Origin of the sequence: Nocardia mexicana NBRC 108244, from assembly GCF_001613165.1 — a bacterium.
GTDB lineage: Bacteria > Actinomycetota > Actinomycetes > Mycobacteriales > Mycobacteriaceae > Nocardia > Nocardia mexicana.
Window position 1 is genome coordinate 1 of the sequence record NZ_BDBV01000062.1, and the last position, 57,671, is coordinate 57,671.

At 66.6% G+C, this 57,671-nt stretch carries 49 protein-coding genes, 1 tRNA gene, 1 other RNA gene and 2 pseudogenes (1 of these 53 running past the window's edge); 32 read left to right on the top strand and 21 right to left on the bottom strand.

The genetic code is table 11. The annotated features are described in order from the left end of the window. A partial coding sequence (locus NM1_RS24065; protein ID WP_068024000.1) for an MMPL family transporter occupies window positions 1-2,210 on the bottom strand: 2,210 nt, incomplete at its 3' end. Window positions 2,211-2,438: 228 nt separating this feature from the next. Then, complete coding sequence (locus tag NM1_RS24070; RefSeq protein WP_068024003.1) at window positions 2,439-4,787, bottom strand: MMPL family transporter; 2,349 nt, start codon at window positions 4,785-4,787, stop codon at window positions 2,439-2,441. Window positions 4,788-4,993: 206 nt separating this feature from the next. Between NM1_RS24070 and NM1_RS24075 the strand changes: the two genes are divergently transcribed. From NM1_RS24075 to tgt, 5 genes are all read left to right on the top strand, one after another. After that, on the top strand, window positions 4,994-5,626 hold the full coding sequence (locus tag NM1_RS24075) for a TetR/AcrR family transcriptional regulator (RefSeq protein WP_068024006.1): 633 nt from the start codon (window positions 4,994-4,996) through the stop codon (window positions 5,624-5,626). After that, window positions 5,610-6,080, top strand: coding sequence for an RrF2 family transcriptional regulator (locus tag NM1_RS24080; RefSeq protein WP_068024236.1), 471 nt, complete (start codon window positions 5,610-5,612; stop codon window positions 6,078-6,080). Before NM1_RS24075 ends, NM1_RS24080 begins: the two co-directional genes overlap by 17 nt. 73 nt (window positions 6,081-6,153) lie before the next feature. Further along, window positions 6,154-7,887 (top strand): ABC transporter ATP-binding protein, encoded by a 1,734-nt coding sequence (locus NM1_RS24085; protein ID WP_068024009.1) that lies wholly within the window; start codon window positions 6,154-6,156, stop codon window positions 7,885-7,887. 73 nt (window positions 7,888-7,960) lie between these two features. After that, on the top strand, window positions 7,961-9,907 hold the full coding sequence (locus tag NM1_RS24090; RefSeq protein WP_068024013.1) for an ABC transporter ATP-binding protein: 1,947 nt from the start codon (window positions 7,961-7,963) through the stop codon (window positions 9,905-9,907). A 97-nt stretch (window positions 9,908-10,004) separates the two neighbouring features. After that, window positions 10,005-11,249 (top strand): tRNA guanosine(34) transglycosylase Tgt, encoded by a 1,245-nt coding sequence (gene tgt, locus NM1_RS24095; RefSeq protein WP_068024016.1) that lies wholly within the window; start codon window positions 10,005-10,007, stop codon window positions 11,247-11,249. 144 nt (window positions 11,250-11,393) lie between these two features. On the opposite strand, the gene NM1_RS24100 is transcribed toward tgt, so the two are convergent. After that, on the bottom strand, window positions 11,394-12,167 hold the full coding sequence (locus NM1_RS24100) for a queuosine precursor transporter (protein ID WP_174556909.1): 774 nt from the start codon (window positions 12,165-12,167) through the stop codon (window positions 11,394-11,396). Between the two features lie 49 nt (window positions 12,168-12,216). Between NM1_RS24100 and NM1_RS24105 the strand changes: the two genes are divergently transcribed. Continuing rightward, entirely contained in the window at window positions 12,217-12,795 is a 579-nt protein-coding gene (locus NM1_RS24105; RefSeq protein WP_068024019.1) for a DUF4190 domain-containing protein, read from the top strand. A gap of 82 nt (window positions 12,796-12,877) precedes the next feature. On the opposite strand, the gene NM1_RS24110 is transcribed toward NM1_RS24105, so the two are convergent. Genes NM1_RS24110 through NM1_RS24120 form a run of 3 tightly spaced genes read right to left on the bottom strand, consistent with a single transcriptional unit; the run spans window position 12,878 to window position 15,187 of the window. Then, window positions 12,878-13,651, bottom strand: a complete 774-nt coding sequence (locus tag NM1_RS24110; RefSeq protein WP_068024021.1) for an RDD family protein — start codon at window positions 13,649-13,651, stop codon at window positions 12,878-12,880. A 44-nt stretch (window positions 13,652-13,695) separates the two neighbouring features. Further along, the gene (gene gluQRS / locus NM1_RS24115; protein WP_084519976.1) at window positions 13,696-14,673 is read right to left on the bottom strand and encodes a tRNA glutamyl-Q(34) synthetase GluQRS; all 978 of its coding nucleotides are present in this window, start codon (window positions 14,671-14,673) and stop codon (window positions 13,696-13,698) included. Between the two features lie 43 nt (window positions 14,674-14,716). Continuing rightward, a complete protein-coding gene (locus NM1_RS24120) occupies window positions 14,717-15,187 on the bottom strand; it encodes a DUF309 domain-containing protein (protein ID WP_068024241.1) in 471 nt (156 codons plus the stop codon). 398 nt (window positions 15,188-15,585) lie between these two features. Here NM1_RS24120 and NM1_RS41440 point away from each other — a divergent pair, with 398 nt between their 5' ends. Next, a complete protein-coding gene (locus tag NM1_RS41440) occupies window positions 15,586-15,795 on the top strand; it encodes a DUF397 domain-containing protein (protein WP_084519978.1) in 210 nt (69 codons plus the stop codon). A gap of 72 nt (window positions 15,796-15,867) precedes the next feature. On the opposite strand, the gene qcrB is transcribed toward NM1_RS41440, so the two are convergent. Further along, the gene (gene qcrB / locus NM1_RS24125) at window positions 15,868-17,490 is read right to left on the bottom strand and encodes a cytochrome bc1 complex cytochrome b subunit (protein WP_068024027.1); all 1,623 of its coding nucleotides are present in this window, start codon (window positions 17,488-17,490) and stop codon (window positions 15,868-15,870) included. A gap of 210 nt (window positions 17,491-17,700) precedes the next feature. Here qcrB and NM1_RS24130 point away from each other — a divergent pair, with 210 nt between their 5' ends. The 3 genes from NM1_RS24130 (at window position 17,701) to NM1_RS24140 (ending at window position 20,186) form a co-directional block, all read left to right on the top strand. Next, on the top strand, window positions 17,701-19,323 hold the full coding sequence (locus tag NM1_RS24130; protein WP_147289122.1) for a WS/DGAT domain-containing protein: 1,623 nt from the start codon (window positions 17,701-17,703) through the stop codon (window positions 19,321-19,323). A 115-nt stretch (window positions 19,324-19,438) separates the two neighbouring features. Further along, on the top strand, window positions 19,439-19,996 hold the full coding sequence (locus NM1_RS24135) for a TIGR03086 family metal-binding protein (protein ID WP_068024244.1): 558 nt from the start codon (window positions 19,439-19,441) through the stop codon (window positions 19,994-19,996). Window positions 19,997-20,100: 104 nt separating this feature from the next. After that, a tRNA-Ser gene (locus NM1_RS24140) sits at window positions 20,101-20,186 on the top strand. 209 nt (window positions 20,187-20,395) lie between these two features. Here NM1_RS24140 and NM1_RS24145 read toward each other — a convergent pair. Then, the gene (locus NM1_RS24145; RefSeq protein WP_068024033.1) at window positions 20,396-21,475 is read right to left on the bottom strand and encodes a hypothetical protein; all 1,080 of its coding nucleotides are present in this window, start codon (window positions 21,473-21,475) and stop codon (window positions 20,396-20,398) included. A gap of 171 nt (window positions 21,476-21,646) precedes the next feature. Between NM1_RS24145 and ffs the strand changes: the two genes are divergently transcribed. Both ffs and NM1_RS24155 read left to right on the top strand, forming a co-directional pair. After that, window positions 21,647-21,741, top strand: an RNA gene (gene ffs, locus NM1_RS24150) — signal recognition particle sRNA small type. Between the two features lie 145 nt (window positions 21,742-21,886). Continuing rightward, window positions 21,887-23,173 carry an aspartate aminotransferase type Ic gene (locus tag NM1_RS24155; RefSeq protein WP_068024247.1) on the top strand — a complete coding sequence of 429 codons (1,287 nt, stop codon included), beginning with the start codon at window positions 21,887-21,889 and terminating at the stop codon, window positions 23,171-23,173. A gap of 55 nt (window positions 23,174-23,228) precedes the next feature. Here the strand turns inward: NM1_RS24155 and NM1_RS24160 are convergent, their stop codons facing one another. After that, complete coding sequence (locus NM1_RS24160; RefSeq protein ID WP_068024035.1) at window positions 23,229-24,047, bottom strand: methyltransferase domain-containing protein; 819 nt, start codon at window positions 24,045-24,047, stop codon at window positions 23,229-23,231. Between the two features lie 183 nt (window positions 24,048-24,230). Here NM1_RS24160 and NM1_RS24165 point away from each other — a divergent pair, with 183 nt between their 5' ends. After that, window positions 24,231-24,806, top strand: a complete 576-nt coding sequence (locus tag NM1_RS24165; RefSeq protein WP_068024250.1) for an HhH-GPD-type base excision DNA repair protein — start codon at window positions 24,231-24,233, stop codon at window positions 24,804-24,806. A gap of 8 nt (window positions 24,807-24,814) precedes the next feature. Here NM1_RS24165 and NM1_RS24170 read toward each other — a convergent pair whose 3' ends face one another. From NM1_RS24170 to NM1_RS24185, 4 genes are read right to left on the bottom strand one after another with little or no spacing between them, the layout of a single operon-like run. Continuing rightward, entirely contained in the window at window positions 24,815-25,963 is a 1,149-nt protein-coding gene (locus tag NM1_RS24170) for an LLM class flavin-dependent oxidoreductase (RefSeq protein WP_068024038.1), read from the bottom strand. 29 nt (window positions 25,964-25,992) lie between these two features. Beyond that, window positions 25,993-26,994: an ABC transporter substrate-binding protein gene (locus NM1_RS24175; RefSeq protein WP_068024041.1), complete on the bottom strand. Its 1,002-nt coding sequence runs from the start codon at window positions 26,992-26,994 to the stop codon at window positions 25,993-25,995. Beyond that, window positions 26,991-27,857 carry an ABC transporter ATP-binding protein gene (locus NM1_RS24180; protein ID WP_084519979.1) on the bottom strand — a complete coding sequence of 289 codons (867 nt, stop codon included), beginning with the start codon at window positions 27,855-27,857 and terminating at the stop codon, window positions 26,991-26,993. Before NM1_RS24180 ends, NM1_RS24175 begins: the two co-directional genes overlap by 4 nt. After that, window positions 27,830-28,636 carry an ABC transporter permease gene (locus tag NM1_RS24185; protein WP_084519991.1) on the bottom strand — a complete coding sequence of 269 codons (807 nt, stop codon included), beginning with the start codon at window positions 28,634-28,636 and terminating at the stop codon, window positions 27,830-27,832. The genes NM1_RS24180 and NM1_RS24185 overlap by 28 nt, the downstream gene beginning before the upstream one ends. Before the next feature lie 262 nt (window positions 28,637-28,898). On the opposite strand from NM1_RS24185, the gene NM1_RS24190 reads away from it, so the two are divergent. Further along, complete coding sequence (locus NM1_RS24190) at window positions 28,899-29,600, top strand: DUF8020 domain-containing protein (RefSeq protein WP_068024259.1); 702 nt, start codon at window positions 28,899-28,901, stop codon at window positions 29,598-29,600. 1,150 nt (window positions 29,601-30,750) lie between these two features. Here the strand turns inward: NM1_RS24190 and NM1_RS24195 are convergent. The 4 genes from NM1_RS24195 to NM1_RS24210 all read right to left on the bottom strand — a co-directional run bounded on the left by NM1_RS24195 (window position 30,751) and on the right by NM1_RS24210 (window position 33,411). Then, window positions 30,751-31,110, bottom strand: coding sequence for a hypothetical protein (locus tag NM1_RS24195; RefSeq protein ID WP_068024044.1), 360 nt, complete (start codon window positions 31,108-31,110; stop codon window positions 30,751-30,753). Between the two features lie 31 nt (window positions 31,111-31,141). After that, the gene (locus NM1_RS24200) at window positions 31,142-31,606 is read right to left on the bottom strand and encodes a DUF3558 domain-containing protein (protein ID WP_246011667.1); all 465 of its coding nucleotides are present in this window, start codon (window positions 31,604-31,606) and stop codon (window positions 31,142-31,144) included. 771 nt (window positions 31,607-32,377) lie between these two features. Further along, the gene (locus tag NM1_RS24205) at window positions 32,378-33,001 is read right to left on the bottom strand and encodes a DUF6968 family protein (RefSeq protein WP_147289123.1); all 624 of its coding nucleotides are present in this window, start codon (window positions 32,999-33,001) and stop codon (window positions 32,378-32,380) included. A 137-nt stretch (window positions 33,002-33,138) separates the two neighbouring features. Further along, window positions 33,139-33,411: a hypothetical protein gene (locus NM1_RS24210; RefSeq protein ID WP_068024051.1), complete on the bottom strand. Its 273-nt coding sequence runs from the start codon at window positions 33,409-33,411 to the stop codon at window positions 33,139-33,141. Between the two features lie 1,003 nt (window positions 33,412-34,414). Here NM1_RS24210 and NM1_RS24220 point away from each other — a divergent pair. From NM1_RS24220 to NM1_RS24240, 6 genes are all read left to right on the top strand, one after another. Then, the gene (locus NM1_RS24220; protein ID WP_068024055.1) at window positions 34,415-35,308 is read left to right on the top strand and encodes a helix-turn-helix domain-containing protein; all 894 of its coding nucleotides are present in this window, start codon (window positions 34,415-34,417) and stop codon (window positions 35,306-35,308) included. A gap of 29 nt (window positions 35,309-35,337) precedes the next feature. Beyond that, window positions 35,338-35,535: a DUF397 domain-containing protein gene (locus tag NM1_RS41445; RefSeq protein WP_307719333.1), complete on the top strand. Its 198-nt coding sequence runs from the start codon at window positions 35,338-35,340 to the stop codon at window positions 35,533-35,535. A 1,014-nt stretch (window positions 35,536-36,549) separates the two neighbouring features. Beyond that, entirely contained in the window at window positions 36,550-37,023 is a 474-nt protein-coding gene (locus NM1_RS24225) for a hypothetical protein (RefSeq protein ID WP_068024059.1), read from the top strand. Window positions 37,024-37,174: 151 nt separating this feature from the next. Beyond that, window positions 37,175-38,710 carry a P-loop NTPase family protein gene (locus NM1_RS24230; RefSeq protein ID WP_068024063.1) on the top strand — a complete coding sequence of 512 codons (1,536 nt, stop codon included), beginning with the start codon at window positions 37,175-37,177 and terminating at the stop codon, window positions 38,708-38,710. Between the two features lie 295 nt (window positions 38,711-39,005). Then, window positions 39,006-40,730 (top strand): replication initiator, encoded by a 1,725-nt coding sequence (locus NM1_RS24235; RefSeq protein ID WP_068024066.1) that lies wholly within the window; start codon window positions 39,006-39,008, stop codon window positions 40,728-40,730. Further along, window positions 40,727-40,909 carry a hypothetical protein gene (locus NM1_RS24240; RefSeq protein ID WP_068024068.1) on the top strand — a complete coding sequence of 61 codons (183 nt, stop codon included), beginning with the start codon at window positions 40,727-40,729 and terminating at the stop codon, window positions 40,907-40,909. The genes NM1_RS24235 and NM1_RS24240 overlap by 4 nt, the downstream gene beginning before the upstream one ends. On the opposite strand, the gene NM1_RS24245 is transcribed toward NM1_RS24240, so the two are convergent. Next, window positions 40,906-42,453 carry a recombinase family protein gene (locus NM1_RS24245; protein ID WP_169814321.1) on the bottom strand — a complete coding sequence of 516 codons (1,548 nt, stop codon included), beginning with the start codon at window positions 42,451-42,453 and terminating at the stop codon, window positions 40,906-40,908. The genes NM1_RS24240 and NM1_RS24245 overlap by 4 nt on opposite strands. A 457-nt stretch (window positions 42,454-42,910) precedes the next feature. Between NM1_RS24245 and NM1_RS24250 the strand changes: the two genes are divergently transcribed. Both NM1_RS24250 and NM1_RS42485 read left to right on the top strand, forming a co-directional pair. Continuing rightward, complete coding sequence (locus NM1_RS24250) at window positions 42,911-43,429, top strand: flavin reductase family protein (protein ID WP_068024074.1); 519 nt, start codon at window positions 42,911-42,913, stop codon at window positions 43,427-43,429. Further along, the gene (locus NM1_RS42485) at window positions 43,416-43,583 is read left to right on the top strand and encodes a hypothetical protein (RefSeq protein WP_157124002.1); all 168 of its coding nucleotides are present in this window, start codon (window positions 43,416-43,418) and stop codon (window positions 43,581-43,583) included. The genes NM1_RS24250 and NM1_RS42485 overlap by 14 nt, the downstream gene beginning before the upstream one ends. A 57-nt stretch (window positions 43,584-43,640) precedes the next feature. On the opposite strand, the gene NM1_RS24255 is transcribed toward NM1_RS42485, so the two are convergent. Both NM1_RS24255 and NM1_RS24260 read right to left on the bottom strand, forming a co-directional pair. Continuing rightward, window positions 43,641-44,282: a hypothetical protein gene (locus tag NM1_RS24255; RefSeq protein WP_068024077.1), complete on the bottom strand. Its 642-nt coding sequence runs from the start codon at window positions 44,280-44,282 to the stop codon at window positions 43,641-43,643. An 80-nt stretch (window positions 44,283-44,362) separates the two neighbouring features. Continuing rightward, complete coding sequence (locus NM1_RS24260; RefSeq protein WP_068024080.1) at window positions 44,363-45,226, bottom strand: SDR family oxidoreductase; 864 nt, start codon at window positions 45,224-45,226, stop codon at window positions 44,363-44,365. Between the two features lie 345 nt (window positions 45,227-45,571). Between NM1_RS24260 and NM1_RS24265 the strand changes: the two genes are divergently transcribed. The 6 genes and pseudogenes from NM1_RS24265 to NM1_RS43360 all read left to right on the top strand — a co-directional run. Further along, window positions 45,572-46,519 carry an amino acid ABC transporter permease gene (locus NM1_RS24265; RefSeq protein ID WP_068024083.1) on the top strand — a complete coding sequence of 316 codons (948 nt, stop codon included), beginning with the start codon at window positions 45,572-45,574 and terminating at the stop codon, window positions 46,517-46,519. Continuing rightward, window positions 46,516-47,307 carry an amino acid ABC transporter ATP-binding protein gene (locus tag NM1_RS24270; protein ID WP_068024086.1) on the top strand — a complete coding sequence of 264 codons (792 nt, stop codon included), beginning with the start codon at window positions 46,516-46,518 and terminating at the stop codon, window positions 47,305-47,307. The genes NM1_RS24265 and NM1_RS24270 overlap by 4 nt, the downstream gene beginning before the upstream one ends. 27 nt (window positions 47,308-47,334) lie before the next feature. After that, the gene (locus NM1_RS24275) at window positions 47,335-48,507 is read left to right on the top strand and encodes an LLM class flavin-dependent oxidoreductase (RefSeq protein ID WP_084519981.1); all 1,173 of its coding nucleotides are present in this window, start codon (window positions 47,335-47,337) and stop codon (window positions 48,505-48,507) included. Between the two features lie 49 nt (window positions 48,508-48,556). Continuing rightward, window positions 48,557-49,516, top strand: a complete 960-nt coding sequence (locus tag NM1_RS24280) for an ABC transporter permease (protein WP_068024088.1) — start codon at window positions 48,557-48,559, stop codon at window positions 49,514-49,516. A 192-nt stretch (window positions 49,517-49,708) separates the two neighbouring features. After that, on the top strand, window positions 49,709-50,584 hold the full coding sequence (locus NM1_RS24285) for an ABC transporter permease (RefSeq protein ID WP_068024091.1): 876 nt from the start codon (window positions 49,709-49,711) through the stop codon (window positions 50,582-50,584). Window positions 50,585-50,673: 89 nt separating this feature from the next. Beyond that, window positions 50,674-51,465, top strand: a pseudogene (locus tag NM1_RS43360) (ABC transporter ATP-binding protein); the annotation flags it as partial. Between the two features lie 121 nt (window positions 51,466-51,586). On the opposite strand, the pseudogene NM1_RS44150 reads toward NM1_RS43360, so the two are convergent. Further along, window positions 51,587-52,210: pseudogene (locus NM1_RS44150) on the bottom strand (Fic family protein); the annotation flags it as partial. 615 nt (window positions 52,211-52,825) lie between these two features. Between NM1_RS44150 and NM1_RS24295 the strand changes: the two are divergent. The 4 genes from NM1_RS24295 to NM1_RS24310 form a co-directional block, all read left to right on the top strand. Further along, on the top strand, window positions 52,826-53,866 hold the full coding sequence (locus NM1_RS24295) for an ATP-grasp domain-containing protein (RefSeq protein ID WP_246011668.1): 1,041 nt from the start codon (window positions 52,826-52,828) through the stop codon (window positions 53,864-53,866). Between the two features lie 37 nt (window positions 53,867-53,903). After that, window positions 53,904-55,883: a hypothetical protein gene (locus NM1_RS24300; protein ID WP_068024096.1), complete on the top strand. Its 1,980-nt coding sequence runs from the start codon at window positions 53,904-53,906 to the stop codon at window positions 55,881-55,883. A gap of 292 nt (window positions 55,884-56,175) precedes the next feature. After that, the gene (locus NM1_RS24305; protein ID WP_068024099.1) at window positions 56,176-57,444 is read left to right on the top strand and encodes an ROK family protein; all 1,269 of its coding nucleotides are present in this window, start codon (window positions 56,176-56,178) and stop codon (window positions 57,442-57,444) included. A gap of 68 nt (window positions 57,445-57,512) precedes the next feature. Next, window positions 57,513-57,671, top strand: the beginning of a protein-coding gene (locus NM1_RS24310) for a TetR/AcrR family transcriptional regulator (protein WP_068024265.1). It continues 405 nt past the right edge of the window; only the first 159 of its 564 coding nucleotides appear in the window; its start codon is at window positions 57,513-57,515; its stop codon lies off the right edge, out of view.

Sequence of the window (57,671 nt, forward strand, 5' to 3'; positions counted from 1 at the left end):
AGCCAGTTGGGGATCCACCAGGCCCACTTGCCCATCAGGATCAGCAGGGACGGGATCAGCACCATCCGGACCAGGAAGGCGTCGAACAGCACGCCCGCGGCGAGCGCGAAGCCCATCGACTTCGCGGTGGTGTCGGCCTCCAGGATGAAGGAGCCGAACACGAAGATCATGATGATCGCGGCGGAGGTGACCACGCGGGCGCCGTGGTGATACCCCTTGATCACCGCATCCTTCGGCGTCGCGCCGTGCACGAATTCCTCGCGCATGCGGGTCACCAGGAACACCTGGTAGTCCATGGCGAGCCCGAATACCAAGCCGATCAACATGATCGGCAGGAAGCTCACGATCGGCCGCGGCTCGTCGACCAGACCGAGCTTGCCGTCCTGGAAGATCAGCACGGTGGCGCCGAACGTCGCGGCCATCGACAGCAGGAACCCCAGAGCGGCGGTCAGTGGCACCAGCACCGACCGGAACACCGCGATCAGCAGCAGGAATGCGGCACCGGCGACGATCGCCAGATACGGCACGATCTTGCTGAGCAGGGCATGGTCGACATCGGCGTAGATGGCCGTGGTTCCCGTGATGCCGTATTCGATGCCGTACTGCGAGTGCAGGGCACTCTCGGCATCGCGCGCGTCGCGGACGAGATCCTTGGTGTCCTGGTTGTTCGGCCCGGTCTTCGGCACCGCATTGAGCAGCGCACCCGCACCGTCCTGGCTGAACTGCGGCTCGGTCACGTAGTCCATGTCGGGGTAGGCGGCCAGCTTGTCGTGCAGGGCCTGCACCGCCGCCTGCCGCTGCTCCGGCGGGACGCCGCCGAGTTCCGCGACCACCATCAGCTTGCCGTTGCTGCCCTCGCCGAATCCCTCGGTGCGCAGGTCGTAGGCCTTCCGGACGGTGGTGTCCGCGGGCATGCTGTCCTCGCCGGGCAGCCCGAGTTGCAGATGGGTGGCGGGCCCGGCGGCCAGCGCCAGCACGATGATGCTCAGCACCAGGGCGACGGCCGGGGCCTTGCCGATGAGCTGCGCCACCCGCATGCCGTTGGTGACCGAGCTGTCGTCCTCCGGATCGTGCTGCGCGATCACCGGCAGCTTCGGCTTGAACAGGAACCGCCCGAACGCCCCGAGCAGCGCGGGCATCAGCGTGATCGCGGTGAGCACGGCGAACGCGGCCGCGAGGGCACCGCCCAGACCCATGAACGTCAGGAAGCGGATGCCGACGATGCTGAGCCCGACCAGCGCGATGATCACGGTGCCACCGGCGAAGACGACCGCCGCCCCGGCCGTGCCCAGCGCCGTCCCCGCCGCCGATTCGGCCGAATTCTGCACGGCCAGTTCGTGTTTGTAGCGGGAGACGATGAACAGCGCGTAGTCGATCGACAGTGCGATGCCGATCATCGAGGCCAGGAAGGTGGTGAAGCTCGGCACATCCACGAACGACGTGCCCAGCATGATCACCGACATGGTCACGCCCAGTCCGACGATCGCGGTGATGATCGGGACGAAGGCGGCGACGATCGCGCCGAACGCCACGATCATGACGATCAGTGCGAAGCCCATGCCGATCATCTCGGCCTTGCCGCTGGGCTGCTGATTCTCCATCGCGATGGTGCCGTCCATCTCGACGGTGAGCCCGGCCGCGCGGGCGTCGTCGGCGATGTCGTAGGCGGCCTTGCGGTTGTCGGCCGTGACATCGGTGAACTGCTTGATGGTGAACGGAACGGTCAGCACCGCCACGGCATCCGGGTTGGTCGTATTCAGCACGTTCAGCGGCGCATTGCTGCATTTGGAGGAGAACGCGTCGGAATCGCGATCGGGCGCCAGGCAGCCCATCTGCTCGGCGGCCGCGATCGGATCTTCCAGCGGCTTGCTGTGATCGACGATGTCGAGGGTGCCGATCTTGGCGACCAGGGCCTGGACCGCCGCGTGATTCGCCGGGTCGGTGAGCTTCTGTCCCTCGGGCGCCGCGATGACGTAGGTGCCGGTGACGGCGTCGAACTGGAACGCCTGGGACATACCCGGGAAATGCTTGTCGAGGATGTCGGTGGCCCGTTCCGACGGCAGGTTCGGGATATTGAAATCGTTGCTCATCGGCTCGCTGAGCTTGCTGCCGAGACCACCGACGATGAGGAACAGCACGATCCATACGGGGAGCACGATCCATTTCCGGCGGAAAGCGAACCTGCCCCAGCGGTACAGATATACGGACACGAGCGTCTCCTTGCGTCTGTGGGCCGTGCTGTTCGTTTGTAGAACCGAGTGCGGGGCGATAGCTCGCACTACACGAAACGGTCCGGCCACCGGCATGGCCGGGATAATTCACGAGCTGGAGAACAACTGTTTCGAGTCTGCTGTGTTGTTGCTACAAGATCAAGGGTTTCCGGAAAAGGTGTCGGCCCCAACCCGCGGGCGGGTTGGGGCCGACAACCGTGGTGCGAATCAGCCGACCGGGACCGGTTCCTGCTCGGTCGCGGCGTCGCGGTCGCGCTGCTGCAGTTCGCGCAGCTTGCTGCCCTCGACGTCGATATTCGGCAGGATGCGATCCAGCCACGCCGGAATCCACCAGGCCCACTTGCCCAGCAGCACCAGCAGTGACGGGATCAGCACCATCCGGACGATGAAGGCGTCGAACAGCACGCCCGCGGCCAGCGCGAAGCCCATCGACTTCGCGGTGACGTCGGTCTCCAGGATGAACCCGCCGAACACCGAGATCATGATGATCGCGGCCGAGGCCACCACCCGGGCGCCGTGGTGGTATCCGGAGATCATGGCCTCCTTCGGCGACTTGCCGTGCACGAATTCCTCGCGCATGCGGGTCACCAGGAACACCTGGTAGTCCATGGCCAGGCCGAACACCAACCCGATCAGCACGATCGGCAGGAAGCTCACGATCGGTTGCGTCTCACCGATCAGACCCAGCTTGTCCTGCTGGAAGATCAGCACGGTCGCGCCGAACGTCGCGGCCATCGACAGCACGAAGCCGAGTGCCGCCGTGAGCGGCACCAGGATCGACCGGAACACCAGCACCAGCAGGATGAACGCCGCGCCGACGACGATCGCCATGTACGGCACGATCTTGCTGAGCAGGGAGTTCGACACGTCGGCGTAGATGGCCGTGGTGCCGGTGATGCCGTACTCCATGCCGTACTGCGACTTGAACTCCGCCTCGGCGTCGCGGGCGTGCTTGACCAGGTCCTGCGTGGCCTCGTTGTTCGGACCCGTATCGGGCACGGCGAGCAGCCGGGCGCCGGTGCTCTGCGCGAAGTCGGGCTCCTTCGTCTGCGGATCCGACACATTGGTCATCGCCGGGGTGACGAAGTCCATGCCCTCGTAGGAGGCCAGCTTGTCGCGCAGCCCGGTCACCGCCGCCTCGCGCTGCGCCGGTGCGACGTCGCTGAGATCGGCGACCACGGTCAGGATGCCGTTGCTGCCCTCGCCGAATCCCTCGGTACGCAGGTCGTAGGCCTTGCGAACCGTACTGGTCTCGGGCTGGCTGTCCTCGCCGGGCAGGCCGAGGCTCAGGTTCACCGCGGGCGCTGCCAGCGCTCCGAGCACGACGACGCTGAGCAGCAACGCGACCGCCGGGGCCTTGCCGATCAGCCGGGCCACCCGCATGCCGTTGGTGACCGACTTGTCGTCCTCGGGATCGTGCTTGGCGACCAGCGGCAGCTTCGGCTTGAACAGGAATCGCCCGAACGCGCCCAGCAGCGCCGGAAGCAGGGTCAGCGCGACGAGGATCGCGAAGGCCGCGGCAATGGCTCCGCCCAGGCCCATCCAGGTGAGGAAGCTGACGCCGACGATGCTCAGCCCGACCAGGGCGATGATCACGGTGAGTCCGGCGAACACCACCGCGGAACCCGCCGTGCCGATCGCGGTCCCGGCCGCCTCCTCCGGCGAATCCTGTACGGCCAGTTCGCTCTTGTAGCGCGAGACGATGAACAGCGCGTAGTCGATCGACAGCGCGATGCCGATCATGGACGCCAGCACCATCGTGAAGCTCGGGATCTCGATCACCGAGGTGCCCAGCATGACCAGCGCCGATGCGGTCCCGACCCCGACCAGTGCGGTCACGATCGGCACGAAGGCCGCGATGAGTGCGCCGAAGGCCACGATCATCACGATGAAGGCGACGGCGAAGCCGATCATTTCCGCCTGGCCGCCCGGGGCCGCCTGCTCGGTGGCGATGGTGCCGCTCAGTTCGACGCTGAGTCCGGCGTTGCGTGCCTCGTTCGCCACGTCGTAGGCCGCACTGCGCTCGGTGGCGGTGACGTCCGAGAAGGACTTGATCTTGAACGGAACCTGAACGTAGGCAACGGAATCCGCATTGCCCTTACCGAGCACGTTCAGCGGGGCGAGGCCGCACTTGGACACGAAGTCCGGATTGTTGCGGTCGCCGTCGAGGCAGCCCATCTGGGTGGTGGCGTCGATGGGATCGGTCAGGGGCTTCTGGTGATCGACGATGTCGAGCTGGCCGAGCTTCTGGATGAGCCCCGTGACGGCCGCGTGGTTGGCCGGGTCGGTGAGCTTCTGCCCCGCGGGCGCGGCGATGACGTAGGTGCCGGTGACGGCGTCGAACTTGAACTCCGCCGAGGCGCCGGGGAACTGCTCGTCGAGGATGTCGGTGGCCCGCTGCGACGGCAGGTTGGGCATGTTGAAATCGTCTTGGCTCTGCTTCTGCAGGCTGGTTCCGAGTCCCCCGAGGACCAGGAATGCCAGTAGCCAGACCGGTAATACGATCCATTTCCGGCGGAAGGCGAACTTGCCCCACCGATAGAGGTATACGGACACGAGTGGGTTCTCCTAGCGATTGCCGGTTTGTGCCGAGTTCAGGCTCCGTAGACAGCACTCTCGCGGGCCGCCCTGCACGCGACCGCCTCCACCTGACGCTTTCTGCCTACCGTGCGGTAGGTAGACTACCGAGCGGTAAGCGGAGGAACAACCTCAATTTTCGGGGCATGATCCGCCCGGACGGACCGTGATGAGAGGATCATCCCATGAGCGCACGTAGTACTGCCGGACACGTTGTCGCAGGTGGCGGGACTAAAGAGGCGATTCGGGAGGCCGCTATTCGGCTTTTCTCCAGCAAGGGATTCGATCAGACGAGCCTGCGCGAGGTCGCGGATGCGGTGGGAATCACAAAAGCCTCCCTTTACTATCACTACGCCTCGAAGAAGGATCTGCTGCTCGCGATTCTGGAGCCGATCGTCGACGACCTGAACGCCGTCGTGACCGGATTGGACGGGGTGACCTACGGCCCCGAGGGTGTGCGAGAGGTGTTGACCAGGCAATTGCATGCGCTGCTGCGACATCGCACCGCGGGCGCGATGTGCGTGCGGGACGCCGCGGCCATCATCAACGCGATCGGTGACCGGCATCCGGACATGCTCGAGATGCACCGCAGCCTGAGCGCCTGGCTGGCCGGACCCGATCCCACGCAGGAACGGGAGCTGCGGGCGAGCGCCGCGCTCGAGGTGCTCGGGACGGCGCTGTGGTCGAAGGAGCTGAACCCCGACACCGGCGACGAGCTCATCGAGCGGGTCCTGCTGGACGCCGCGCTCGGTGTGCTGGGCGCCGGTGGGGAATCGGTCGCCGCCGATGCGGGGAGACGCCGTGCACATCAGCGCTAAGGTCGACTACGCGGTCCGGATTCTGCTGGAAATAGCCCGCGCGCAAGCGGGTTCGGTCAAGGCCGACGTCATCTCCTCCGCCCAGGCCATCCCGCCGAAGATTCTGGAATCGACGGTGGCCGAGCTGCGGCGCGCGGACCTGGTGACCAGCCGCCGCGGCCCCGACGGTGGTTATCGGCTGGCCCGCCCGGCCGCCGAGATCAGCGTCGCCGACGTGATCCGCGCGGTGGAGGGGCCGCTGGCCTCGGTGCGCGGGCAGCGCCCGGAGGACGTGAGCTATCCGGGTGCGGCCGAACCGCTGCAGCGGGTCTGGATCGCCTTGCGCGTCAACATCCGCGCGGTACTCGAGCAGGTCTCCATCGCCGAGATCGCGACGGACGAACTCCCGACGTTCATCGACGAATTGACCGCCGATCCCGGCGCCTGGGCGCGGCGGCCCGGACCCGCCGCGTGATGCCCGCCGCCGCGCCGTGTCGTCGCAAATCGCGGCGGCGGGTGTCGTCCGGAGGCGGTAGCCTGCACGCATCATGTTGATCAGACTGCTGCGCAGCTTCATGAGCCCCTACCGTTCCCAACTGGCCGGGGTGGTCGTGCTGCAGCTGATCTCGGTGATCGCGATGCTGTATCTACCCAGCCTGAACGCCGACATCATCGACAACGGCGTCACCAAGGGCGATATCGGCTACATCTGGACCACCGGCCTGTGGATGCTGCTGGTCACCGGCGTGCAGATCGTCGCCTCGGTCTTCTCGGTGTATCTGGGCGCGCAGGCGGCGATGGGCGCGGGCCGCGATATGCGCGCTGCGCTGCTGCACCGGGTCGGCACCTTCTCCGCGCGCGAGGTGGGCCTGTTCGGCGCCCCGTCGCTGATCACCCGCAACACCAACGACGTGCAGCAGGTGCAGCTGCTGATCGTGATGAGCGCGACCATCCTGGTGATGGCGCCGATCATGTGCGTCGGCGGCATCGTCATGGCGGTGCGGCAGGATCTGGGCCTGTCCTGGCTGCTGCTGATCGCGGTGCCGGCGCTGGCGCTGACCATGGCGGCCATAATCTCCCGCATGGTGCCGGGCTTCCGGCGCATGCAGGAGCGCATCGATGCGGTGAATCGCGTACTGCGCGAACAGATCACCGGCATCCGGGTGGTGCGGGCGTTCGTGCGGGAGCGGCAGGAGACCTGGCGCTTCGGCGTCGCGAACTCCGAACTGACCGAGGCCTCGCTGTATGTCGGGCGGCTGATGGCGCTGATGTTCCCGGCCGTGATGCTGATCAGCAACCTCACCACCGTCGCGGTGATCTGGTTCGGCGGCCACGCCATCAATTCGGGGGAGATGCAGATCGGGTCGCTGACGGCGATGCTGTCCTACATCATGCAGATCCTGATGGCGGTCATGATGGCGTCGTTCCTGGCCATGATGGCCCCGCGCGCGGCGGTATCGGCCGAGCGCATCGGCGAGGTGCTGGAGACCGAATCCTCGGTGACCCCGCCGCCGCTGCCGCAGCCGTTCAAATCCGATCCGGGCTCGGTGGACCTGCAGTTCGCCGAGTTCAAGTTCCCGGGCGCGGACGAGCCCGTGCTGCGGGCGATCCGGTTCCGGGTGGATCCGGGGCAGACCACCGCGATCGTGGGTTCCACCGGTTCCGGCAAGACCACGCTGATCAATCTGATTCCGCGGCTGATCGACGTCACCGACGGCGCGGTCTACGTGGGCGGCACCGACGTGCGCCACATCGATCTCGATCTGCTGCGCTCCCAGATCGGCCTGGTGCCGCAGCGGGCGTACTTGTTCTCCGGCACGGTCGCCTCCAATCTGCGCTACGGCAATCCGGACGCCACCGACGCGCAGCTGTGGCAGGCGCTGGAGATCGCGCGGGCCGCCGACTTCGTGCGGGAGATGCCGCAGGGGCTGGAAACGCCTGTCGCACAGGGCGGTACGACCGTCTCCGGCGGTCAGCGCCAGCGGCTCGCGATCGCCCGCGCGGTGGTGAAACGCCCCAAGATCTACCTGTTCGACGACTGCTTCTCCGCCCTCGACGTCGCCACCGACAGCCGAGTCCGCGACGCGCTGCGGCCGGTGACCGCCGAGGCCGCGGTCATCACCGTGGCACAACGGATTTCGACGGTCCGCGACGCCGACCAGATCGTGGTACTGGAGGACGGGGCAATGGCCGGGATCGGCACGCACGACCAATTGCTCCGCGACTGCGAGGAATACCGGGAGATCGTGCAATCCCAGCTCAGCGTGGAGGATGCTCGATGAGCGAGCTTGCGAGCGAACCATCGACACAGCGCCCCGGCCGCATGACGGAACCGAGCGCCAGCGAGGTGGAGTCATGAGGCCCGGGGTGCCCAATCCCGGTGCGCCGGATACCAAGGCCAAGTCGTTCGGCCCCTCGCTGAAGCGGCTGCTGCGGCGCTTGGCACCCGAACGGGTGTATCTGATCGCGATTCTCGTGCTGGCGGTGACCGCGGTCGTGCTGAATACGCTCGGCCCGCAGCTGCTGGGCAAGGCCACCAACCTGATCTTCGACGGGGTGATCGGGCAGCAACTGCCGTCGGGCCTGACCAAGGACCAGGCGGTCGAGGCGCTGCGCGCGCAGGGCCAGGACAAGCTCGCCGACATGCTGGGCGGGATGAATGTAATCCCCGGCGCGGGAGTCGATTTCGACGCGGTGGGCCGCGTGCTGCTGCTGGTGCTCGGGCTGTACGTGGCGGCCGCGGTCTTCACCTGGCTGCAGGCGTTCCTGCTGAACCTGGTCATCAACCGCACGGTGAAGCGGCTGCGCAGCGATATCGAGGACAAGATCCACCGCCTGCCGCTGAGCTACTTCGACTCCACCCCGCGCGGCGACCTGCTCTCCCGGGTCACCAACGACGTCGACAACATCGCGCAGAGCCTGAACCAGACCATGAGCCAGCTGCTCATCTCGGTGCTGTCGGTGCTCGGCATCCTCGGCATGATGTTCTGGATCTCGCCGCTGCTGGCGCTGATCGCATTGCTCACGGTCCCGGCGGCGATAGTCGTCACCGCGCAGATCGCCAAGCGCTCCAAGCCGCACTTCGCCGACCAGTGGAAATACACCGGCCTGGTGAACGCGCAGGTCGAGGAGGCCTACACCGGCCACGAGATCGTCACCGCGTTCGGCCGCGTCCGCGAGGTCGGCCAGGAATTCGACAAGCGTAACGACAAGCTCTACGAGGCCAGCTTCCGCGCGCAGTTCATATCCGGCCTGATCATGCCGGTGATGATGTTCATCGGAAACCTGAACTACGTGCTGATCGCGGTGGTCGGCGGGCTGCAGGTGGCCTCGGGCAGCCTGTCGCTGGGCGAGGTGCAGGCGTTCATCCAGTACTCGCGCCAGTTCAGCCAGCCGCTGACGCAGATCGGCTCGATGATCAACCTGCTGCAGTCCGGGGTCGCCTCGGCCGAGCGCGTCTTCGAGATCCTCGACGCCGAGGAGCAGGTCCCGGATCCGGCGGTGGAGGATTCGCGGCCGGTGGACCGCGGCCGGGTCGAGTTCGAGTCGGTGTCGTTCCGGTACGAGCCGGACAAGCCGGTGATCGAGGACCTGTCGCTGGTCGCCGAGCCCGGCCACGTGGTGGCCATCGTCGGCCCGACCGGTGCGGGCAAGACCACCCTGGTGAATCTGCTGGAGCGGTTCTACGAGCTGGACTCGGGCGTGATCAGCATCGACGGCGTCGACATCACCCGCATCACCCGCGACCACCTGCGCTCGCGCATCGGCATGGTGCTGCAGGACACCTGGCTGTTCGGTGGCACCATCCGCGAGAACATCGCCTACGGCAACACCACCGCGAGCGAGGACGATATCGTCGCCGCCGCGCGCGACGCCTACGTCGACCGCTTCGTGCACTCGCTTCCCGACGGCTACGACACGGTGATCGACGAGGAGGGTTCGGGGGTCAGCGCCGGGGAGAAGCAGCTGATCACGATCGCCCGCGCCTTCCTGGCCAAGCCGTCGATCCTGATCCTCGACGAGGCGACCAGTTCGGTCGACACCCGCACCGAACTGCTGGTCCAGCAGGCCATGGCGGCCCTGCGCCGCGACCGCACCAGCTTCGTCATCGCACACCGGCTCTCGACCATCCGCGACGCCGACACCATCGTGGTCATGGAGCGGGGTCACATCGTCGAGCACGGCACCCACGACGAGCTGCTCGCCCGGCGCGGCGCGTACCGCAAGCTCTATAACGCCCAGTTCGCGGGGGCCGCGGTCGACCAGGACCTGGTCGACGAGGAAGCGGTCGACGCCGTGTAGGCGCCGCCGCTGTCGGTGGACCCCGGCCAAAAGCATGCCGGGGATGCCGGTAGGTGGCTGGTAGTGGCTGGGACGACGGGGCTGGCAATATGGCGGGGTGCCTGATCCCTCGTCATTCTCGTTCACCGTCGGTACCCGCCTCGAGGGACGGCACGGGCGATCAGGCGTGATCACCACTCCGCACGGCACCATCGCGACCCCGGCATTCATTCCCGTCGGCACCAAGGCGACCGTGAAGGCGGTGCTGCCCGAGACGATGAAAGAGCTCGGCGCGCAGGCGCTGCTGGCCAACGCGTACCACCTGTACCTGCAGCCGGGTTCCGACATCGTGGACGAGGCCGGGGGGCTGAGCAGGTTCATGAACTGGCCGGGGCCGACCTTCACCGACTCCGGCGGGTTCCAGGTGATGTCGCTGGGCGTCGGCTTCAAGAAGGTGCTGGCGATGGAGGCCGTCGGCGTGCAGAACGACGACGTGATCGCCAAGGGCAAGGAGCGGCTGGCGGTCGTCGACGACGACGGCGTCACCTTCCGCTCGCACCTGGACGGATCCAAGCACCGGTTCACCCCGGAGATCTCCATGGGCATCCAGCACCGGCTCGGCGCCGACATCATGTTCGCCTTCGACGAGCTGACCACGCTGCTGAATACCCGTGGCTATCAAGAGAAGTCCCTGCAGCGCACGCACGAATGGGCGCAGCGCTGTATCGCCGAGCACGAGCGGCTGACGGCCGAGCGCTCGCACCGGCCGTATCAGGCGCTGTTCGCGGTGATCCAGGGCGCGCAATACGAGGATCTGCGCCGCAAGGCCTGCAGCGGACTACGGGCGATGCGCGGCAGCGCGGGAACCGGATTCGACGGGTACGGGATCGGTGGCGCGCTGGAGAAGCAGAACCTGGGCACCATCGTCGGCTGGTGCAGCGACGAGCTGCCCGAGGACAAGCCGCGCCACCTGCTGGGGATCAGCGAGCCCGAGGATCTGTTCGTCGCGGTGGAGAACGGCGCGGACACCTTCGACTGCGTCAACCCGTCCCGCGTGGCCCGCAATGCGGCGATCTACGTCGACGCGGGCCGGTTCAATATCAACACCAGCCGGTTCCGCCGCGACTTCACCCCGATCGACGAGACCTGCGACTGCTACACCTGTGCGCACTACACCCGCGCCTACATCCACCACCTGTTCAAGGCCAAGGAGATGCTGGCGGCCACGCTGTGCACGATCCACAACGAACGCTTCACCGTTCGCCTCGTGGACCGCATCCGCGCCGGCATCGACGGCGGCTACTACGACGAGTTCAAGGCGGAGACCCTGGGCCGCTGGCAGGGCCGCATCCGAAACCCGTAGAGATTCAGAGCATCTCGCGACCATCCGCCATCCCGGCACGCAGCCGACCTCATTCCGGCGCGCAGCCGACCTCATTCCGGCGCGCAGCCAACCTCATTCCGGCGCGCAGCCCCTTCTCATTTCCGGCACGCTTTTCGCCGGAATCTAACTCCGAATCGCCGGACGGTCCAGGGGCTGATAGGTCGGCTCATGCTTCTTCAGCAGCGCGATCACTCGGTAGCTGACCGGGAGAATCAGCACCTCCACCAGCGTCTTCCAGACGAAGCCGACGATCACGTAGTTGAAGAACGCACCCCAGGTGGAGATGCCGATGGCGGTCGCGGCGATCGAGCAGAACACCAGGGTGTCGCCGAATTCGCCCGCGACGGTCGAGCCCAGCAGCCGGGCCCACAGGTGTTTCTCCTTGGTGCGCTCCTTGATCAGCATCAGCGTCGTCGAGTTCAGGAACTGGCCGACGACGTATCCGGCGAGACCCGCGGCGACCAGTTGCCAGGTGGTGCCGACCACGGTGCGGAACGCGTCCTGGTGCTCGTAGAAGCCCGCCGCGGGCAGCCCGATGGCGATCCAGAAGCAGCCCACCATCAGCAGCAGCATGCCGAAGCCGTAGTAGATGGCGCGGCGCGCGGCGCGGAAACCGTAGACCTCGCTCAGCACATCGCCGATGACGTAGGCGAGCGGGAACAGGAAGAAGGCGCCGTCGAGGGTGATCGGCAGGATCTCGATCGGCCCCAGCGAGAGATGCTGGTCGGAGAAGAACTGCACGCCCTTGGTGGCGCAGATGTTGGAAATCATCAGGGTGGCCGTGAACAGCGTCACGATCAGCGTGAACGGACCCCCCGCGGCCTGCGCGAACGCTGCGTGTTCGGCCGCGGGGCGCCCAGACTCGTCTATTTCCCCGGAATGCGTTGTAGTACTCACGAGGTGACGACGATACCGGGCCGCGGTCCCGGTGGAATAGGCTGTGTCAATGACGAATCCCGGCGATTCCGACGAATGGTGGAAGCAGTACGGCGGTGAGGGCGTCTCTTCCGAGTCCGGTGGGCACGCGCAGGTGCCGCCCTCGGGGCCTCCTTCCGCTCCGCAACAGCAGCCGCAGCCGCCGGTGACGCCGCCTCCGCAGCAGCAGTACCCGAGCTATCCGCAGCAGCAGCCACCGCAGTACGGGCAGCAGCCCTACGGGCAACAGGAGCCGTACCCCCAGCAGCCGCAGCAGCCGTACGGTCAGCCCGGCCAGTACGGTCAGCCGAATCCCTACGGCCAGCCCGCCTACCCGCCCGGCGGCGCCTACCAGCCGTACGGTTATCCCCAGCAGCAGGCGCAAGGCACCAACGGCCTGGCGATCGGCTCGCTGATCGCCTCCATCCTCGGCCTGTGCACCTGCATCGGCGCGATCGTGGGGATCGTGCTCGGCATCATCGCGCTGAACCAGATCAAGGAGCGCGGCGGCGAGGGCCGCGGACTGGCCCTGGCCGGTATCTGGGTCGGCGCCGCGGCCATCGTGCTGCAGATCATCTGGGTCGTGGTCAATATCGCGATCTCCGCCTGACGCCTACGAGACGACCAAGGGGCGCACCCGTAATCGGGTGCGCCCCTTGGCTTTCGCCGGGATGACCGCCCGGCGGTCCGGATCAGCCCTTGATGACCTGGGTGCCGCCGGCGAACTTGTCGTGCCAGCCCTGCTTGTTCGGGTCCTGGGAGATCGTCACCGCGATGTAGATCACCAGGCCCAGCTCGATCAGCGAGCCCAGGCAGGGGATGATTCCCGCGAGGTACCAGGCGTTGCGCTTGAACGAGGTGCCCGCGTCCAACTGCCCGCCGCCCGGAGCCAGCACGCGCAGCCCCAGCATCTTCTTGCCGAGCGTCGCGCCCTGCGAGGTCTCCATCGCCACGTAGTAGCCGACGTAGATGAGCGCGCCGACGATGCCGCCGATGATCTGCACGGCCATGCTGTTGCCGAGGACGAAGAGAATGATCGCGAGCGGGATGCCGATGATGAGGCCGTCGATCAGGCGTGCGCCGAACCGGATACCCAGATCACCGGGGACCGCCCCGGGCGGAACGTTCGCCGGAGCCCCGAACTGCGGCGGCCCGCCGTAGGGCTGGCCGTACGGCTGCTGCCCGTACTGCGGCTGGCCGTAGGGCTGCTGCGGCTGCTGGGGGTATGGCTCCTGCTGGCCGTAGGGCGGCTGACCGCCCTGGGGCTGACCACCCTGCGGGTACTGCTGCTGCCCGTACTGCGGCTGGCCGTACTGGCCCGGCTGCGGCTGGCCACCCTGCGGGTACTGCTGTCCACCTTGTGGAAACTGCTGGCCACCGCCCTGTGGATAAGGCTGGCCGCCGCCCTGGGGATACGGCTGTCCGCCTTGCGGAAACTGGTTGGGGTCGTACCCACCGCTCGTCATCTATCGTCCTCGTGAATGGTTGTGGCTTGGGACTGCTGCGTACGTTACGGATTCCCGCTGAATTTCACCACGTTGTCGGGGTCGAGTGTCCACGGCTCGCGCGGTAACGCGCCGGGATCGAACAAATCGAGTAGTTCGGCGGGGTCCGCCGCGGAGTAGCCCAGCGAGTCCGCCAGCAGCGCGAATACCTGCCGCGGCGTCTCCCCGAGCGCCGTGCGATCGGCCAGGGTCACCGCACCGTCGCGCTTGGCCAATCGTTTGCCGTCGCAATTGAGCACCAGGGGAACGTGGGCGTACTGCGGGATCGCGAGCCCGAGCAGCGTGGCCAGATACGCCTGCCGCGGGGTCGACGGGAGCAGGTCGTCGCCGCGCACCACCTGATCGATGCCCTGTGCGGCGTCGTCGACCACCACGGCGAGGTTGTAGGCGGGCGTGCCGTCGCCGCGGCGCAGCACCAGATCGTCCACCAAACCCCTATAGCTGCCGTGGATTTCGTCCACGATCTCGAATTCCGTCAGCTGTGAACGCAATCGCAGCGCCGCGGGCCTGCCCTCCGCGCGCCGCGCGGCGCGTTCGGCGTCGGTGAGGTCGCGGCAGGTGCCCGGGTAGGCGCCCATCGGCCCGTGCGGGGCGGTCACGGCCTGCTGGATTTCCCTTCGCGTGCAATAGCATTCGTAGGTCAGTCCAGCGGCGGTGAGAGTATCGATGGCGGCGAGGTGCCGAGCCTGGCACCGCGACTGCCGGATCACCGGGGGATCCCACTCCAGGCCCAGCGCCGTCAGATCCGCCAGCTGGCGCTCCTCGGCGCCGGGGCGGACGCGATCGAGGTCTTCGACGCGGAGATAGAAGGCGCGGCCGGTCGACCGGGCGAACAGCCACGCCAGCAGGGCCGTGCGCAGATTGCCCAGGTGCAGATCGCCGGAGGGACTCGGCGCGAACCGTCCGGCCCCGGGACTCGCCGTTCGTGCCCAGGTCTCCACTCGGTCCCGGCGCCGGCCGGGACGCCGGGGCGATCTGCTCATCAGCGGGCACGGTGCCCAATGGTAGGGGGACAGCCGATCCTGTTCAGCCCCGTAGACGGCGGCGCAGCCGGACCTCCGGAATCGGACGATCGGCGTCCAGATCCGCCAGCAGGCTCTCGGCGTGGGCCACGAGACCAGGCCCGTCGATGCCGTACGGGGGCGAACCGGCGGCGTTCAACCGGCCCACTGCCCGCTCCAGCAGCGTGCGAGCACCCTTCTTGTTGCCGCGCTGGATGTGCGTGAGCCCGACCGCGTACTGCGCCAGACCCTGCCACAGCATCCGCTCCGCGAACGGTCCGTTCTTCCATGCCGCCTCGAGGACCTCGTGGGCATTGAAGGCCAAGCCGTCGTCGAGCAGGCGCTGCGCGTACTCGAGGGTCTCCTCCGGCGGCAGGTCGAGATCGTCCGGTATTCGCTCCACACCGACGCTTCCGGGCGGCAGCGGGCGCCCGAATCGGTCACGGGGGCGGGCATTTCGGGCACGTCCGACATCGTCTCGATCGCGTTCGACCACCACTCCATGATCCACGGTGTGCGGCGCCGTGGAATATCCGGTGCGGCATGGTCGTACGACCGTGCTTGAATTTCGGCCGTGCGTACGTTTGCCAAACCTCAGTCCGGCGCATTGGGCAATTATTCCGCTACCCAGAATTCGGACAAAGGTGAACCCTGAACGCATGATTGAAATTGAAAAGACAACTCCGCTTCATTGCGGGAACCTGCTAATGTGCACGTCGGGGGTTGGACCCCCGCAAGATCCACTCTGTGGACGTGCAGTGTGAGCCGTGCACAACGCAAAATTGCGCGCTGTCACCAGGCGCATCGCGGGATCCCGCACATGGTGGGATCCCGGTGTCAGAAGAAACGATTCCAGGGATATTTCGTTCTCGACGCAGCAAAGGAGCTAGTGCAGTGAAGGTTGATTCGACCGGCGCCGTATGGCGCAAGAGCACGCATAGCGGCCCCGATGGAAACTGCGTAGAGGTTGCGTTTCTCATCGAGGGCAATGTCGCAGTTCGCGACACCAAGGACCGTGGACATGGTCCGATGTTGGCATTCACCCCGGGCGAGTGGGACGCCTTTGTCACGGGTGTGAGCGCGGGGGAGTTCGGGCGGGCCTGATCGGCACCCCGAACCAGGCAGAATCGGGCCCCGGGTCGACGCGACTCGGGGCCTTCGCGGTGGTGCGGCCGGTCAGTCCCCGTTCTCCTGATACCGGCGCAGGACCGTCAACTGCTCGTGCTCCTGCTCGCGCTCGGTGACGCGCAGCTGTTCCATCTGGCCCGCCGGGTCCGGCCGGAGGAAGCTGCCGCTGCCGGGACGCCCGGACAGGCCCAGCTTGTTCATCTTCTTCGGTACCGGCGCGCCCTGGTACGGCAGCGGAATCGGGTGACCGTGCTCGTCCACCGGGCCCAGCGGCTGGTGGATCTCGATGTACTCCCCGTGCGGCAGGCGCCGCACGATCCCGGTCTCGATGCCGTGTTCGAGCACCGCGCGGTCGCTGCGCTGCAGGGCGAGGCACAGCCGGTAGGCCAGCAGGTAGGCCAGCGGCGGCCCGAACAGCAGCGCGATCCGGAAGAACCAGGTCGTGGCGTTCAGCGAGATGTCGAACTGGAACGCGATGATGTCGTTGACGCAGGCCAGGGTGAGGATCACGTAGAACGCCAGCGACATGGCGCCGATCGCGGTGCGCACCGGCACGTCGCGCGGGCGCTGCAGCAGATTGTGGTGCGCGTAGTCCTTGGTGAGCCGCTTCTCGATCCACGGATAGGCCGTCATCAGTCCGAAGATCAGCGGCATCAGCAGCGCGATCGAGAGCGAACCCGGAATGGTGTGCCCGAAGATGTATCCCTCCCACGCCGGGAACAGGCGCAGGAAGCCGTCGGTCCACATCATGTAGAAGTCGGGCTGGGTGCCTGCCGAGACCTGGGAAGGGTTGTAGGGGCCCAGATTCCAGATCGGGTTGATCTGCAGGACGCCGCCCATGATCGCCACCACGCCCAGGGTGAACATGAAGAACGCACCCTGGTCGAGCGAGAAGACCGGCACGATCCGGGTGCCGACCACGTTCTTCTCGGTGCGCGCCGGGCCCGGATACTGCGTGTGCTTCTGGTACCAGACCAGCGCGATATGCGCCGCGATCAGCGCCAGCATGATGCCGGGCAGCAGCAGGACGTGCGCGATGAACAGGCGCGGGATGATGATGTCGCCGGGGAAGTCGCCGCCGAACATCAGCCAGTGCATCCAGGTGCCGATCACCGGCATGCCCATGGTGATGCCGGAGAACGCGGCCCGCAGGCCGGTGCCCGAGAGCAGGTCGTCGGGCAGCGAGTAGCCGAAGAAGCCCTCGAACATCGCCAGGATCAGCAGCAGCGAGCCGATCACCCAGTTGGCCTCGCGCGGGCGGCGGAAGGCGCCGGTGAAGAAGGTGCGGCACATGTGCACGATCATGGAGGCGGCGAAAAGCAGTGCGGCCCAATGGTGTACCTGCCGCACGAACAGTCCGCCGCGGACGTCGAAGGTGATCTGCAGCGCCGATTCGTAGGCGCGCGACATGCTCACCCCGCGCAGCGGCTGGAACTCGCCGTCGTAGACGACCTCGGTCATCGACGGGTCGAAGAACAGGCTCAGGTAGATGCCCGAGATCAGCAGGATGATGAAGCTGTACAGCGCGATCTCGCCGAGCAGGAACGACCAGTGGGTCGGGAAGACCTTGTTGATGGATCGCCTGACGAAATTGGCCGCCTGATATCGCTCATCGGCGGAATCGGCTTGCCCGGCAAGCCTGCGGCCGACGGCACCTTCTCGAACTGCCATGGCAGTCACCCCACCCGGGAGAGAACGGTTGATCTTCTACTACAGACGGTAGCACTTCGGGGCTGGGTGATCGATGGGTTTGGGCGATCCGGCCTGTGCGGTCATGCATTGGGCCGAGGGGGCGAAATTCGCCGCGTCGCCGCGATCTGTGTCCGATCAGGCCGGATCTCGATCCTGAGGCGGATTTCGGCGGATCGTATCGTCGACCGGGTGGAGACGCTGACCCCCCAGGACGCCACGCGGTACTGGCTGTCGCGCCGGACGTGCAACGACCTGTTCCTGCTGTACTGCTTCGACGACACCGGCCGTTCGACCGCGGAGCTCCGTGCGGCCGTCGCGGAACGGAGCGCGGGTATTCCGGACCTGTCGGTGCGGGTGCGGGAGCGGCGATTCGCCTATCCGGCGTGGGAGCCCTGCGGATTCACCGACGATCAGGTTCCCGAGCACGACCTCGCCGAACCCACCTGGTCGAATGTCATTGCCGCCCTGGGGGAATTGCTACCGCACGGCGTTCGGGCCGACCGGCACGCCTGGTGTCTGCACGTATTCCGCGCGGTCACCGGCACCCCCGGAGGAGATGCTCCGGCGCTGGTCGCGGTGCTGCAGATTTCACATGCGCTCGCCGACGGTCAGCGGGCCGCCGCCATCGCCCGTGCGCTGTTCACCGAGGGTCCGCGTGCGGGTGATCAGGAGCCCTCCCGGATGGATGACAGGGACCGGCCGCCTATCGCCGCCGAAGGGGCAGTACTGCCCGGGCGTTCACCGTCATTCCGGCGTCCCCGGTTGTTGCGGCGTGCGATCGGTCCCCGGTTGTTCCGCCGCGCCATGGCTCTCCAGTCATTCCGTCGTGCCATGGCTCTCCAGTCGTTCCGGCGCGCTTTTGGCCGGAACCTACCGCGACCGAGTGGCGGATCCCAGCCGAAAGCGTGCCGGGATGACGGCGGCGTACCGCAAGTGCCCCGCAGGTTGGCCGACGAGGTGTCACGTGCGGAAGGCCTTGTAGCCGAGTTGGTTTCGCTGGCAACTTTCCCGGTGCAGCTGGCGCGGACCGTGGTTCGCGGGTTCGCGGCCGAGCGGGCACGTCGAGAACTCGGCGAGCGGACCGAGCGCGGGGAGGTGCCGCGGCCTGCGCCGAGTTTTCCTCCGACGCTGCTGAACCGGCCGCCCGTTCCGGAGTCGCACGCGGTGCGCATGCTGGTTCGTGATGATCTGCGAGTCCCGGGTTTCACTGTGACAGTGGTGGTTCTGACCGCCGTCGCCTCGGCACTGACGCGGTATCTCGCAGCGCGTGGTGAGCCGGAGGCCGACATGGCGGCTCAGGTTTCGATGGCGCTTCCGGAGCGAAACAGCGGTCCGCGCAACAACTATCGAGATCTAGGGGTCGAGTTGCACGGTGCGGAAACGGATCTGCGTCGTCGCGCCGAGCGCATCGGCGCGGATCTCGATCTCCGCCGGGCCCGGGCTGGCCATCCACTGCTGCGGGCGCAGGATCGCGTGACCGCCGTACTTCCTGCCACGGTGCTGCGCCGCGATGTCGCCACCTATCCGATGGATCAGGTCCCCGATGCCCTCGGCGGCCACACGGTGGTGTCGAGCGTGAACCGCGGGCCCGCCGATCTGACCTTCGGCGGCGGCCGGGTCCGCTTCACCGCGGGCTTCCCGGCCCTCGGCGCCGTCATGCACCTGACCCACGGCGTGCACGGCCTCGGCGACACGGTGACGGTCTCGATCCACGCCGACCCGGCGGCGATCTCCGATATCGATACCTACGCCGACCTACTGGACACCGCGCTCACCGAGGTACTGGACGCAGTGAAACCGCTCGCCGAGTAGGGGCGGGTCGATTCCGGCAGTTGGGCGCCACCGATGAATTCCGGCCGGTTCGCGAGTCCATATGTGCGAGGACGTGCCCTGCGCGTCCGGACTGTGCCGCCCCGAGGAGAACGACGTGATCGACCTGAAACCGGCCTGCCATACCGTGATCGACCTGCTGGAGAGCGTCTCCGGTGATCAGGTCGAGAACCCGACCCCGTGCGCCGAGTACTCCGTCGCCGACCTCATCCACCACTGTGCCGAGTTCTCACACGCATTCAGCGGAATTGCCCGCAGGCAACCGTCCGGGGAGCCCGTCGTGCGCACGGCCGATATCCACAGGGTCGCGGCCCTGGTGTGGGAGCTGGGGGAGGCGTGGGCCGATCCCGCCGCCTGGGAGGGCACCGGCGGTCCCGCCGATCCGCGGCTGCCGAACGAAACCTGGGGCAAGATCGCCCTCACGGAGCTGGTGGTACACGGCTGGGACCTCGCGGTCGCGCTCGACCGCACGTTCTGGATGCCGGAGGAAACCCTGCATTCCTGCCTCGACCACGTCACCGTCTTCATCCCCAACGCCCCGATCCCCGCCCTGTGGAGCCCTGCCGTCGAAACCCCCGGCGATGCCCCACTGATCGACCGCATCGTCGCCATCACCGGCCGCGACCCACACTGGAGCGCAATCCCCACCGCCTAGCTCCGCCGGGATGACGCAGGCCCGAAGTAACCCGAAGCGCGGGCGGCACCGCAGGACAGAGCCCGCTTTGTTCTCGACGGCCGGTGGCCGGTATGCTGCTCCGCGGAGGATTCGCCTAGTGGCCTATGGCGCTCGCCTGGAACGCGGGTTGGGTTAACAGCCCTCGCGGGTTCGAATCCCGCATCCTCCGCCGCGAACCCCGCCGTTGGGCTCCTGTCCGGGAGCCCAACGGCGGGGTTTCTGATATCCACGGCGCGGCTCTCGTCTCGGAATCGCGGCCAGGTCTCTCGTGTCCACGGTCGCTGATTCGCCACGGCCGCAGCCGATTTACCGTCGTAGTACGCCAGCCGGTGTGCGGACCAACGCCCGCCCGTTCGCGCCGGGCGGGCTACTCGGCACCTACTTGTGCAGGGCCGTGAGGGCCTTCTTGAGCTGGTCTTTGCAGGCCGTTCCCACGTCGTCCTTGTTGGTGGCGGTGGGGGTGTCGATGGAGAACTTCACCTTGGCCGAGAGGTTGGAGTCCAGGACCGCGCAGGTGTAGTCGAGGGTGACGAAGCTCGAATAGCTCTGCTCGTAGACGGCGTAGTACGCGTCCTGGCCGAGGCCGGTGATGATGCCGGAGGAGCGGCCGCTGCCCGTGGTCTGGGTGTCGTAGTCCTTCCAGTTGTTGAAGTCGGGCGTGCCGTACTCGGACTGGAAGTCGGCCTCGAAGTCCAGGTCGGAGCCGTCGTCGCCGTACTTCCCGGCCCCGGTGTAGGAGGCCCGGCACTCCAGCGAGCCGCCGCCGAGGGTGCTGTCGGGCTGGCGTTCGGTGTGCTCGGGGGTGCCGTCGGGAGTCGGCGCCCACTTGCGCAGCACGGCGGTGTCGACCAGCGCGCAGGCATCGGTGACGTTGGTCATCGAATAGTTGCCGTCGACCTTGCTGTCCGTGCCGGTCAGGCCGCCGCCACCACCGTCGCCGCTGTCCCGGCTCGCCAGCGCCACGATGCCGACCACCGCGCCGATGATCACCACGAGCCCGACGACGCCGCCGATGATCCACGGCGCCGCGCTGCCCTTCTTCGGCGGCGGATACGGCCGTCCCGGATACTGCTGCTGCCCGTAGGGCGCATTGCCGTACGGCGGCGGCGGATATCCACCCTGCGGCTGGGCCTGTTGCGGATACTGCGGTGCGCTCTGCTGGTATTGCGGCTGACTCTGCTGCGGGTACTGCGGCTGGCTCTGCTGCCCGTACTGCGGCTGGCTCGGCGGCGGTTGCGACGTGCCGAGATAGCTGTCGAACCCGGCGCCCAGCACGGTCGGATCGGTGCCCGTCACCGGGCCCTGCCGCCCGCCGCCGAGCACGGTGGGTTCGGTGCCCGTGACCGGAGTCTCGGGGCTCGTATGCGCCGGCGGCGTGGACCACCACTGCACGGTCTCGTTGGGTTGCCCGCCCTGGTCCGGCTGCTCCCGGTCGTGCGGTGGGTTGGTGCCTGTCACTGCTCAATTCCTCCGGTCGTGGCGCGGAAGCCCCCTCGAAATGTCGCACAGATCGTAGCTATTCGGGCGGTGAACGTCGCCAGTCAGTTGTGGGGGCACCTCGTCTGCGGTGGTCAGGTGGGGCTGCCGGGGGCCGATGCGGCAGATTCGGGTCCGGTCGCTACACTGGCCCATGGATCCCGCGCGGCGTGCATCCTGTGAACTCCCCCAGGGCCGGAAGGCAGCAAGGGTCAACGGGCTCTGCCGGGTGCGCGGGGTCCCCTTATTTTTCGCCGCGGTGGGGACTACGGGCGAGATCCGAAACTGCCATGCAGTCCGGCTTGCCCGGAAGGTAACGTGGTCGGCTGGACCGGCGGCCATGAGCACCCGGTCCGCAAACCCTGTACCTCGCTGCTTGAAAGGCTGCTCAGGATGCCCCGGCAAACGCAGATCGGTTTGATGAGCCACGCGGAACTCGTGTCCGAACACGAGACGCAGACCGCGGATTACGGCAAGTTGAAGACCGAGAAGCTCACGCTGGATATCACGCGGGGCAAGCCGTCCCCCGAACAGCTCGACCTGTCCACCGATCTGCTCACCCTCCCCGGCGCCGACGACTTCCGCGACGGTTCCGGCACCGACTGTCGCAATTACGGTGGGCTGCACGGACTTCCGGAGTTGCGGGCCATCTTCGGCGAACTGCTCGGCATCCCCGTCGAGAACCTGCTGGCGGGCAACAACGCCAGCCTGGAGCTGATGCACGACGTCATCGCCTTCGCGATGCTGCACGGCACCGCGGACTCGCCCCGCCGCTGGGCCGACGAGCCGATCAAGTTCCTGTGTCCGGCACCCGGTTACGACCGGCACTTCGCCATCACCGAATCGCTCGGCGTCGAGATGATTCCGATCGCGATGAACCACGACGGCCCGGACGTGCATGCGATCGCCGAACTGGTGGCCGCCGATCCGCAGATCAAGGGTCTGTGGGCCGTCCCCAACTACTCCAACCCGACCGGCGTCACCTTCTCCGAAGACGTTGCCCGCGAACTGGTTTCGATGCCCGCCGCGGCCCCCGACTTCCGGCTGTTCTGGGACAACGCCTACGCCGTGCATCCGCTGACCGATACCGCGGCGCCGGTGCTGGACGTGCTCGGCATGGCGGCCGCCGCCGGTAATCCCAACCGCCCCTTCGTATTCGCCTCGACCTCGAAGATCACGTTCGCGGGCTCGGGTGTCAGTTTCATCGGCGGATCCAAGGCCAACCTCGATTGGTACCTGAAGCACCTGTCGAAGAAGAGCATCGGCCCGGACAAGGTGAACCAGCTGCGGCACCTGCGATTCTTCGGAGACGCCGAGGGCGTGCGCACGCACATGCAGAAGCACCGCGCCCTCTTGGAGCCGAAATTCAAGCTGGTGCTGCGGATTCTGGAGGAGCGGCTCGGCGCCTCCAAGGTCGCCTCGTGGACCGAGCCCAAGGGCGGCTACTTCATCAGTCTGGACGTGCTGGAGGGCACCGCGGCCCGGGTCGTCGCGCTGGCCAAGGACGCCGGGATCGCGCTCACCCCTGCGGGTTCGGCCTTCCCGTACGGAAAGGACCCGGAGGACAAGAACATTCGCATCGCCCCCAGCTTCCCGTCGCTGGCAGATCTCGACGCCGCGATGAACGGGCTGGCGACATGTGTGCTGCTGGCGGCCACGGAGAAGTGCCTGGGTAAGTAATAGCGCAGAGTCGCCGCCGTTGGAGACAACGGCGGCGACTCTGTTTATCGGGGACCTACTCCGGCTTGTGGGCGAGCACCGCGAAGATCGTGACCGACAGGTGGATGTCTCCGGTGCGGGCGCCTGCCTCCAGATCGGCGAGCAACTGTTCCCGCTGCTGTTCCGTGATCGCCCCGCGCGCCACCGCCATCGCGGATACCCGCGCGACCAGCGCACCGGCGCCCATGCTGTGTTCCTGGACCAGAGCGTGCGAACCGAAATCGTCGATCACCAGACCGGCCTGGGTGAGCAGCCCGGGCAGTCGGCGGCCCGCGAACGGATCCGTGGTGCTGCTGATCAGGGTCTCGATCACCTGCTGCACCACGTGCCGGTCGCCCGGATGCACGATCGCCGTGCCCCAGTCGCTGTCCATCACCACGACCCGGCCGCCCGGCCGCAGCACGCGTGCGATCTCGCCGACGGCGCGCTGCGGCGCGGTCAGGTGCTGGAAGACCCGCTCGCACAGGGCGACGTCGAAGCTGTCGCTGCTCACCGGCAGGTTGTAGGCGTCGCCGGGCAGGAACCGGGCGGCGGATCCGGCCTGGCCCGCCCGGCGTTCGGCCGCGGTGAGCAGGTCCGGATCGGGCTCCACGCCGACCGCGGTTCCGTCCGGTCCGACCGCGTCGGCGAACGCCAGCACTTCGGAGCCGCTGCCGGATCCGATATCGACCGCGCTCTCGCCGGGCCGTACCGCCAGGGCCTCGTGGGCCCAGCGCCGCAGTCGCCGGATTCCGGGAAGTGCCGCCCGCAGATCGCGGACGTCGATGAGCTGGTCCTGACCGTCCCGGTCGAAACGGTCCGGACGCAGCCCGGAGGTGCTGTGTGAAGGCGCCATGTGTATTGCCGTTCTGTCTGTCGGCACCGTTGCCACTGTGGGTGTAGCCAGAGTGTCAGGCATGTCGACACTCTATGCGCGGGGAAAAGCTACGGGCCGGTACGCATGTGAGATACGCCACTCGACCCCGGGTTGCCCGGCGCGTCGCCGGCCGCCGGAGCGAGATGGGATGATCGGTCCATGGTGAGCCGAAAGCTGTGCCTCGCGCAGGACCCGGAGGCGGACAAGCTGCTGTCGACCGACAACTTCGCGCTGCTGACGGGGATGCTGCTGGATCAGCAGTTCCCGATGGAGCACGCGTTCCGCGGGCCGCAGAAGCTCGCCGACCGGATGGGCGGATTCGATATCCGCCGGATCGCCGAGGCGGACCCGGAGGAGTTCGAGGAGCTGGGCGCCACGCCGCCCGCCATCCACCGCTACGGGCGATCGATGGCGCGCCGCGTGCAGGACCTGGCCCGCTTCGTCGTCGAGAACTACGACGGCAAGGTCGAGAACCTGTGGACCGAGGGCGATCCGGACGGCAAAGAGGTGCTGAAACGCCTCAAGGCGCTGCCCGGCTTCGGCGACCAGAAGGCCCGGATCTTCCTGGCACTGCTGGGTAAACAGCGCGGCGTGCAGCTAGCGGGCTGGCGCGAGGCCGCCGGGGCATACGGCGACGAGGGCTCACACCGCTCGGTAGCCGACGTCACCGACGCCGAATCCCTCTCACAGGTAAGGGAATTCAAGAAGCAGGCGAAGGCGGCAGCGAAGAAGGGCTGAGCGGGCCGTCAGCTGCTACTTGCGGCGGAGGCGAAAGGTGTTGCCACGGGCGCGGTCTCACGCTGCGACGGGTGCTTCCACAGGCCCTTGCGGCGCAGGATCGGCAGGACGCCCTCGCCGAACCAGTACGCCTCCTCGACGTGTGGGTAGCCGGAGAGGATGAAGTGGTCGATGCCCAGGCGCGAGTATTCGATCAGCCGCTCGGCGACCTCCTCGTGCGAGCCGACCAGCGCCGTGCCCGCGCCGCCGCGGACCAGGCCCACGCCCGCCCACAGGTTCGGCGCGATCTCCAGGCGTTCGGTGGAACCGCTGTGCAGTTCGAGCATGCGGCGCTGTCCCTCGGATTCGCTGCGGGCCAGACTCTGTTGCACGCGTTCGATATCGGCCGGGTCGACCGCCTCCAGCAATCGGTCCGCCTCGGCCCAGGCCTGCTCGGAGGTATCGCGGGTGATGACGTGGATGCGCAGGCCGTAGCTGAGCTTGCGCCCCTGGTCGACGGCCAGGCGGCGGATCCACTCCAGCTTCTTGCTCACCGCGAACAGCGGCTCACCCCAGGTGAGGTAGGTATCGGCGTATTGCGCCGCCACCGGCCCGGCCGCCTGCGAGGAGCCGCCGAAGAAGATCGGCGGGATCGGGTCGGGGCGATTGTTCAACAGCGCGTCGCGGACGTGAATGTGCTTGCCCTCGAAGGTGATCGGCTCGTAGGACTGCCACAGCTCGCGCACGACATGCAGAAATTCCCCGGTGCGCCGGTAGCGCTCGTCCTTGTCCAGGAAGTCGCCGAAGGCCCGCTGCTCGTGCGGCTCGCCGCCGGTCACGACGTTCAACAGCAGCCTGCCGCGGGAGTGCCGCTGGAAGGTGCCCGCCATCTGCGCGGCCAGCGTCGGGCTGATCAGGCCCGGCCGGAACGCCACCAGAAACTTCAGCGTCACGGTGGTTTCCGCGAGCATGGCCGTGGTCAGCCAGGCGTCCTCGCACCACAGTCCGGTCGGGGTGAGCACGCCCTCGAAGCCGTTTTCCTCTGCGGCACCGGAGATCTGGTTCAGATAGCGCAGCGACGCGGGCCGGTCGCCCGACATCGCGGTGCCGTGCCCGCCCGCTACCAGGTTGCGGGAATCGCCGTAGGTCGGCAGAAACCAGTGGAAGGACAGGGTCATTCGAACTGCTCCCTTCAGGAGGCCGTGGTTCAGGAGGACGCGGGGAAGAGGTCGTTGAAGCGGGTGTCGACGTAGTCGCGGATCCGCACCTCGCGCGGAATCAGCCCGGCCTCGGAGAAGGCGTCGGCGACCTGCTGTTCGCCGTCGATGGTGGCGTCGTCGAGTGGGTGATCGCGATACTTGTTGCGGGTCACCGAGAGCAGGGCCACATCGGGTGCCAGGCCGGTCTGCTGTGCGAAGACCTGCGCCCACTGTTCGGGGTGCTCGTTCACCCAGGTGTGCGCCCGCCGGATGCGGGCGATCAGGTCGCGCAGCGCCGCGGACCGCGACTTGCTGTCGAGCGCCTTGTTCCCCGCGACGTAGAAGGAATCGCCGTTGACGTAGCCGTCGCCGTCGACCAGGATCCGCGCGTTCGCCTGCTGCTGTGCCTGGGCGGTGTAGGGATCCCAGATGGCCCAGGCGTCCACGCGACCGGTGCTGAGCGCGGCGAGCGCATCGGCGGGCTGGAGGTACTGCGGTTCGATGTCTTTGAACGACAGTCCGTTCCGGGTCAGCACCGTCAGCAGCTGGTGATGCGCCGAACTGCCCTTGGTGACCGCGATCTTCTTGCCGCGCAGGTCGCCCGGGCTGCGCAGCGGGGAGTCCTTGGGCACCACGACCGCCTGCCCGGCGACGCCCGCGTAGTAACCGGTGACGATCTTGATCGAGGACTTGGCGGCCGCGGAGAACACCGGCGGAGAGTTGCCGACCCCGCCGAAATCGACTGCGCCGGAATTGATCGCCTCCAGCATCGGCACACCCGCGGTGTACTGCGACCACTCGATCTTGTACGGCACCGACTGCAGTTCACCGGAGGACTCCAGCAGCGCCTGCAGCGCGGTGCCCTTCTGGTCGCCGACCCGCAGCGTCACCTGTGGCAGGTCGACGGTGCCGTCGGGCCGCACCGCCGCATCCTTGCCGTCGTCGGTGCCGCAGGCGGTCGCGACCACCGCGGTGAGGGCTACGGCGGCGAAGAGGCGGCGGGTGATCATGCTGTTCCTTCTGTTCCTTCGGCGGCCACCCCGAGTTGGGTGAGCAGGTCCTGTCGCAGCCCGGCGAAGCGGGGATCGTCGCGGCGGCGCGGGCGGGGCAGGTCGATGCGGATCTCGTCGGCGATGCCGCCGTCGGCCAGCACCAGGGCCCGGTCGGCCAGCAGCAGCGCCTCGTCGACGTCGTGGGTCACCAGCAGCACGCCGGGCCGATGCCGTTTCCACAGCTCGAGCACGAGGGCGTGAATCGTGATGCGGGTCAACGCATCCAGGGCGCTGAACGGCTCGTCGAGAAGCAACAGATCCGGATCGCGGACCAGCGCCCGGGCCAGCGACGCGCGCTGCGCCTCGCCGCCGGACAGGGTCAGCGGCCAGGCGTCGGCGCGTTCGGCCAGCCCGACCTCGGCGAGTGCGTCGCGCGCGGCCGCCTTCGGGTCGCGGCGCCGCAGGCCCAGGGTCACGTTGGCGTGCACGCGTTTCCACGGCACCAAGCGGGGCTCCTGGAAGGCGACGGCGACATCGCCGGAGACCGTCAACTCCCCGGCGTGGTCGCGATCGAGCCCGGCCAGCGCGCGCAACAGCGTCGACTTGCCGGTGCCGCTGCGCCCGAGCAGGGCGACGAATTCGCCGCGGGCGATATCGAGATCGATGCCGTCGAGGATCGTGCGCTCGCCGAAAGCCTTGGTCAGCTTGCGAATTCGGGCGACGTTGCCGCCGAGCTCGCTGACCGGATCGAGCTGCTCGTCGTGCAGAGGCTCGGCATCGTCGATCGTGGATGTGGCATCGACCGGCGCGGCGGCCGGTGCCGCGGTGGCATCCTGCGCCTCCGGCCCTTGCTTCAGTTCCCCAAGAATCCGCGTCGCCATGCGAGCGCCCTCCTTTCGATCAGCCGCACCACGGCATCCGTGAGCAGGCCCAGCACGCTGTAGACGAGGAGCCCGACGACGATGACATCCGTGCGCAGGAATTCGCGCGCGTCGTTGATCAGAAAGCCCAGGCCCGCATCGGCATTGACCTGTTCGGCGACGATCAGCGCGAGCCAGGCCACGCCCAGCGACTGCCGCAGGCCGACCAGGGTCTGAGGGAGCGCGCCGGGCAGCACGATATGCCCGATCGTCCCGAGCCTGGACAACTGCTGCACCCGCGCGACCTCGGCGAGTTTGCCGTCCACGCTGCGGATCCCGGCGAAGGTGTTGAGGTACAGCGGGATCGCGACGCCGAAGGCCACCAGCACGATCTTGGGCAGCTCACCGATGCCGAACCACAGGATGAACAGCGGGATCAGGCCGTAGAACGGCAGCGTCCGCAGCATCTGCATCGGCGGATCGACGATGTACTCACCGAGCAGGCTGAGCCCGGCGAGCACGGCCAGCCCGATGCCGATCGCCGCGCCGATGGCGAATCCGATCGCCGCACGCTGCAGCGACACCGAGATCGCCTGCGGCAGTGTGCCGTCGCGGACGAGTTCGATCGCGGTGTCGACCACGGCGGTCGGCGCGGCCAGCAGCCGTTCCGGCAGGACACCGGTGGCGCTGGCCAGTTGCCAGAGCGCGATGAGCAGCACCGGGCTGACCAGGCGCACCCAGCGCGCGTGGGGCAGTCGCGGTAGTCGGACGGGCGTCGACCGCAGGGCGAGTGAAGACAAGCGAAAACCTCGTGCAGTGGTGGTGGACTGTGTCGGCGGTGCCGAGCGGTCGGCAGCCCAGAATCCGATGGTGCCCGTGGCGCGGCGCCGGGTCACCGGTTGAAATCTGCCTGGTTCTTACACCTGACAGGTCGCTGTGAGTTCCCTGAGACTTGCGGCCAGTCGCTGCCCGGCCCGTGCCGCAGCGGCAGTTCCGGCGAATCCGCCACCTACCTACGCACTGCAGCGGATGCGCCGCAGCCTGATGATGAGGGACACGCTTGTGAAGATGAGGAAATTCGCGGTGGTTGCCGCCCTGCTGACCACCGCCCTGGGGATAGCCACCGGTACCGCCGGTGCGGCGCCGCCCGGCGATGCGGGCGCCGTCGACTACAAGGCGACGAGCACGGACAAGTCCACGATCATCTCGACCGATGCCGGATCCCTGGATGTGGACAACGGGGTATTCAAGATCAAGGCGGCGGACGGCACTACCGTCGCCGGGACCGAATTGTCGTTCCGTGTGGATGATTTCGTATTCCCGATCGCCGCGGAGATCCACGACCGCACGGCGACCCTGACCCCGCAGTTCGACCTCGGTCACGCCGTCTACCAGCCCGTGGCGCTGCCGTACGAGGACGTGGCGCCGTTCAAGACCCCCTATGACCGCGAACTGGCCGCCTGGACCCGCATGACCAGCACCATCAGCGCGGGCGCCACGATCGGAACGCTGGTCGGCGGGATCGCCGGTGGCGCCGTGGGGTGCGTGCTGGGCGGTATCGCGGGTGCGACCGTGGCCGCGGCCACCATCGTCGGCATGTTCGGCCCGTTCGTCCCCGCCGCGGTGGTCGGCTGCCTCGGCGGCATCGTCGCCATCGGCGCCCTGGGCACCCTCGCGGGCCAGATCCTGGTCACCGCCCCGGTCGCGATTCTGGCCGCGGCCCAATACTTCACCACGATCAATTCGCCTTTCCCGGGGAAGTGATCTGACCTGCGGAAACCAGAGAACGAGACGGCCTGATCAGCAGGTTTGCGTACGATGTGATCCTTCCCACAGGTTGTGCCTCCGGTGCCGGACAGCATAGTTCGCACGGCACCGGAGGCGTCGTCCGTCGCCGAACCGCACAGTTGATCCCTACCTTGGGCCGGTGAGGGATGGTGAACATGGGGCGGGTCAGCAGGAGCGAACCTGGTTGCGATTTGTGAGGAACGTCCCTGGTGTTATCACCTTGGTGACCCTGGGGCGTAACGGGGTGCAGACCCTGAGGAGCGGCAAAGTTCTCTGGTCCTGTCGTAGCTGAAGTGGCCCTGCTGCGTGTAATATCCGTCGGTATTTCGTGACCGACACTCGGCTGCAGCCTCTTGACACTTGCCGTGCCTATTCCGAACCTGCTTATCTCCTTGGGCTGTCCGGGGGCAGGACTGATCGTTCGGTGCACCCGTGCGGTTGACCGCTACTGCTATCTCGTGGCTCAATTCTGTTGCGGCGCATGTCCCTGAGAAAGCAAATGCCGCAACCAAGCCACACATCGCTGCCGATGCCAATCGGATATTCATCGATCCCCTTACGCTTCATGGCTGGATTCGTGTTCCTCGCAGAGCGCATTTCAGTAACGAGATCACCCTAGCTGCGGGATCTGCGGCTGTACGTCATCTACGGGTCGTGTCCAACATCCAGTGCCCCACTTGACATCCAGTGGCAAGCCCCGGAGGGGTGCGGCAGCACTTCGGGACTGGTGGCGATGGGTCGGTTCCGTTGTGGTAGTTCGGTCCCCCACCCTGGTCCTGCGCCGGGGTGCCCGCCCGGGAGCGGAGCGGGAGGGCGGGCGCACCGGGCGGCGCGCGAAGCGCGCCGCTCTTGATTCTGTAGAGGGAAATTCGGCAAGTTCTTTCCTTCTGGATTCCGTTTTTTCTTCTCCCCCTTTCTATTTTTTCTATTCGGAATCCTCTATTTCCTGCTGCTACAGGGGTCATCAAGACTGTGGCACAACAGATTACGCGAGACTGACCGGTCAGCCCGCCCGATCCGCGACGCACCCCGGCAGGCACCCCCGCCGCAGAGTTCCGGGCGTGGGCTGCCGAATTCGGCACGGGCAGGAGCGGACAGCACGAACCCCAGGGTTCGAAAGTACGGGCTAAGCCGTTCCCTTGATGTTGCCTGCGTTGTCCACGTCCTGACCGACCAGCTTCGACACCGACAGACGCATGACTTCCTGCATATTCTTCACGGTCTCGATTTCCTGCCGGATCGATTCCTCGACGTCGACGCCTTGCTCGATGAACTTCTTGGCGAGATCGTCGGCCATCACGAAATCACCGAAACCGGACACCGTTTTCGTTCGAAATACTTGCGCGAGCATCTGCTCCAGACTGGTGATCCGATCCCCACACGCCTTGAGACATTCCCGGGCCACTGCCTCATCATCGAGGTAGACCTCGCCTGCTCGCGCTTGCTCGGCGAGCTTCTGCCACTTCGCTACATCCTCGGCGCTCACGCGTGGCCCCCTCCGGTCCGGTCGATGTGTCCTACTTCGGCAGGTGCGAGATCAAGGCTTCGGCGGCCTGTTTCAACGCCGCGCACGGTTCGGGTGGATTGTCCGCGCTTGCCTTGTTGAGTAGCCCGATCTGAATCGTTCCCTGAGCCGCCGGAAAGACCACGTCGCACGCGAGATCGCTCGCTCCGCCGGGTTGGTTTCGGAACTGTCGGCCAGTGCGACCGGCGATCGTCACATCGCGGAAGTCGCGGTAGTCGGACCGTTTCTCGTAATCGGCCACGGTGCGCGCGGATGAGTACACGGTGATCGAGTACTGCTGGCCCATCCATCCGCAGATCTCCCACCCGGACTGATGGACGCCAGCAATGCCGGTGTCCTTCGTGGCGGGGTCCACTCCCGCAGCGAGGAGAGCATCATCTTGGATGCTCGTGCACGGGTTGAACAGTGCGGGTGCGGGGGTGCTGCTGCTGGTCTTGTCGGATGGCTGGTTATCCATGCATCCACCCGACGCTACGAGTGCCGACAGGACGGCCGCTCCGGCTATCACCAGTTTGATTCGGCGCATCCCCACCCTTTCGACCACCCGACACGGATGGGGTGAATGTAACAAACCTGGTAGCTCCGTGCACATGGCGGTCCGGGTAACGACTATTTCGCATCGGTGTCCTTGGCGTGTTGGTGGGATGTTGGATTCGATTGACATGGAACCTGTTGCGGTGGAACGGATTTGAGTGCAGATGGCGAGTCTCAGAAGTGTTCTGGTCGGCCGTGGCGTATTCAGGGAGGCGGGTGTGCTTCGTCCCAGAGCTGCTCGAGGTGTTTCGGGATGCGGCCGAAGTTCGTGATCGGGTGACCGTTGTCCCGTAGCCATGCCCGGATGCCGATCCGGGCGCGTTTGGGCGGCGGCTTCGTCTCCGTTGATCTTGCTTGTGTGGCAACGGCTTTGAGTGCCCGGCTGGTCCGGGCGGATCGGTTGGCGGCTCGCACTTCGTAGGCGCGCATTTGTCCTGCCCGGCCACTGTTGATGGAGATCCATGCGACGGTGACCGTGCCGCAGAACCCGACCAGGCAGTGTTCGTGAATCCGGATTGCTTCGTAGGCGTGGCGGTACGCCCACCGGGCATTGGTGTGGCTTGCCCCCTCGGGTGGGTCGGTGTCGGACAGGGAAACCGGCGCATCATGGTGAGCGCGCCAGACCAAGCACCCACCACACCAACACGTGTAGTTGTGTAGATGCCCGCCGAAAGGCTTTGTAGTGGTGGCCATTTCAGGTTGCTGTTTCCGGTTCGAGGTGCGGACGACCGGATCGGCACAACGGCTTGCGGGGGTTTTCGGGGAGACGGATATCGGGCTGGCCGTGCAGGGTGACGGGTGGGTCCAGCCGGGGATCGGTCAGAACGGACTCGGCGACTTGCAGCGCGTAGACGAGGGCTTCGAGGGAGTCGTCTCCGATACCGAATCCGTCGAACGGTTCCGGTGCACGACCGAGACCGGCGATATGGAAGAAGCAGGTCCAGCAATCATTGCGGTCATCGCGGAACGGACGGTCGATCTCGAGCAGTACCGGGGCTCCGTCGCGGTTGTCGTAGTAGCGGGTCGCGATCGGTGGCCGCCCGGGCGCGGACAGGTTCTCAGGATGCCACCCGTATCCGGCATCGAGGTTGCTGGCATGCTGAAGCCCGTTAGCGGTGAGCCGATATGTCGGGCGCTCGACGCTGTTGCCGCCTGCTTCCTCGGTGGCGTATCCGTTTCGGGTCAGCCAGTTCAACGCGGCTTTCACGTCACTGGTACGCGACCGGTTCAACTGCTTGGCGAGTCCGTCAGATCGGTGGGGGTGCCCGTCCTTCATCGCGTCGAGGACGGCGCGGCGCAGGGGTGGCCAAGGGATCACAGCGTGCCCCTCTCCGGCGTCCGCATCGCCGCGTCTTGGCTTTGGGGGGCTCGCATGTGGTAGTCGGAGTTTCCCATATCGGCTGATGTGCCTCCCGTGTCGTTCTGAAGGGATCTGTGTGTGAAATACCTTGTGAGCTACCGTGTTTGGTTCAATTGATCATGGAGTAGGCGGCCGTCGTTCGTGAGCCACCAGACCGGTTCGGCGCGGCCGTTGCGGTGTGCGACACCGGTTTTCACGAAGCCGCGTTCAGCCAACCGGCGCAACGCCTTCGCGGCGGAGATGGTGAGCTGCCCGCGGGTCAGTTGAGGGATGGACACGGCCCGGGTGAACCGCGCGAGGCAGCACAGGACATCGAGTTCGGTGTCGGATGGGCGTACTTCCCAGCGGGACACCAGGATCAGGGTCACCGGTCGTCCCGTCGGTCGGGCATTCCGATCACGTTCGTGTCGGCACCCCGCGAGGGCTGCCCGACTGTGTTGAACTCGGGGCCGCGTGGCCAGAAGGGAACGATATGGGGACTGTGGCCGACCGGGACAGTAGCGATGGTGTCCTCGGCTTCACGGAGGCTGTAGGGTCCCCACGCCGCGACCGGGCACGATCCGCCGTCGTGTTTCCCGCAGGAACCTCCGGTGGTCACGATCGCCCACTGCGTGTAGTACCGATGTTCGTCCGGCTGTGCCATCAGCACCACCGCACGATGTGCTGTGCCGAGTTGCGCCGAGGCGATGGCGTGTACTCCAGCCAGAATTCATGACGTATCCGGTTCCATAGCTGCGTCCACTTCGGGCGACGCTCCCGGGCGGTCGCTAGGTCGGTGCCAGGGGCGAAGGTCACGTCGACCGAGTGAGATTCGTTGTGTACGTTCATGATTTCTATCCGATGCCTCTCCAGTCGCCACGTTGCTTGCAGTCCGTCGACCTCGGTGGTGTGCTCGCTCACGCGACACCACCGCGCCTACTCGATAAGCGCCCTGACGTTTGCAGGTTCCCGTAGGTGAATGGCTTGGTAGCCAACGTGTTTCGACCAAGTCGTGTGATCAGAAAGCGGTCGGTGTTCCCGCTGCGCGCGATCAGTCCTCGATCATGAAGGTGTGCAACTACTCGGCGAACCTCCCATTTGGTGAGCTTCGCAGCGGCCTTGATCTGCCGTTCGGTGAGCACCCCTCCGAAGTCCAGAGCCCGCAACGCTCGAGCTTGGGCTACGGTGAGGCTTCCGCGTTCCTGGCTCATGCCGGTATGTTGCTACGGGAAGGCTATGTCGGGAATCCCGACTCGGGAACTTGACATTAGTTGCCGCAAACGCCCAGCACGGTTCCCGGGAATCCCTGCTTACGATTCCCGAGTCGGGAAATCCGCAAGTCGGAACGCGGGAATCGTGGGAGACTAAGACCTCGGGTAGGAGAGAGCGGAGATGCCGAGACAGCGAGAGGGTTCAGGCGGTACGACGTTGCCTAGGCGGCAGCTTGGGAAGGCGTTACGAGAAGCGCGTGATGCGCTCGGCTACACCCTCCAGCAGGTCTCGGAGGCTCTGGACATCGGAAAGTCCACGTTGTCACGGCTGGAGCTGGGGCAGAACGTGAGGGTGAAGCCGCGGGAGATCGAGTACATCTGCAGCTTCTATGAGTTGCCGCCGGAGAAGGTCGAGCATCTGAAGTCGCTAGCGGAGCAAGCGAGCACGAAGTCATGGTGGCAGGGTGATCGAGACCTGATGGCACCGGGCTTCGATACCTATGTTGACCTGGAAGCTTCGGCCAACCATCTTCGGTTCTTTCAATCCCTCATCGTTCCCGGCCTGCTTCAGACAGCAGATTACGCGAGATCGCTCGGGGAATCGTTCTACGTGCCCGAGACACCGGAGGAGATCGACAGACGAGTTGCGCTTCGGATGCGTCGAGCGAGCATCATTACGCGGCAGACCAAACCCGTGCACGCTGAATTCGTCTTGCACGAATCGCTGTTGCGAACGTTGGTGGGATCGCGGCAGATCATGGCTGATCAGATGCGGCATCTCGCTGATTTGAGCACGCGAGAGAATATCGTGATTCGAATTCTTCAGCACAGTGCCGGGTTCCCGGTAGGAGCGCCTCTCACTCCGTTCATCGTCTTGGACTTCCCACAGAGTCGCGGAAGCGCCGAGCCCCCTATTGTCTATACCGAAAGTCCAGTTGGTACTATGTTTTTCGAGGAAGAAGGCGACGTGAAGAGGTTCCGGGAAATGTACGACATCCTGAGTGAAAAAGCGATGGATGACGTTAAGTCAAGAGACTTTCTGAGAAAGATGGCGAAGGCGCACTCGGGGAAATAGCAAGGGAGATATGTAAAGTGAGCATTGATGTGTCTGGCGCAAGATGGTTCAAGTCCAGCCGCAGCGCTAGTGACAAGGAGTGCGTAGAGGTGGCATGGCTGGACGCCGGTCACGTCGGTGTGCGGGACAGCAAGAACCCAGCTGGCGGCGCATTGGTCTTCACCCCGGCCGAGTGGGATGCCTTCACGGCCGAAATGTCGGAAGGTGGGTACAACCGCCCCACTTAGAACCTTGGCAGGACCTACGCGCATACGAAACGGCCTCTCTCCGAAGAACTTTCGGAGGAGGCCGTTCGCCATATCCAACCCTGAACCCGCCCTGGTGCCGGGTCAAGCTGTCGACGGACATCGGGTGGCCTTGGGCAGACTGACATACGATCGACGTGGCCGAAATCAGGCAACTCCGTGTTTGTCAATTCTGACACGCCAGGAGATTCCTGCACTGAACGTGCGGGTCTGCTGGTACCGCACAAAATGTACCCAGGTTGGATCTTGACGGGGGCTTGTTTGACGGGATGATGGAGGGTAAGGGACTGGTCGGATTGTCGGGCTAGCAGGAAGGATTCAGTAGGAATCTGGTGGGTCCCTTGCGCTTGAGCGAGGCGGTCGGAGGGAAGATCGCACCGAGGTGTGATCCCGTCTCGTGCTGGCGTCCGGAGTGATTGTTCCGTGTCGACGATGGTTTCTCGGCACGATCGCGGCCCCGCGAACTCCGGTGCTGTGTGTTGGATGGGGCATTTCAGCATGTAGATCCGCGTGGATGCACGCGTGGCGTCGCGCTGCGCCTTGGCGTTGGGCGGGGCGAGGTCACACCTGGCGTGTGCCTTGGTCCCCGTCCGCGCGGGGTCGCAGTGATGATGGGTGGCGTCGAGCACGAACAGAGAGGAGGTGAGGCGAGACGAGTGAGGTGGATTCAGTGATGGTCTGACGTTTTCGTTGGCTGTCCCCCCGGGTGCGACCGAGGGGACAGCGTGAACGAAAAAACTCCCCAGGATTTCGGGTTCCGGCCCTACCTGCGGAGTCCCCTTTCGTAGCAGAAACGGAGTTCTGCTGTGTCCAGAGTAGTACATACGCGCGTTCAGCGTCATCTGCCCAGGTGTTGCGGGGCGGAGGGCGCGAGATGACTAGCGCGTCCCGGATGGGTCCGGGGTCACTGCCAGACTGGACCGCAGTTCTCCTGTTTGTGCTGGTCAGAAGCATCTGCAAAGCAAAGATGATCACACATAAAAGGAGTTGGCCGTAATGGCTGGAGAACGTGGTAACGATCCAATCAATACCCGGAAGGATTTTCGGTTCAAGACGACGTTCGATGAGTATTTCGAACAGGGTGTGATTCAGATCAGGCCGATTCGCCCGGATACGGAATACACCAATGACCCCAACAAGGTCGGGGCCCAGAAGCGCGATCCCGTGACGGGTCTGCTGATGTGGCGAATGGCGGTGATGGACCCGAATGAACCCAACCCCCGGCGGGCGTCGTATGACGTGATCCTGCTGGCGGATACCGAGCCGGTACCGACGACCGAAGAGATTCGGCCGGGGCTTCGCCCGGTGGTCCTCGAGGGTGTGACCGTGCAGCCCCGCATCGCCGGGCAGAACGAGTTCAAGTACCTCGACAAGACGGTCCGGGCAACCGGTTTCGCTCCTGCTCCGGGTACGGGCGGCCGGTCCGGCGGCGCGGCGGCTGGTCCCGCGTCGGGCAAGAACGCGGGCTGATTCGCCCCATTTCCGGGCGTAGGGCGGCGGGCACGATCGGCGGTAAACCGGTCGTGCCCGCCCCTCCTCCCTCTCGCTCCTTCTTCCTGCAATTCGGTTGCAGGACAAGACTTTTCGAAATGAACCTGATGGAAAGGTTCTGGTACTGATCATGGTTCGTTCTTCGGACTATCAGAAACGGCCGCCCAACGACACGTTCGGCGAGTTCTCGATAATGGTGGTGGAACTGCTCGGCAAACTCGGGGTCGGGTTGCTGCTGGCGGTGTGGTGGTCGGTGTTGTTCCCGATGCTGTCATTACCGGTCGCGGGCGCGGTCGCGTTGGGCTGGTGGCAGGGCTGGCCGTACGGGGCGGCGGCCGGTGCCGGTGTGGTGCTGGGGTGGGCGGTGTGGCGGATGCGGTGGCCCGCCTCGTTCGAGCGGTGGGTGACCGGCCGGATGCGGCAACGGTATTGGCGGTGGTACCGCTACAACCGCCGGTGGCGGTCGGTAATGGCGCTGCAGGGCCTCACCGCACAGCTGGACGAACGGGTACTGACCCCGCCCGTGGTGAGCATCCGGGTCGGCCGGATAGTCGACGTGGTCGACGTCGCTATGCTCGACGGGCAGGAAGTCGAGACCTGGGAAAGGCATGCGGAGAAGCTGCGGCATTCGTTCCGTGCCATCGGATTACGGGTCCGCCACAGCGAATCGGGGCGCGTCCGCCTGGAGGTGATCCACACCGATATTCTCCGCAAACCCATCCCACTCCCCCGCGTGGTCGTGGACGCGAGAACGGTTGACCTGGAGGCGGTGACGGTCGGCACGACCCAGCTCGCGCAACCGTGGCAGCTGGAACTGCTGGGCACGCATTTCCTGTGCGGCGGCGCAACGGGTGCGGGGAAAGGATCGGTGGCGTGGTCGGCGATCGCTGCGGTCGGCCCGTTGATCGCGGAGGGTTCGGTGGTGGTGTGGGTGATCGACCCGAAAGGCGGCGCGGAGTTCGGGTTCGGGATGGGCTGGTTCGACCGGTTCGCCTACGACAACACCACGGGCGCGCTCGAGTTGCTGCGGGAGGCGGCGCGGGTGTTGCTGGCGCGCATGGCCCGCATCCGGGGCAAGGCCCGCAAGGTCTACCCCACGCCGGAGGAACCGATGATTCTGCTGATCATCGATGAGGCGGCGTCGCTGACCGAGTACTACGCCGACAAGAAGGTCAAAGACGAAATCGAACGGCTCCTCGGCTTGATCCTCACCATGGGACGCGCCGCCGCTGTCGTCGTGCACGGATACGCCCAAGATCCCAGTAAGGAGGTCATCCGTCTCAGACAGTTATTTCCTGTTCGTGCGGCTTTACGGGTGCGGGAGAAAACACAGGTCGGCATGGTGCTCGGGGACTCGGCGCGGGAGCGGGGCGGGCTGGCCGATCTCATCTCGCTCAAGACTCCCGGCGTGGGGTATGTGCAGATCACCCCGGCCGCCGATCCGGGCGACGACGAACGCAGCGAAGCCGAAGAACAGCGGGCCGATATCGAGCGGGTCCGGGCGTTCCACGTGACCGACGACGATATCCGCTGGATCATCAACACCTACCGGCCACCACGCCGCTACCACGGTGACCAGGTGCCCGGCGAACCGGTCGTGATCGACCTCGATGAACACCTCTACAGCGACAACCCGGACCGGAACGGCAAGAGCCGCAACCGATAACCCCCACCCCATACACGCGGTACGCCCCACCGGTCCGGATGGGGCGTACTGTGGAAAATGCCGCGACCAACATCATCAGACACACAATCTTTGCGGCCCTGCGCGATACAGCGCCCCGAGGCACCGAGTCGGCGGTGTCACACGAACCTCAATTCTGTTCCGGCGGTTGATTTCTCGTCCATGGACTCATGGCGGGCTGCCGGAATCGCAGGCGTGCCCCACATCTCGGGCGCGTGCTCCACATGTTCGCTCCTGTCGTGAGTCGGTTCCGACTGTCCGACAGGAGCTTTCAACAATGTCCGAACAGGATGCGGCGGGGCGGGGGCCGTCGTTCGATCATGTAGCCGTCGCTACCGCGCTGCGGTACGGGGTATGTATCCGGCCGGTGGTGCTGGAACGCCGCGACACCGAGACCGGAGCACGCGAACTGGTGCCGGTGCCGTGCGGGCACACCCGCGAATCCGTCTGCGCACCATGCGCCACCAAGCACAAAGCGCTACGGCTCGCGCAATGCCGGGAAGGCTGGCACCTCGACCACGAACCCGAGATCCCGCGCCCACAACCGACGTTCGACCAGACCGGGCTCATGTACTACCGGTCGGACCTGGTGAAGGCACTCACCGAAGCAGAACACAACGGTGACACCGACGAAGTGACGGAACTGCGCGCCGAAATCGCTTGGGCCGACAAGGAACTCACCGAACTCGGGATGCGCGGAAAGCCCCCGGAAATCGACACAGACGCCCTGGCCGCCGGGACCGACACCGATACCGATACCGACGACGTGGAGAACAGCGCTGGTGAGGCCGATGAGGATGAGCCCCGGCGGCGGTCGACTCGGCGACGGGAGGATGTGCCGGAGTTGCCGCGTCTGCCGGTGTCGGATCGCACCCTGGGCCGGGAGTACGCGGGCAAGTACAAGCCCTCGATGATGATCACGCTCACGCTGCCCAGCTACGGACACGTCCACCGCGACGACGGCACCCCCACCGACCCGGACAGCTACGACTACCAGCGGGCGGCGTGGGATGCGATCTGGTTCTCCCGGCTGCTGTCGCGCTGGATTCAGAACCTGCGCCGCGCCGTCGGTTGGAATATTCAATATTTCGCCACCGTGGAACCGCAACGGCGGGGTGCGCCGCATGTGCATATCGCGATCCGCGGGACAGTCCCCAAACGGATACTCCGGCAAGTCACCGCCGCGACCTACCACCAAGTGTGGTGGCCACACCCCGACCGCCTCATCTACGACCCGGACGGTTCCCAGGTCCCTCTGTGGGACCGCGACACCAAGACGTTCGTGGACCCGCACACGCGAGAACCGTTACAGGCGTGGGCCGACGCGATGGAAGCCACCTTCGATGACGACGAACCGGCACACGTGGCACGCTTCGGCACCCAGGTGCACGCGAAGGGCATTTTGGGCGGTAGCGAGGAAGCGAAGCGGCATATCGGGTATCTGTGCAAGTACCTGACCAAGTCGGTGGATGAGGTCGTGGAGGCTACCACCGCCCGCCAGCACGATCATTACGACCGCCTGCACGAAACACTGTGCCGCACACCGTGTTCGGACCGGTGCGCGGTGTGGCTGCTGTACGGCATCGTGCCCAAGGGTGCGGGGTCACGGATGCAACCCGGCCGGTGTAAGGCTCGCGCCCATCGCCGCGAAACTCTTGGGCTGCCGGGCAACCGGGTACTGACCTCGGAACGATGGACGGGCAAGACGCTCGGTGATCACAAGGCCGACCGCATGGACTTCGTGCGCCGCGTGCTCGCTGCGGGCGGGATCGACAAACCCGAACCCGACCCGCGTCGCTACACCTGGTCGACCCTCGCCCCGGGTACCCGGGTTCCGTCGCGGGCGCATCTGCTGATGTCGGCAATCGCGGAACGCATTGCATGGCAAGCCGAATACGACCGGGCCATGGCGGCGGCGCAATACCCGCCCGAAGCGGATGACGGCGGCGGGTCAGGGCCGCAATGTTGTTCGGCAACCGGGGAACCGGGGGAACCGCGATGACGGCCGCACCGAGACGACGGCGGCGGGAGTGGACTCCGGAAGAGCTGGAATGGCTGGACAAGACCCAGGAACGGCTGTCCGGGCCGCTTACCGAGTGGCAGCTGTCGGTACTGCGGTACTGGTGGAACGGTGGCTACGCCCGCGACGACAACTCCGGCGGTGTAGATCGGGCCAGCTAGGCCACCAATGGGGCAACATCGATCAGTTCCGGGCTGGCGGGCGTGCCGTATCCGGTGCGTTTCCCGCCGGTCGGGTGAATCGTGATCGACAGCAACGACCGGATGATCCGCCGCTTCGCCTCCAACGGCGTGACCTGATCGTCGTGCCACTTCGCGCGAGCGTCTGGCCCTGCTGCGGCCACCACGTGCGGCATCGGAATGGCCGCCTGGGCGCGGGCCTCGGCGTCCTTGATCGCGGGCAGCTTGCGGTCCTTGTACTGCTTGATCTCCAGCGGCGACAGCTCGGCCGCGATCGCTTCGGCAACCCACTTGTCGTAGGTGTCGCGCAACGCTTTCGCCTCGGCCTGCGCGGCGGCCGCGTCGGCATCCGATCGCGACAAGGCCACCAACAGGCCCGGGTCTTCCAGCTTCCGCAGTACCGTCTCCTCGATCAGATCGTCCAGGGGCTCGGCGCGGCGGCATACGCACTGGTTCTCACACTCGTAGTTGCGCGGTCGCAGATGCCCGGCCCGGTCGCGTCGGCCCCCGGACCGCGATTTCACCGACCCACCACATTTCCCGCACCCCGGGATACCCGACAGCAGCCACTTCGGGGCGCTGCCCTGCTGCCCGATCGCCAACCGCTTCGGGTCGGAGAACATCGCCTGCAACTCGTCGAAGTCCTCCAGCGAGATCAACGGCTCCCACGTCGCGGGCGTCGTCGTCACGGTGCCTGTGGCTTTGTCCTTGTGGGCCCGCAATCCCGCGATCGTGTGGCACGTCAGGACACCCCGAACCATGACGTGATCCCACTCGGTCATCCATGCCTTGTCGCACAGGCAGGTGCGACGGTCCACCGCTTTCAACACCCGGCGGCCCTCGGTCTTCGAACACCTCCGGCACGGCAAACCCATGTCCGCGCTCGGAATCGGCACCCGCTCACTGGTCAACCACCGGGCGACGGTCTTGCTGGATCGCGATTGCAAAGCGAGCCTTGCCATCTCACGCACGATCGGCCCCTTCTGCGGGCTCGGAATCCGGTCTACCGCCTTGCCGCGCTTGTAGACGATCTCGTAGCCGAACGCCTCCTTGCCGTGCGGCTTGCCGTCCAAGAAGTTGCGTTCGAGCTGCTGCATCGAATCGAACCGGTTCTGCTCCGGCTGATACTCGTTATCGACCGCTTCCTGCGCCAGGATTCGCCGATCGGTCGGGTTGTCCAGGTCATACAGTTGGCCGCCGGAATACCAGTACACATGCAGTTTCGCGCACAACTCCCGCAAGATCGCGAAGTCCAGCAACTGGCGGCTCGCCCGCGACGACGAACGAGTCACCAGCACACGCGGTTTCCCGCTTCGCGTCGGCGTCGACAGTTCGGCAACCAGCTCCTTGTATCCGGGGCGCTGCTTCACCGTGTGGCGGGTCGCGCCGATATCGGGGTCGGAGATCACCCGGCCTACCGTCCAGCCGAACCGGCCGCACTCGTCGCGGCCCCATCGCAGCTGCTGCGGTACCGACAGACCCTTCTTCTTGTCTTGCGAGTTGCGACCGTACAAAGTCGCTTCCAAATCGGGAAAATCCTTGGGATTCAACGGCATAACCCCAGCGTACGCCGCAACCACCCCTAAACGAACTTATCCACCGTCAACCAGCCGTTCGTTCCGGCGCCGGCGAAGTAGGTGGGGAAGACCCGGCAGAGGTGTGCCGGGGGACACCGACCCCGTCCGTGATGCCGTGCACGGGCGGGGTCGGTCCGGGCGGTCAACCCGGACGGACGAGGTGACCGGCGGGGGTGGGGCGTCGAATACGCCTGTGGCGCAGGGGCTTGTGGGGGACTATCGGGGGTGGCCGTGGGTGGGATGGGATCGCGACGATCGAAACCCTCGCGGGCATGGTGGCGATGATGTTGTAGTGATGGTGCGCCGGGCGCTGGTTGCCGCGCTCGGCGCGCATATCAGGCGCACACTGGGGAGCGACACATGAGCAGAACAGTGGCCGACTTTTCCGAGACCGAGCTGGTGAATCATGGCTGAGCTGCACGAGATTCCCGCCGACGGCGCCGGACTGCGCCGAGCATTCGCCGCCTTTCCGAGTGGGGTCGTGGCGGTCTGCGCCGAAATCGGTGGTACCCCACACGGTTTGGCGGTGAGCACCTTCGTTCCGGTGTCGCTGGATCCGCCGCTGGTGTCGTTCTGTGTGCAGAACAGTTCCACCACGTGGCCCCGCCTGTCCGCGGCCAGCTACCTGGGCCTGAGCCTGCTGGGCACCGATCAGCACGGCGCCGCCCGCTCGCTCAGCTCGCGCAACGGCGACCGCTTCCGCGATCTGGACCTGTATCACGGAGCGGGCCATGCGGTGTTCGTCGACGGTGCCTCCGCGTGGCTGGAAGGCGTGATCGAGACCCAGGTCCCCGCCGGTGATCACCACGTGGTCATCCTGCGGGTACGGCGCCTGGCGACGCGTGCCGAGGTCGACCCGCTGGTCTTCCACGGCAGCCGCTTCCGGCGCCTACACCCCGAGGAGGCCCGCAATGGCGTGGCCTGACCCACACGAGCTCACCTTCGCCCTCCCGAGCCTGCCGCGCTTCCTGCGCCGCTCGCCCGAATCGTCTATGCCGGTAGATGATTCGGGCGATCACCACTGGTCCTGGGTGAACCCCGCATGGATCGGCGCAGTCCTCGGCACCGCCCCGCTGTGAAGCCGGTGGATTCCGAGGAGATGCCTCGAAAGCCTGTGAGGGGCGGGGTATCTCGCGTCAGTAGGGGTGGGCGGGGCGGAAGCATAGCCGTCGGCGCGGGGCGGGTAGGGGGTCGGTGTGTGCTACCAGCGCGGCCGCCAAGCCTTGTGCGTGCAGCTCGTGCCGCTGCATGTCCTGGCTGAAGGCATCCAGGTGAATGAGGGTGTGCTGCACCAGGACCGGGCCGACGTCCGGCGGGTCGGTGCACGCGCTGTGATAGGCCTCCACCGCACGCGGGTCCTCGGTCAGCGCGGCCAGTGCGCCCAGCCGCACCCGCTGGGTGAGCCCGTCCCACAGCCGGGCCTCGTCGGCGGAGCGGATCTGCCGCCAGCCGCCGCGATAGTCCAGGTCGCGGATGATGCAGTCGGCCGACTTGCCCAGCCGGGTCTCGCAGACCACCGCCCACAGCGCGCCGAGCCAGCTCAGGGTCCGCAGCACCGTTGTGGCGTCCCGGGCGTCGAACTCGGCCTCGGCGTCGGCCTGGGTGGCCAGGTTCGCCCAGCGGAACACCAGCTCCTCGGTCTCGACGAGCAGCTCGCCGGGTAACTCGTCCGAGGCGGGTCGCACGATCTGCACCGCGCGCCCGGACACCGGGTCGCGCAGCTCCACCATGTCCGCTTCGCCGGTCGGTACCCAGCGATGCGAATTCCGAGTGATCATCGGCGGTCCCCGCTCGGTACAGCTGCCACATCCATTCGGATTGAGCCACGAATGTCGCAGTTGCGCAAGCAAAACCGTGGTTACGGCGTCGTGGACGTCCGCTCCGGATCCGCGAGCAGCCTGCTGAACTGGCGGTTCGCGATTCGCATGACGATCTCGTAGGGCAGCGCCCATTTGCGCGCGAACCAGTAGGCCACGCGGATATCGAAGGAGGTGTGCACGAGATAGCGGTTGCGCTTGATGCCCGCGATGATCCGACCGGCGACCTTCTCCGGCGTCACCGCGTGCCCCTCGAACAGGCCGGTGAACTTGCGCACCCTGGGATCGTCGCGGTCCACGCCGATGATCTGCACCGTGCCGACCAGCGGCGTGCGCACCGCCCCGGGCACCACCAGGCTCACCCCGATGCGGTGCCGCTCCAGATCGAACCGCAGCACCTCCGATATGCCCCGCAGCCCGAACTTGCTGGCGCTGTAGGCGGCGTGCCACGGCAGAGCCAGCAGCCCGGCGGCCGAGGACACGTTGACCAGATGCCCGCCGCGACCGGCCCGCACCATCGGCGGCAGGAAGTTCTCGATGATGTGGATGGGGCCCATCAGGTTCACGTCGACGATCGAGCGCCAGTGCCGGTGCTCGAGGTTTTCCACAGTGCCCCAGGTGGCGATGCCCGCGATGTTCATGACCACGTCGAGGCTGCCGTGTTCGGCGTGCACGCGGTCGGCCCACGCGGTCACGGCCTCGTAGTCGGAGACGTCGAGCGCCTGCGCCGTCAGTACCCGGCCGCCCGTGGCCTCGACCGACCGCACCGTCTCGTGCAGTCCCTCCTCGGCGATATCGGTCAGGACCAGGTGCGCCCCCTCGCGCGCCGCGGCGAGCGCGGTGGCCCGGCCGATGCCGCTGGCCGCGCCGGTGATCAGGCATTTCCGGCCGGTCAGGTCTTTCATGTGCGGATCTCCTAGCGGATCTGAGAACAACGGTGTTCACAATAGAGTATTGCGAACAACTGTGTACACAGGGCATCGGTCGTTTGTGGATTTCCCGTTCCCGCTCGGGAAAACCGTTTGCCAACAGTTGGATTCACGGTGATCGGGAGTGCAGACATCGGATCGAGACTCCTTTACGTTCGTGAATACCCATCCAGAGCGGTTGAAAGACCTGGCTCGACGATCCCCGCCTCACGGCCCGAGGGGCCATGAGGCGGGGAATGCGACTGACGCGGGCCACGAGGCGGGGAATGCAGGACTGGCGCGCAGCGCTACCGCCGGGACCGATGGAGGATCGCGATTTCCATGAGCACACTGGCCGCCGAGTCCGCCGACACCCGCGCGGTGCCGGCGGACGATGAGGATACGCTGCCCGTCGCGCGGACCTGGCATCCGTGGCGGTGGCTGGCCGCCGCGATCGCCCTGGTCCTGGTGGCGCAGTTCGCGCACGGCCTGATCACCAATCCGGGCTGGGACTGGCCGACGTTCGCGCGCTACTTCACCGCCCGTTCGGTGCTCGAGGCCTTGAAGGTGACCGTCGAGCTGACCTTCTGGGGCACGCTGGTCGGATTCCTGCTCGGCATCTGGCTGGCGGTGGCCCGGCTGTCGAAAATCCCTGTGCTGCAGGTGATTGCCTGGGTGTACGTGTGGGCGTTCCGGTCGATCCCGCTGATCGTGCAGCTGCTGTTCTGGTTCAATATCGCCTACCTGTATCAGCGGCTGTCGATCGGAATCCCTTTCGGCCCAGCCCTTCTCACGTTCGACGTCAACGGCGTGATCAGTGGCTTCACCGCGGCGGTCATCGGGCTGGCGCTGCACCAGGCGGCCTACTCGGCGGAGATCATTCGCGCCGGGATCATCTCGGTCGATCCGGGTCAGCTGGAGGCGGCGAAATCGCTGGGGCTGCCGTGGCGCCGACAGTTCTTCACCATCATCGCGCCGCAGGCGATGCGCGGCATTCTGCCCAATGCGGCCAACGAGGTGAACAGCCTGTTCAAGGGCACCTCGATCGTGTCGGTGATGGCCATCGCCGAGCTGTTCTACCAGGTACAGGTGATCTTCGGCCGCAACGGGCGGGTGGTGCCGCTGCTGATGGTGGCCACGGTCTGGTACATCGTGCTCACCACGGTGCTCACCGTCGTCCAGTACTACATCGAACGGCACTTCGCCAAGGGCAGTCAGCGCGAGCTGCCGCCGACGCCGTGGCAGCGCGTGCGGGGCAAGATCGCCGAAATCACGGGGGAGCGCCGATGAGCGAGGCAGTCGCGGCCGACAAGAGCGGCGAGTTCGCTGTCGAATTACGCGGAGTGCGAAAGCATTTCGGTCCCAACGAGGTATTGCGCGGCATCGACCTGGCCGTGCGGCCGGGTGAGGTGACGGTGATCCTCGGCCCGTCCGGCTCGGGCAAGTCGACCCTGTTGCGCACCATCAACCATCTGGAGAAGGTCGATGCCGGATCCGTGCGGGTGGGCGGTGAACTGGTCGGTTACCGTCGCAGGGGCGCCAAGCTGTACGAGCTGAGCGAGCGGGACATCCTGCGGCAGCGGTCGCGCATCGGCTTCGTCTTCCAGAACTTCAATCTCTTCCCGCACCTGACCGTGCTCGAAAACGTCTCGCTGGCACCGGTTTCCGCGCAGGGACGACCGCGGGGAGAGGTCGAGGCCGAGGCGGCGGAGCTGTTGGAGCGCGTCGGTCTGGGCGACAAGTCGGGGGAGTATCCGCGCCGTCTGTCCGGCGGGCAGCAGCAGCGAGTGGCGATCGCGCGCGCACTGGCGCTGCGTCCCGCCGTGGTGCTGTTCGACGAGCCCACCTCCGCGCTGGATCCGGAGCTGGTCGGCGAGGTGCTGGAGGTGATCCGGGACCTGGCCCGCGACGGCGCGACCCTGGTCATCGTCACGCACGAGATCGGCTTCGCCCGCGAGATCGCCGACACCGTGGTGCTGATGGACTCCGGGCAGATCATCGAGCAGGGACCGCCCGGCCAGGTTTTCGATAACCCGGACCACCCGCGCACCAAGGCGTTTCTCGCGCATGTGCTCTGAGCCTTCCTCCGAGAAAGTGATCGCCGCATGAAGTTCCTGCTGCTGACCTTGATAACGCATCAACCGGACCCCGTGACCGGCGCGGTCGAATCTCCGGCCCAGCGATTGCGGCGGGTGGTCGACAGTGCCCGGCTCGCCGAGGAATTCGGGTACGACGGGTTCGCCGTCGGTGAGCGGCACGAGGATCCGTTCATCTCCTCCGCGCCGCCGGTGGTGCTCAGCCACATTGCGGCCGTGACCTCGAGGATCGCGCTGTTCACCGGTGTCACGACGCTGAGCCTGCTCGATCCGGTGCGCGCCTTCGAGGACTATTCGACGCTGGACAATCTGTCGGGCGGGCGGCTGGAGCTGATCATCGGCAAGGGCAACGGCGCGGCGCAGGCGCAGCTGTTCCATGTCACCGCCGAGGATCAGTGGGACCGCAATCGCGAAGGCTACGAACTGTTCCGGCTCTTGTGGGGCAGCGACAGCGTCACCTGGAGCGGGCGATTCCGTCCCGCCCTGACCGATGCCAAGGCGCTGCCGCGACCGTTGCAACCGCGGCTGCGCATCTGGCACGGCAGCGCCACCAGCCGCGATTCGGTGGATCTCGCGGCGCGCTACGGAGATCCGCTGTTCTCGGCCAATGTCACCTACCCCCTCGAGCCGTATGCCGAACTGGTGGAACACTATCGGGACCGCTGGGCCGCCTACGGGCACGACCCGGCCGACGCGCTGGTCGGTGCCGGTACCGCAGGTTTCTACGTGACCCGCGATTCGCAGGACGCGTTGCGGGCATACCGCCCGATCTTCGAGGCCCGGCAGGCGACTGCCCGAAAGCACGGCGTCCCCATCGTTTTCGACACCCTCGAGGATTTCGCCGAACGCAGCTCCGCCCTGATCGGCAGCCCGCAGCAGGTGTCGGAAAAAGTGCACCGCTACCACGAGCGATTCGGCCACGAGGTCATCCACCTCTCCGCCGACAGCGACGGCCTCACCGACAATCAGCACCGAGAAAGCCTCGAGCTGTTCCAATCCGAGGTGGCCCCGCCCCTCCGCCAGCGCATCCCGAGCCGAGCCCTGGGAGCGCTGCGGTATGGCACCCCGGTGGCGCCGAGTGATGCTGCAACGCAGGGCGACGCCGCATTGTGGGGCGACGTCGACGCGCAGCATGAGGGCGCCGCGCGGCCAACTGACATTGCGGAAGCGGTGCATCGGTGATGGGAGTCGAGGCCGCGCGGCCGGCCGGTATGTCCGGGGCGGTGGGGCGGTGACCAAGTATGTGAGTCTGCGTGTGCTGCAGGCGGTTGCGGTGTTGTGGGCGGCATTCACGGTGACGTTTGCGGTGCTGTATCTGCTGCCTGGCGATCCGGTGGAGCTGGCTGCCGGTGCGACGCCGGGGACGCCCGTCGATCCTGCGGCCATCGCCGAGATGCGGGCGCGGTATGGGCTGGATCAGCCTGTGTGGCAGCAGTATTGGACGGCGCTGACGCATGCTGTGCAGGGAGATCTCGGGCGTTCGCTGAGTACGGGGCAGTCCGTGACCGGCGCGCTGGCCGATGCCCTGCCCTCCACGCTTGCGCTGGCTTCGTTCGCCTTGGCGCTGGCCGTGGCATTCGGGACCGCGCTGGCGCTGGCCGCGACCTTTACCGAACGTCGGTGGCTGCGAGGTTTGTTGACGGCGCTACCTCCGATCGGCGCCTCGGCGCCCACCTTCTGGGTGGGCTTGCTGCTGTTGCAGCTGTTGTCCTTCCGCCTGCGGGTGGTTCCGGCCTTCGGCGGCACGGGGCTGCAGGGTGTCGTGCTACCTGCGGTGACCCTGGCAATCCCGGTGGGCGCGGTGATCGCCCAGGTGCTCTACAGCAGCCTCGCCCAGACCTGGCGCCAGCCTTTCGTGGACGTGGCCTTCGCCAAAGGTGCCTCGCGCTGGTGGGTGCAATTGCGGCACGTCCTGCGCCCGGCCGTCGCTCCCGCGCTGACCGTGGCGGGCGTCTGGGTGGGCACGGTGCTCGCCGGATCGGTCATCGTCGAAACGGTGTTCTCCCGCGCGGGCGTGGGCCGTCTGACCCAGACCGCCGTACTGAACCAGGACATCCCGGTGGTCCAGGGCATCGTCCTGCTCACCGCCATCGCCTTCGTCCTGGTGAACCTGGCCGTCGACCTGGTCTATCCGGTACTGGACCCCCGTGTGGCCCAGGCGGTTCGAGTAAAGGAGGCCGTCCATGCGTAGGCGTGCGGTACCTCGCAGCCGCCGAGACGGGGGTTCTGCTCCGTCGGCGCAGCGACATCGGAGCACCGTCCCCCCGGCTTTCCGGCGAACGCCGGAATCGAGTGGCGAGGCTCGGCGCGGAGGTTCCGACCCGGTCCCGGCATTCGCCGGGACGACGGGGGTGCGTGACGAGACGACGGTGGTGCGTGGCGGATGATCGGGACCTTATCGGCCGAGCGGCCTGGCTTAGCGCAGGTCTCGGCACTGCGCTGGGCTGCTGTACTGAAGTCGGTGCGCACCAAGCCTTTTGCAGTGTTGTCCGCGCTCGTACTCCTGCTGGCGCTGGGGTGGGCCGTGGTTCCGGCGTGGTTCACCGGGCGGGATCCGTTGGTCGGGGTGCCGGCGGAGAAGCTGCGTGGGCCGAGTATGGACCATTGGTTCGGTACCGACAACCTAGGGCGTGATATTTACACCCGGGTTGTGCATGCTGCCGAATTATCGTTGACGGCAACGGTATTCGCCGTTCTGATCGGATTGGTCGCCGGATCGCTGATCGGACTGGTGGCGGGTGCGGTCGGCGGCGTAGTCGATTCGGCGACGATGAGGGTCGTCGACGTGCTGCTGTCGATTCCGGAACTGCTGACCTCGCTGGCCCTGGTGACCGTGCTCGGCTTCGGCACCCGGAACGTCGCGATCGCGGTCGGCGTGGCGCTGGTGGCCCGGTTCGCGCGGGTGATGCGCACCGAGGTGCTGCGCGTGCGCCGTGCCCAGTACGTGGAGGCCGCCCTCGCCGCCGGTGTGCGGTGGCCCGTGGTGCTGGTGCGGCATGTGCTGCGCAACGCTTATGCGCCGGTCGCCGCGCTGGCCGCCGTCGAATTCGGCGTAGCCGTGCTGGCCGTCTCGTCGCTGAGCTTCCTCGGCTACGGCGCCGCCCCGCCCACGCCGGAGTGGGGTTCGCTGATCTCCGAGGGCCGTAACTACCTGGCCACGTCGTGGTGGATGACGACCCTGCCCGGCCTGGTCATAGTCGCGGTGGTGCTCGCCGCGCAGCATCTCGGCCGCACCATCGCACAAGACGGTGCGCGATGAGCGAGTACACCGACACGGCACCCAGCCCACTCGAACTCCGGCAGGTCGCGGCCCTCGGCGGTGCCGCGAAACGCTCACCCGAACCGCTACTGCGCATCGATGATCTACAGGTGGCGTACGGCGACAACGCGGCGGCGACCGCCGTCGCGGGCGCTTCGCTGACCGTCTCGCCGGGCGAGACCGTCGCCCTGGTCGGCGAATCCGGTTCCGGTAAATCGACTGTGGCGCACGCGGTGATCGGACTGCTGAACGGCGGCACGGTCACCGGCGGGCAGATCCACTTCGCGGGTGAGCGGATCGATACCGCGCCACAGCGCCGCCTGCGCCAGTTGCGCGGTGCGCGAATCGGTCTGGTGCCGCAGGATCCGGGCACCTCGCTGAATCCGGTGCTCCGCATCGGCGATCAGGTGGCCGAGGCACTGCGCATCCACGGCCGCGCCAGCCGCCGGACCGCGGCGGCGGAGGCCGTGCGGATCCTCACGGACGCGGGACTGGATCGGCCGGAACTGCGGGCGCGGCAGTACCCGCAGGACCTGTCCGGCGGGCAGCGTCAACGCGTGCTGATCGGCACCGCGCTGGCCTGCGATCCCGACCTCGTGATCGCCGACGAACCGACGAGCGCCCTGGACGTCACGGTGCAGCGACACATCCTCGACCACCTCGCCGACCGCACCGCACGATCGGGCACCGCGGTCCTGTTGATCACCCACGACCTGGCGGTGGCGGCGGACCGTGCCGACCGGATCGCGGTGATGCGCCGCGGCGAGATCGTCGAAACCGGCGACACCGCCGAGATTCTCGGCAACCCGCAGCACGAGTACACCCGCGGACTGCTAGCGGCCGCCCCCAGCCTGGATACCGAGGTACGACCGGAGCGCCCCGGTCGCGCTGGATCTGAGCGGACAGGCTGTAGAACCGCCGGGAACTGCCGTCCGCGCGGGCGAGCCACAGGTCACCGAGAGCGCGGGCCATGCGCCCGTTTCCGTCGTCGAAGGGGTGGACCGTGACGAACCACAGATGCGCCAGTCCGGCCTTGACGACCGCGGGTTCCGGGGTGTCCCGGTTGAACCAGTCCAGGAACTGTCGCATCTCGGTGTCCAGCCGGGCGGCCGGTGGCGCCTCGAAATGCACCTGCTGTCTGCCGTACGGGCCCGAGACCACCTGCATGGGGCCACCCGCGTCGTCACGCCACGCGCCCACGCGCAGCCGCGAGATACCGGAGTACCCCGTGGGGAACAAGCCCGCATGCCACCCGAAAAGCCGGTCCGGGGTCATCTGACGATCGTGGTGGATCGTCGCGTCGAGCACCATTTCGACGACGCCATCGATATGTCGATCAGCCGGGGTGGGGGCGCCGATATCGACACCCAGGTGGCGCGCGATGGACGAGCGGACGGACTCGGCGTCGAGCATCTCGCCCTCGATCTCGCTCGTCTTGACCACGTCCGAGGTCAGAGTTGTCAGGCTCACCTGGTCGGCGACTCTGTCCTCCGTGTCGGCGAGGCGTCCGAGCAGCAGCCCCTGACGGCGAGAGGCATCGGCAATCGGCCCGGCCAGGCGGCCGGAATCATAGGAGAGCGCAGGCCAGCCGGGGTCCTCCCAGATGTACCTCTGCCCTCGGGTCATGCGGTCATTATAACGTTATTCTCCGCATGATTTGCGGAGAATAACGGTGTCCGTGCTGGCCCGCATCGAGTGCGTGGATCGACGGTATTCGCACCGAGCCCTGACCGCACCGCGAGCGCTGGGGAGCAGGGGCTGCCCTCGGCTCGAATGGGTGCGTCGGCCCGATTCCGCGTGCGGTCAACGATGTTGGGCTGAATATTCGTGAAAATCACTGTGATGCAATAAAAGTCGGCCAGCCTGCTGTTCGCACCGCATTTCCCTACGCTCGCAATGATTTTGAAGCGGCGACGGTTTGGTTTCGGGACGTCCGGGGTACTCGTGTGCAATGACGAGAGGAAGGCGTTGCGCCATATGAGATGACGCCCCGGATCACCGGACCAGCAATAGAAGGTCGAGAGGGGAACAGGTTTGTCAACTGCAACACGGGGGACGAGAGATCGAAACCCCGATAAAGGGTACATCGCCCTGCTGGGGTGGAGCTTGAATGCGGTCGAGGCCGTCGACCGATTCGATCGACGGTATATCGTGGTAGCTCCGGAGTGGGCGAAAGATTACTGCGCCGAGCATGGAATCCCTTATATTCCATGGAATTTCGAGCGTCTCAACGACCGCTCGATGGAAATTGCCGAGACGTTGCACGAGAAGGGTGTCGACGTCGCCATTCCGATCTTCGAGGAAACCGTCGAGTGGGCCGGTGCGATCAACTCCGTGCTGCTGGACAACCCGCGCCTGTTCGGGCAGGCGATGCTGCTGCGCGACAAGGCGCTGATGAAACGGCGCGCGCAACTCGGCGGCATTCGGGTCGGAATCTTCGAGGAGGCCCACGAGCGCGACGACGTCACCCGCTTCCTGCGCCGCGTCAACCAGACCCTGCTGAAGCTCGACGGCGACCCGAACGACCCGATCCACATCAAGGCCTTCGACAAGGCGGGCTGCCTCGGTCACCGGGTCATCCGCACGCCCGACGAGGTCGACACGATTCCGGACGAGGAGTTCCCGCTGCTGATGGAGTCCCATCTGGACGGGTGGGAGTTCGCGGTCGAGGCGTGGATCCACGACGGCAAGATCCGTTTCCTGAACATCTCCGAATACGTGACCCTCGGCTACTCCGTCTTCGTCCCGGCAACACCGGAACTCGAGCGGTATCGGCCGGAGATCACCCGGCAGGTGGAAAAGCTGATCAAAACGTTCGACATCGAATTCGGATTCGTGCACCCCGAATATTTCGTCACCAGCGACGGCGAAATGTACTTCGGTGAGGTCGCCTACCGCCCGCCGGGGTTCAAGGTTTTCGAGCTGCTGGAGCGGGCATACGGATTCAATGCCTACCATGCGCTGGTCCTGGCCTTCGATCCGAAGACGACCGAGGAGGAGATCACGTCGTTCTTCCCGCGGGAAGTGGTGGATGCGAAGGTGCACGCGGGCTCCTTCGGCGTGTATCCGCGGCGGCGGGTGGTCAATCAGTTGTCGCTGCCGGAAGAGACCGAGGACCATGATTACTTCGATTCACACGAGCTCAGCTCGCCCCTGGAGGAAAAAGTCACCAAACGCACCGCATACGGAAACCATTGGGGCCTCTTGTACTTCGTCGGCGATGACCCGTACACTCTCCGGGATCTGCTGAAGCGGCAAGAAGAGCTCGACTTCTACATCTAATCCGTTCGACAGCAACGGCTCACGGGGAGGATCCTGATTGAGTCCACTCAGCAGCGACAGGGCAACCCTGGACAGACGCCTCGCCACCCTGGACGAAGCCACCCGATCCCTCGAAGAGGCCGGTGATTTCGGCAAGCAGGTCAAACTGCCGCGGGTGCTCGATGCGCTGCGACGGGTGCTGCTGCTCCCCGACGGGTGCGAGGCGGTGCGGTCGCGGGCCGTCGGGCTGGAGGCCGCGGGCCTGTTCCAGGGGACCGACTGGGCGCGGCCGCACATCCTGATCCCGTCGCTGAGCACCGGCTCGCTGCAGAGCGCGAATGCGCACACCGTGGTCCTGGAGACGGTGAGCGAGCTGCGGATGCTGGTCATCGCCAAGGGCGAGTACCAGCATCCGACGATCTCCGCGGAGCACGCGCAGAACCATCTGTCGCAGGTGCTGGCCATCAATCTGTCCCTGCTGTTCGTGCCCCCGTCGGAGGCGGAGCGGGAACGGCAGGGGCGGATGGCCCAGGTGTCGCGGGCATTGCTCGCTTACCTCGTCGAAGAGGTGGGATACGAGAAGGTGCTGGAGAACCTCGTCGACGAGATCTGGCGAATTCTGAGACAACGCCCGATCCAGGTCGATTCCGTCAAGCGGATGATCACCCAGATCGCCGTTGCCCGAAGCAATCCGGATATCGATCTGGGCGCCAGCGGGCTGGGTGCGGACCGTCTGATCAGCAGCCTGTATGGCACCACCGACGGGTGCCGCGAGGATCCGGGCATCGAGCTCTACCGTGCGCGCCTGGAAACCATGGACGACGCCGCATTGCAGTACGAGGCGGCAGGTTTCGCGCGATCGATTCACGACACCGGACTGGTGTCGCCGTATCACGCGGTGCTGCTGCGCTTTCTGCTCGGCAAAGGTGAATACCTGCTCGCCGAGGCCATGGGTTTGTCGAGCACCGGTCGCGACTGCCTGTTGTGCTACCACGAATTGGTGCGCTGCCTCATCGAAGAGGCCGTACATGTCGAGACGGCGCAGTGCATCTACGGGCTCGCGTTGATGCTGGAGCGCGGCATTCTCTACCAGCCTCCGGTCGCTCCCGCCATGTGGCGCCAGCTGGCGCTGCACCTGTCGCCGTATTCGCAGCAGCGAATTACCGAAGTATTCGGGCCCACACCGGATCCCAGCGCCTGGCTACTGTCGGGCATGCTGTCGATGCTCGGTTTACCGCTGGGTGTCGGGCAGGGCGACAATCCCACCTGTCAGGCGGCGCGGGCCTTGTCGATGTGGGCCTACAACGACCCCGACTACCTGCTGCAGACGGTGGCCTGGGCCGCGCGCGACGACGAGGTCGTGATGCATTTCGAGGGGCAGCCGATCTCCTCGCGGGAAGTCGGCGCCGGCGTCGCCACCAGCCTGCCGCACGATCTGGACCCGGTGTCGCTGCTCGTGGTGCCGCACCTGGACCGGATCTACGCGGAAATGGGACGGCGCTGCGCCGGTCGCGAAGGGGATCCGCACCGCTGGATCAATCCCGAGTTCCACGGCTGGTGGTCCGGTCGCGGGTTCCGCATCAATGTCGACGTGGCGACGGGCAACCTGACCGAACTCGACGAATTCCTACGGCACTTCTACGCCGGATACCACCCCTTCTACAACGGCAATCAGCCGCTGATCCACCCGCAGCCCGCCGGTATCGCCGTCACCGACAGCGCGGCCCGATTCGTCGGCTGGCACGCCATCACCGTGCTGCGCGTGAGCCTCGACCCGCAGGAGACGATGCGGGTCTATTTCTACAACCCCAACAACGACAGCGGCCAGGACTGGGGCGACGGCGTCGTCGTCGGCACGGCCGGTCACGGCGAGCGATTCGGCGAGGCCTCGCTGCCCTTCGAGCAGTTCGCCTCCCGCCTCTACATCTTCCATTTCGACCCGCTGGAACCGGGCGAGCTGGCGGCGGTCGAGCGCGAAGAGCTGGACCGCGTGATCGGTTACGTGCACCGCAGCTGGGGCGCGGACCGGGTCGCGTGAGTTGGAATCACGGTGATTCCAATGGATGCGTACCGGCCGGTCTGGCGTCCCGAAGACATGGGATGTTAGCTTCTAAGGCATGTCCTCCAGCCGACCGAATGCCACGCGGGTCACGTACATGACCGTCGCGCTCGGTGTGCGGCTGCCGCGGCAGCGGGAGCTGTGTTGCTCCCTGCCGCGCAGCTGAGAACCGCTCCTCGTCTCCCGAGTCCGGGCCCTTCTCGCTGCCTTGTTGCTGTTCCGGATCGATACGCCCGCGGTGTGCCCGCGGGCCACAACAAGGATTCCGCACATGACGAGCCCCACCCTCGAGCGATCGTCCTCGCAAACCCTGAACACTCGGGCCGTTGCCCCGCGCCCCGCGGTGCCGCCCGAATTACGCATTGCCGACAACCCCGCGGCCGCCGTCCTGCGCGCCGCGGCGCGCGGCCCGATCTTCCGTGACACCGCCGCGCAGACAACGGGTTTGAGCATTGCGACGGTGAATCGCCAAGTGTCCGCGCTGCTTTCGGCCGGACTGCTCCGAGAACGCGCCGACCTCACCGCCTCCGGAGCCGTCGGGCGTCCCCGGGTGCCCTTCGAGGTCGATACCGACACCTACGCGACCGTGGGCGTGCACATCGGTGCCACGGTGACCCGCATCATCGCCGCCGACCTGTCCGGCCGCATCCTCGGCGGCCTGGAGATCGCGACCCCGCAGGCCGGGGCCGACGCCGCGCTCACCATCATCGCCCGCAGCGCCAAGGCGTTCCTGGACCGGCTGCCGCGCCGTCGGCCGCTGTGGACCGGGGTCGCGCTGGCGGGCCGGGTGGACCCGACCGCCGGAGTGGTCGACCATCCGCGGCTGGGCTGGCGGACGGCGCCGGTGGCCGCCGCCTTCGGTGCGGTGCTCGACCTGCCCGTCTCGGTGTCCGCGCACGTCGAGGCGATGGCGGCCGCCGAACTGCTGCTCACCCATGACGGGTCGGGGGAGCCGCGGCCCGGTTCGAGCCTGTACATCTACGCCCGCGAGACGGCCGGTGTCGCGGTCACCCTGCACGACCGCGTGCACACCCCGACCAACGGTCCCGGATCCATCGCGCACCTGCCCACCGGTTCCGACGTGGAGTGCTCGTGCGGCCGGCGCGGCTGCCTCGAGGCCACCATCGGTGAGGCGTCGCTGCTGAGCCGGGCCGTGCGGGCGGGCATCGTGCCCAAGCGCGAGGCCCCGCGCCGCCCGGTGATCGCCGACCTGTACCGCGCCGCCGAGAGCGGTTCGGAACCGGCGCGCGAACTGCTGGTGGAGCGCGCCGAAATCCTCGGCCACACCGCGGCTCTGGTGCGGGACATGTTCAACCCGGACCGAGTCGTCCTGGGCGGCCAGGCATTCACGGGTTACCGGCCCGGGATCGACCGCGTGGTCAAGGCTTTCGCGCAGGGCACCACGCTGCCGCCGGCCGATCTTCGAATCAGCCGGTTCGGCGGCCGCGTCCAGGAACACGCCGCCGCGGTCACCGCGCTGAGCGTCTTCTACGCCGACCCGCTGTCCGCCATGCGCCGCAGCATCCGCACCGCCCGCTGAGGCTCGACCGGGGCGCCACGCTACACTAAGCGGAAGAAATTCGTCCATTTCTTTCGGAGGTGGTGGCGATGGCCGATCAACTGCGGGCCGACGCGCGCAGCAATCGCGACCAGATCCTGTCGGCGGCCCAGATCGTGTTCCGGGAGCAGGGCGTCGATGTGCCGATGAAGGAGATCGCGGACCGGGCCGGGGTGGGCGTCGGCACGCTGTACCGGCGGTTTCCGGAT

Bases quoted from the DNA above. Each gene is read 5' to 3' on its own strand.
- NM1_RS24265 (WP_068024083.1), top strand. From the start codon at position 45,572: ATGAGCACACTGGCCGCCGAGTCCGCCGACACCCGCGCGGTGCCGGCG.
- NM1_RS42485 (WP_157124002.1), top strand. From the start codon at position 43,416: ATGGCGTGGCCTGACCCACACGAGCTCACCTTCGCCCTCCCGAGCCTG.
- NM1_RS24240 (WP_068024068.1), top strand. From the start codon at position 40,727: ATGACGGCCGCACCGAGACGACGGCGGCGGGAGTGGACTCCGGAAGAG.
- NM1_RS24200 (WP_246011667.1), bottom strand. From the start codon at position 31,606: ATGGATAACCAGCCATCCGACAAGACCAGCAGCAGCACCCCCGCACCC.
- NM1_RS24230 (WP_068024063.1), top strand. From the start codon at position 37,175: ATGGTTCGTTCTTCGGACTATCAGAAACGGCCGCCCAACGACACGTTC.
- NM1_RS24275 (WP_084519981.1), top strand. From the start codon at position 47,335: ATGAAGTTCCTGCTGCTGACCTTGATAACGCATCAACCGGACCCCGTG.
- NM1_RS24180 (WP_084519979.1), bottom strand. From the start codon at position 27,857: ATGGCGACGCGGATTCTTGGGGAACTGAAGCAAGGGCCGGAGGCGCAG.
- NM1_RS24075 (WP_068024006.1), top strand. From the start codon at position 4,994: ATGAGCGCACGTAGTACTGCCGGACACGTTGTCGCAGGTGGCGGGACT.
- NM1_RS24085 (WP_068024009.1), top strand. From the start codon at position 6,154: ATGTTGATCAGACTGCTGCGCAGCTTCATGAGCCCCTACCGTTCCCAA.
- NM1_RS24170 (WP_068024038.1), bottom strand. From the start codon at position 25,963: ATGACCCTGTCCTTCCACTGGTTTCTGCCGACCTACGGCGATTCCCGC.
- NM1_RS24305 (WP_068024099.1), top strand. From the start codon at position 56,176: ATGACGAGCCCCACCCTCGAGCGATCGTCCTCGCAAACCCTGAACACT.
- NM1_RS24160 (WP_068024035.1), bottom strand. From the start codon at position 24,047: ATGGCGCCTTCACACAGCACCTCCGGGCTGCGTCCGGACCGTTTCGAC.
- NM1_RS24260 (WP_068024080.1), bottom strand. From the start codon at position 45,226: ATGAAAGACCTGACCGGCCGGAAATGCCTGATCACCGGCGCGGCCAGC.
- NM1_RS24235 (WP_068024066.1), top strand. From the start codon at position 39,006: ATGTCCGAACAGGATGCGGCGGGGCGGGGGCCGTCGTTCGATCATGTA.
- qcrB (WP_068024027.1), bottom strand. From the start codon at position 17,490: ATGGCAGTTCGAGAAGGTGCCGTCGGCCGCAGGCTTGCCGGGCAAGCC.
- NM1_RS24175 (WP_068024041.1), bottom strand. From the start codon at position 26,994: ATGATCACCCGCCGCCTCTTCGCCGCCGTAGCCCTCACCGCGGTGGTC.
- NM1_RS24250 (WP_068024074.1), top strand. From the start codon at position 42,911: ATGGCTGAGCTGCACGAGATTCCCGCCGACGGCGCCGGACTGCGCCGA.
- NM1_RS24270 (WP_068024086.1), top strand. From the start codon at position 46,516: ATGAGCGAGGCAGTCGCGGCCGACAAGAGCGGCGAGTTCGCTGTCGAA.
- NM1_RS24105 (WP_068024019.1), top strand. From the start codon at position 12,217: ATGACGAATCCCGGCGATTCCGACGAATGGTGGAAGCAGTACGGCGGT.
- NM1_RS24155 (WP_068024247.1), top strand. From the start codon at position 21,887: ATGCCCCGGCAAACGCAGATCGGTTTGATGAGCCACGCGGAACTCGTG.
- NM1_RS24225 (WP_068024059.1), top strand. From the start codon at position 36,550: ATGGCTGGAGAACGTGGTAACGATCCAATCAATACCCGGAAGGATTTT.
- gluQRS (WP_084519976.1), bottom strand. From the start codon at position 14,673: ATGAGCAGATCGCCCCGGCGTCCCGGCCGGCGCCGGGACCGAGTGGAG.
- NM1_RS24110 (WP_068024021.1), bottom strand. From the start codon at position 13,651: ATGACGAGCGGTGGGTACGACCCCAACCAGTTTCCGCAAGGCGGACAG.
- NM1_RS24255 (WP_068024077.1), bottom strand. From the start codon at position 44,282: ATGATCACTCGGAATTCGCATCGCTGGGTACCGACCGGCGAAGCGGAC.
- NM1_RS24295 (WP_246011668.1), top strand. From the start codon at position 52,826: ATGGAAATTGCCGAGACGTTGCACGAGAAGGGTGTCGACGTCGCCATT.
- NM1_RS24090 (WP_068024013.1), top strand. From the start codon at position 7,961: ATGAGGCCCGGGGTGCCCAATCCCGGTGCGCCGGATACCAAGGCCAAG.
- NM1_RS24220 (WP_068024055.1), top strand. From the start codon at position 34,415: ATGCCGAGACAGCGAGAGGGTTCAGGCGGTACGACGTTGCCTAGGCGG.
- NM1_RS24285 (WP_068024091.1), top strand. From the start codon at position 49,709: ATGATCGGGACCTTATCGGCCGAGCGGCCTGGCTTAGCGCAGGTCTCG.